The sequence below is a fragment of the Vibrio sp. Y58_MX_L22 genome (assembly GCF_024181865.1).
GTDB lineage: Bacteria > Pseudomonadota > Gammaproteobacteria > Enterobacterales > Vibrionaceae > Vibrio > Vibrio alginolyticus.
In genome coordinates this window covers 1-57,671 of the sequence record NZ_JAMZAN010000008.1, presented here as the reverse complement: position 1 = coordinate 57,671, position 57,671 = coordinate 1, and the positions used below count along the sequence as shown (strand labels likewise).

The window sequence follows — 57,671 nt, the reverse complement described above, 5'->3', positions numbered from 1 at the left end:
GGTGATCTCATCAGCATTGATCTCTACCAAATGTTTTCTTTGCTTCACGCGTCGCCCTAAATTTCCTCTTGGAGACGGTGCTTTGCGTTGAATGGGCTCAAATTCGCCGTCTATGATGCCTGAGAGCTCCTCAAGCTGCTGTCGGGTTACCATCTCATTACGAAGCGGGTTTGGCAGCGTAGGCGCCATGTTGCGCTTGCCTGCGTTGGTTGTACGAGCACGTGAGTAACGCAGCACCTCTTCGACGTCACATTTGATGTCGATCTGGTAATCCATCACTTTATCATTCTCGATCATAGTTTCGATCGTTAAGTGATAGCCCCATAAGTTCACCACAAAAAGATCGTCTGTCCCTTTGCCGTCTGACAAGCGTTTCAGCTCACGGATCAGATCCATGGAGAACCGACGCCATTCAATGTTACGTGCAAGCTTCTGATTTAACTCACTCAGTAGCATGCAATCCGTGTGACGACGAACCATGCGACTACGGAAGAAAGAGTACAGTTGAAACACCAACGTATGTTGTTTCAAGATCTCTGGCGGAAACAAGAAGAAATAATCGCGTGTTAACAGCTCTTCATAAAACGAAGGTTCCCAAACTAAAATATATAAGTTTGGCTTGATACGAATTTCACCATCGCTTCCCTCCACAGGTGCCTCTTCAGAGGCTGTGATGGTTCGTGCAAGAAAACGAAAACGATCACTTTTGAAGCCCTCTGGCATGTTTTCACTTAGCCAACGTCCAGTAAGTTCATGGAGCTGAAAATCAGTGAATTCAATGCGATCAATGCTATCGCGAATGGAATCACGAGCTGGGCCACTGTCTTTTTTGCCTCTGAGCGACAAAATATCAGTGATGTATAGCGGCGTTTTGTTTGGTACGTGAGCAGCATCAAGCTGATACTGATCTTTGTGATGATCATGATACTGAACCGTTAACGTGAAGAGAGCGAACAGGGTCATGAGATCATCCACAGTCATGATATTTTTGGATGATCGCGTCTCAATAACGGCTTTTGTGCCAGAGATCGACACCATGGATTTCTGATAACTTTTTCGAGTTCTTGGTGGCGCAAGTGCTTGGTCAATGATCCCAGCCCAATTTGTTGGAGATACAACAAATTGATCGGCTTCATCTTTCATCGTGGGAGGTGTGTTTAACCCGTGCTCATTCAACAAACGTTTGTTTACTTGAGTCTGAGCCAATGCTTTCGAACGTTTTTGTTTCTCGTTCTGGCGAACTTTGTCGGTAACAAGACTTGTTGCTCCCAACACAGATATAAGCTGATTGGGATTCACAAATTTATGTAGCATCGTTTTACCAGCAAGTCCCTCTTCAAAACGCACTGGAGTTTGAGTAAATAAACCAATATTTACTGCCGCGCGCAAACGTTGTTGCAGAGCTGCACGTGTGAGTTGCCCATCTGTTGCTTCCACAATCTCTGTGGTTGAAACCAGACCATCCTTGCTGCTGAAGCCTCGTAATGAGATCAGATTAAGCAACTCTAAGATGCTTTTGGTCACCCCTTTGAAATGTTGGTACTGCTCTACCCAATCCGCAGAGGATTCATGTACCTCAAAAAGATGGCCATCTTTGTGGCTTCTCGGTGCTTTAATCAGAATTTTTTCATCAGCCGTCATTTTAGATCCAGATCACACTAGCCGTAGTTGTGCTATGGTTCCGAAGAATAAAGAAAAACAGATCATAAATAAAGGAAAAAGATTGTTTTTTAAATAACTGATCTTTTTGATTAATCTGATCTTAATTGATTATATGATCTAATGATCTGGCTTGAAATTTCTCGCTAAGCTTTTGTTCTATAAGGCTATTATTTTCATGTATTTCGGAACTATGATCATAAGAAGTCTGAAAGTATGATCAACAATAACCTGAAAGCATGATCATATTTATTCGTAAGCATGATCATTAAGGTTATGAAAAGATGATCAAAAGAGTCTTGAAACGATGATCATGATGTTTTTACAGGTTATCCACAGATGCAGTATTTAATAATGATCTTCACGATGATTATATTGTGCATTGGTGATGTTATTTATACTCGGATCGATGATCAAGAGCCAATATATCTATCGTTCTGGCGCCCATATTGATGAGATATCACTCATCTGATTAAAATACATTCAAGTCGCTCATATTTAGAAGTAAATACTAGTCTCTGCTTATTTACAGGAAGCATGATCATGAGAGCTTGATTTATCATAGCAACTTGAGCAATTTCATTGTTCCGGCTTCTATACCGTCAATTTCTGCTCAATCCCCCATTCTGTCTGCACTCAACCGTAAATCAGAGAAGAAAACTCATGCTTCCGAGAGATTCTAAGGCTTGATCATATTTCCGATTAATGGATCTTATTTTATTTGCGTGTTTACACCGTACTCTGCTCAATTTTTCCATGATCATGCTTTCGGATTTGTTTATTAACACGGAAGCATGATCATAAGTATACCTTGATCATACTTCCATAGATGTTTAGCTGGAACTGCCCTATTTTGCTCGGAGACATGATCAAGGTGTTCAGGTCTTTATTGCTCCGATATTACTTACTATTTTTCGTTTAAATTAGGTTGGTCTAACATAATCCGTAATTTAGCTTAAGATTATAATCGTTCCGGTAGAAAATTGATTTACATTGTAAATGAGTGACGCTGTAACACTTTTTATTTTTAAGTTTAGGTGTCCACTTATGAGAAGATTATTTGATTAAAAATAGTTATCTTTTTGACCATAAATCATAAAAGCGTCGATTTGGGTGTTTTTTTATGTGATGGTAATTCAAAATGTTCGTGCACCTTTTTGTTGTTTTTGGTCTTTACTGCTGTACAATTGCAATTATAAATCCTTCCAACGGAATTTGGCATGAAAAGAGAAAAAACGATTGAAAACCTTCTTGAGTTAGCGGAGCTGACTCAGCAGGTTCAAGCTGACCGTATTGAAATTGTTTTAGAAGAGCGAAGCGATAACTACTTCCCACCAATGTCGAAAGCGATGATGGAAACCCGTTCTGGTCTAACTCGCCGTAAGCTCGACGACGCGATTGGTAAAATGGAAGCCGCTGGGCATCAATTTACTAAAAACAACGCGAATCATTATTCAATTACGTTAGAAGAAGCACACATGCTCATGGATGCGGCTGAAGTGCCTAAATTTCATGAGCGTAAAAAGAATTCAGGTAACAAACCTTGGATTATTAATGTGCAGAACCAAAAGGGCGGTACAGGTAAATCAATGACCGCGGTTCATTTAGCGGCATGTTTAGCGCTAAATTTGGATAAACGATACCGTATTTGTTTAATCGACTTAGACCCACAAGGCTCGCTACGTTTATTCCTCAACCCGCAAATCAGCATGGCAGAGCATGATAATATCTATTCTGCGGTAGACATTATGTTGGGTAACGTGCCTGATGGTGTGGAAATTGACAGTGAATTTTTACGTAAAAACGTATTGCTGCCAACGCAATATCCGAACTTAAAGTCGATTTCAGCGTTTCCAGAAGACGCGATGTTTAATGCGGAAGCATGGCAAACGCTATCTGAAGACCCATCACTCGATATCGTCCGTCTGCTGAAAGAGCAACTGATTGATAAAATTGCTGATGACTTCGATATCATTATGATTGATACCGGTCCACACGTTGACCCATTAGTATGGAATGCGATGTATGCATCAAATGCCTTGCTAATTCCTTGTGCGGCTAAGCGTCTGGACTGGGCTTCAACAGTAAACTTCTTCCAGCATTTGCCTACGGTATATGAAATGTTCCCGGAGGACTGGAATGGTCTTGAGTTTGTTCGCTTGATGCCAACCATGTTTGAGGACGACAATAAGAAGCAAGTTTCTGTTTTAACTGAAATGAACTATCTTCTAGGTGACCAAGTTATGATGGCTACTATTCCTCGTAGCCGTGCGTTTGAAACCTGTGCCGATACCTACAGCACAGTATTTGATCTGACAGTAAGCGATTTTGAAGGCGGTAAGAAGACACTAGCTACCGCGCAAGACGCTGTTCATAAAAGCGCACTGGAATTAGAGCGTGTGCTGCACTCTAATTGGCCGTCATTGAATCAGGGGTAATAAGTAAATGGCTTTGAAAACGTCTGAATTAAACGCGAAATTATTTGGCAAAACGAATAAGCGTCGTGTTGTGACTCCGCAAGAGGCGCAAACTGCGGCAAAAGAGAAAGCTCAAACGATTGAACTAGCAGTTGCAGGTGAAAATATTGTTCAGTTTGAACTTGTGCGTATTCCTGCAAATAAAGTTGCGACAGAAACAACAGTATTTGTTGATAACGCTCGTGAGCAATCGTTCTTAAACGAACATGCTTTATCTGATGTTTTAGTCACACTCAAAGAGCGTGGCCAACAATATCCAGCAGTGGGTCGTAGAACTGAAGATGGCAAGATTGAAGTTTTAGATGGTAGCCGTCGTCGCATGTCTTGTATCCTCGCTGAACAAGACTTTTTGGTTTATGTTGCTGACAACATTAATACTGACCATGCTAAGTTTTTGTCTGATGTGGCAAATGCTCACAAGCCGCTCTCTTTATATGAAAAAGGGAAAGAGATGCAGGCTAAGCTTGATAGTGGTGAAGCTGAGGATCAGAAAGCATTGGCAAAAATGTTCCAGTGCAGTGAAGCGTTGGTAAGTGGCGCTTTAAAAGCCGCAGCATTACCGTTAGAACTGCTTCAAGCGTATCCGAATGTTGGCGATCTCGGTCGCCCAACAATCGTGAAACTGCACAAACAGTTTTCAATGCTAACGCCAGAGCAGCAGCAAGAGCTGTTAGATAAATGTCGCTCTAGCGAAGGGTTTTTATGGCAGCGAAGCACAGCTCAAGGCGTTGCTCGTCTGACAAAAGAAGTCACGGAAAGCATCGAAAATTGGATTACTGAACTTGCACCAGCAAAACCTGGTAAGAAGACGGAAAAAGTCGACTTAGTTAAAGGTCGAGCAAGCTATAGCCGAAAAGGTAGCAGCCTGGCGTTGAACTTGAAGAAAGTTGACGACAGCTTAATGGAAGAGATTCTTGCGTTTGTACAAACCAAACTGCAATAACAAATGATGATTGAATCAACCGCCTCCGGGCGGTTTTTTTATATCTGAGAAGCGTCAAATTAAAGATGTGATACCATTGCGTCAGTTCAACGTTGGATAGACAAAATGCAGACACAATCTGATTTCCTTTCATCACTTCAACATCAAGCTCACCAATCTTTCCAAAGGATTGGTGTTGTCATTCAAGGCGAGGCTTCTTGGCAAAATGCGTTGATGTCAGAGTTCCATAAAACGCAGCGCCATCAACGTTGGTTTTCTGTTGGTGATTTTGGTTTGAAAAACGTATCCAGTGTTTCGTCTAAACAAGGGCACATGTTGCTAGGCAGAGAGTGTGACGTTCTATTGTTTGATGCTCGAAATGGCTTTGACGCCAATAGTTTTACCGCCGCGCTTGGCTCATTGGTTGGCGGCGGTTTTCTTATTGTCATTACTGAGCTGCGACAAACTGCGAATTTTTCTCAGCAATGGATGCACAAACAATGGGAGAAGCTCGTTGTTATTGAGCAAGACAAACCATTGCCAACGGCTCCAGACATCAAGCAAGCAGAAAAAGAAAGCCACTACAGGGAACAAGAACATGCCATTTCTCTAATTGAAAAGGTGGTGACAGGACATCGAAAGCGACCATTAATTTTGACCGCTGATCGTGGGCGTGGAAAAACAAGTGCCCTCGGCATTGCGTGTGCGAACTTATTAAAGCAGAAGCCGCTTAGAATCTTAATTACGGCACCATCTATAAAAGCCGTTGAGCCTGTTTACCAACATGCTTTGCGGCTACTTCCTAATGCGCAGCGTATTAGGAAGGACAGATTAGAATCAGGGCAGGGAGCCATTCAATTCATTGCTCCTGACGAACTTCTATCGAGCAGACCTGAATGTGATTTGTTACTTGTCGATGAAGCGGCTGCAATTCCAGTTCCTATGCTCAAAAGCATTACCGAACATTATCATCGACTCGTTTTTTCTACGACTATTCACGGTTATGAAGGTTGTGGCCGGGGCTTTACGATTAAATTTGTTGATTGGCTTCAGAAACAGCGTTCGGGAATGAAAACATGGCACATGACACAGCCCATCCGCTGGAGCATGAATGATGCGCTCGAATCATGGCTCTATGACGCGTTTTTGTTGGATGCGGAGTTAACGCACCATCAACTTAACCAGGTCGACTCAACTTCCCTTTCTAAAGCTGATAAGGACGATTTAATATCGCAGCCTAGTTTGCTGCGCGAGTGCTTTGCTCTTTTGGTGAATGCTCATTACCAGACCTCGCCGAATGATTTGATTCACCTTTTGCAAGACGACAACAGTCAGCTCTATTTTGCTAAGCAAGATAATGCGGTTGTGGGGGTGATATTAACGGTCGAAGAGGGGGGCCTTGACGATGAATTGGTTGAAGAAATCCAGCTTGGTAAGCGTCGTCCTAAAGGACACTTAGCGCCCATTACGATTGCAAACCACCTAGGATTTCCGAATGTCGCGAATCTATCGACGCTGCGAGTCATGAGAATTGCTGTTCATCCGGAATTGCAAGGAAGAGGCATCGGTCAAAAAATGCTGCAGCAACTTGATCAAATGGCGGCTAAACACATTGCTTACTTATCCACGAGTTTCGGTGCGACGGAAGAGTTGCTCTATTTCTGGCTACAATCGAACTTCCGTGCAATTCGTTTAGGGTCAATGCGCGATGCTGCTAGCGGTTGTTATTCAGTCTTGATGGTCAAACCTTGTGATTCCCAACAGACGGCTTGGGTCGACCAATCTCAGGCGCTATTTGAAGAAATGTTGTCTAACAATGTGGCTGACGTCTATCCAAAATTAGAAGCCTCTATTTTTCGAGCTCTATTACCGCAACCTTTGGGAATGAGTCCACTTCATCCCGCTAAGTTATTACTAATTGAATGCTATGCTGATGGTGGTAACAGTTATGAGTCCGTGTCTGCTTGGCTTCAGCAGTGGTTACTTAACTTAGGTTTGAACTCCGCTTCCGACTTGATGATCAGTAAGCTTTTTCTTAACCGTAGTTGGACTGAATGTGCTCAGCAATTTGGTTTACCTGGAAGAAGGCAAGTTGAGCAGCAGTTAAGGGACGAAGTAAGACACATTTGGAACGATTTACACTGTAAACACTAAAGGGAAATTTACACTGTAAATGAAATTATTAGGAGCTGATTTTACACTGTAAATCCAGCTCCTTTTTATTTCGGCGTGTATTTTGATTGAGCTTTAGGTTAAATCGAAATGCTCTCTTAATATCTGTTTAACCGTTATTGATGGATTACTTTCTTTAGTGACGTGAGCCCTATAATAAGAAATGCGAGGTTTGTTCAGAAAACGGATTTGGGTAGACTGAAAGTGTTGATGGGAAGCAAAGTGGTAAGGGTATGTGGAAGCTGTGTCTTGAGTTATCTGAAGATAAGACCAAGGTGATAGCCCGTCTTCCGGGAGAAGTGGACCTCGGTGGTGAGCTAAATCAAAATGAATTAAACGAGCAGCTCGTCGCAATGAACGCTGAAAAGATGTTTGTTGTTGAGGGGGAAGTCGTGAGATTCATTAACTGCGCCAAAGAACGTAAAGCCGAGGCCTACGAAGGCATCGTCATTGCGGAAAAACGCAACGCGCAAGTTGAGGTTGAATTATCGAATAATGACATGCTCGCCAGTATGAACGTTGTCGGCGCGTACGGAGGCCGAGGTTTACGTGGCCCCGAGATTGTTCAAGCCCTTGCTCAAGCGCGAGTTTCGAAAGGCATCAACAAACTGGCTTTGAAGAAAGTGTTGGTTGTCAGCACTCAGCTCAAACCCGGCGAAACTTTTTCTCAACCTGTAGCGGTTGGTAAGCAACCTATCAAAGGCAAAGACGCTCTTTTTACTCCTCTTGTTAAAGACATCACCAAACGCATCCTCAAACCCAAAGACGGCCAATCTGCTAGCGACAAAATTGATTTACGTAACCTCGGTGAAACTATCGCGGTTGACGTAGGCGATGAGGTGATGCGCCGCACGCCTGCGACCAAAGGTACGCCTGGTTTTACTGTTCAAGGGCGAGTGATTCCTCCACAAGCCGGAAAAGACAGCCCAATGAAGCCAGGCAAGGGCACCGAGATAAGCAAGCAAGACCCAAACCTATTGATTGCATCGGTATCCGGTACGCCTCTGATTAAAGACAAAACCATCGAAGTTGATAACGCACTCTGCCTCAATAGCGTTGGCGTGAATACAGGCCACGTGAAATTCAAAGGGAATGTGATTATCGGTGGCAACATTGAATCTGGCATGATTGTTAAAGCGACGGGTTCTATTACTGTAGGCGGCTTCATTGAATCGGCTGACGTACAAGCGCAAGACGACATCCAAGTTGGTAAAGGGATCATTGGCCACACCGTGAGTGATGGCCAGCCAAAGAGTTGTCACGTCAAAGCCAAAGGTTCGATTCGCGCAAGCTACGCCCAATATTGTGATTTGCAAGCCGGAGAAGATATTGAATTGGCGGTGCACAGCATGAATAACGATATTGTTTGTGGGCGCAATCTGACGGTGCTGGATGCGAACGGTAGGAACGGTACGCTCAGCGGCGGAGATGCAAAAGTCGGTGACAAAGTGGTGTGCTTACAATTGGGCGTAGAAGGCGACACCGCCACTAAGGTAGAAGCGTTCGCGCGCTATTCTGCATTTAAGGAGCGATTAGCAGAGCTCAAAGATCAATACAAACGCGCTCAAGAAGGCACGATGGATGTGATTCGTAAAGAGCTCGAATTTAAGAAACGTCCTAAAGCCGAACGTACCGACGAAGAACAAGCTCAGATTGATGTGATGAAAACACAAAACAACGAGCAGCTTGAAGCGATAAAGCAAAAGCTAGAACAAACGGAACATGACTTTGAAGTCGCGTTAGAAGAAAATATTGTCGAAGCCAAAGAGCGTGTCTTCACTCGCGTGACGGTGCAGTTTGGCGACGAGCAAGTAACGACAAAGCGTACTCATGGCGGTTGTTCGTTCCGTTTCAATCAATACGAAATTAAAGTCTCGGCGAACTTGGAAGAAGAGGACGTCGCTGCGGTTTAAGCTTTCTTATTCACTGAGCCCACACGTCGCAACAAGATATGTGGGCTTTTGTTTATCTACAAATCGACAATGTGCTCTTGATAGTAGTCCGCAAGCGCACCGACTTGGCTGCTACACATTACTTTCATTGCTTGTTTAATGTGTTCTATTGGCCAGTTCCACCATTGGATATTGAGTAGAGTTTCAATCTCTTTATCGCTAAATCGTTGACGTACGACTTGGTTGTTTCCAACCACTACCGAATAAGGTTGCACGTCTTTCGTCACTACGGTGCGTGTTCCGATGACGGCTCCATCGCCGATGTTTACTCCGGGCATGATCATCGCCTCGCTGCCAATCCAAACATCGTTCCCCACCACCGTGTCTCCGGCACGCTCGAAACCGTCTTGTACGCCTTCTCCAAATTCTTCAGGAGAGAAGGGGAAGGTCGAAATCCAGTCAATGCGATGACCTTGGTTTCCTGCCATCATGAAGGTGGCTCCAGAAGCGATGGAACAAAACTTGCCAATGATTAATTTGTCGATGCTATTGGGTTCTCTACTTTGCCATTCTTGAAGTGTGACGGGGTCACCCAACAAGTAGCGCACTGCTTGCTCTTCGAAGCTTTTTTGATGATAGAAGCCCGAGTAATAGCTGTAATCGCCAACGATGATATTGGGATTAGTGATGTGATCTTTAATGACTTGACCTTTTAACCACGTGTCGAAAACACTCATAACTCATCCTTTCAAATTTAGGTTGTACAGAGTTTAGAGGCTTTCTATTATTTCCAGTAGTTTGATTTTAGAGATTCAGAATTACTGTATGGAAATAAAATGGCTCAGCTACGTACCACTTTACGTCGCTTTGTGCGAGGAGCGAAGTATTGCTGGCGCAGCAAAGCGCCTGAATTGTTCGAATGCGCATGTAAGTCGGCAACTTAAACAGCTTGAAGACATATTGTCGGTGCAGCTTATTCAGCGAACTACGCGCCAGTTTAATTTGACCTACGATGGTTTGCGGTTTTATCAGCAGGTAAAGAAACTGCTCGAAGGCGCTGAGCAGATCAATGAGCAAGTCATGGCAAACGAGATCGTATCGGGAAAATTGAGAATAGCGGCGTCCGCTTCTTTCGGAGCTGCGTTACTCAGCCAAACATTGATCGAGTTTCGATTGCAACATCCACAAGTGAGCGTCGAAGTGATCTTCACAGAGACACCTCTCGACTTGATTGAGGCTGGGTTTGATATCGCATTCTACTTTACCGATACTCCCCCAGAGGGATACGTCGGCCATCAGCTACGCACTTTACACTGTAAACCGATCGCTCATCGCTCGTATTTAGCTGATAAACCAAATGTAAGTACGCCAGAGGAGCTTGGTGACTTAGAGCACATCCTTTATAAAAGTCGCGACTTGGTGTTAGATAAATGGGCGTTTACGCATAAGCAAACTCAACAGCAGTGCAGCATTGAGTTAGAAAGTACGCTGAGTTTTAATCTTGTCCAGTCCATGTTGGATGCTACTTTGGCGGGCTGTGGTGTAGCCATGCTAGATGAATTTGCACTGGCTAAACTCGAACCTGTACAAAAAGAACAACTCGTGATCTTACTACCAGAATGGCAAACGGATGCGATTTTGCCGCTTTATCTGCTTTACCCAAAACGTGAGCACTTACCAAGAAGAACGCGAGCGTTCATCGAACACTTTAGGAACATATATTCTGTCGGCGAGTAGCAACAGCAAACTTAGTGACAATAGAGGAAGCAAAGGAATGCGAAAACACTGTATTGCGATTGGTGGTGGTGGCTGGATGATGGGAGAGAATCCGAGCCCGCTCGATCAATACATTTTGTCTTTGTCTGGTAAGGAGAATCCAAACATTTGTTTTCTACCGACAGCCACGGGAGACGCCGATGAAGTTATTGAACGTTTTTACAATGCGAAGCTTAGTGAAAACGTAACCCATTTTCCGTTGTTTAAGTTTGATGCTGGTTGGAAAGAAACGCTATTTGAACAAGACATCATTTACGTCGGTGGCGGTAATACGCGTTCGATGTTGGCCATTTGGCGCGAATGGGGAATCGATAGAATACTCAAGCAGTGTTATGAACAAGGCATCATCATTTGTGGCATGAGCGCTGGTGCAATTTGTTGGTTTGAGTTTGCGGTGAAAGACAGTGATCCCGAAGCATACCAAGTTATGCGTTGTCTTGGATTAATTGACGGTTTGGCTGCGGCGCATTTTTCCCATGTTGGTGAGAAGTTTGAGGTTTTCCAAGCCTTTGCTCGTTCTCAACCGAGCATCACTTGTTATGGTATTCACGATTATGCGGCATTGCACTTTGTCGATGGAAAATTGTTAGCGACTGTCACCAGCTTTCCTGATGCAGGCGTGTTGGTCAAAACAGGTAACGAAGAAAACATATTACGAGGGTGAGCTTCTTCAAATCAGCATTAAAGGCAATAACTACTGACCGGACACAGAAGAAGCTCATGGATTCAGCTAACTTACATTAAGTATCGTGCTTACAGCTCGTAACGCAAACCTAAGTGGTAGTAGCTTTCGTCTGCGTGCGCACCGCCAAACGAGACTTCTTGTCCATTGCTGTAGCCACGCGAACCGTTACGATCAACGTAGTTTGTGTAGATAGAAGAACGAGGCGTCAGTTTGTATTGCACTTCTAGCGTTGTATCTTTCAGCTCTAGCTCGTCACCCTCACTGTTTTCTAAAGAACGATAACCAGCACGCAGTGCCCATTTGTCATTTACACTGTAAACCGCCGTCAATTCCATCACTTTGTCGGTACTAGTTTGTGAGTAATAGCCCTCAAGTTCATCTTCCGAGTACAACGCACCCAACATCAAATCACCTAGGTAGTAACGCGTACCTGCGCCCCAGAATGTGTAATCGGTGTCGTTGCTTTCACGTTCATCACCTTTATTTTTCTGCATCGCCACCACTGGCGCCAAGGTACCCAAATTCCCCATGTCTAGCGTATAACGCAGTGCAGCGTTGTAACCGTAGTCGAGCTCAGAAGTGTTGTTTCCTAAAATGTACGCGACAGAAAAGTCGAAATTACCTAGGTTGTTTTGGTATTGCAGCGTGCCATCTTGACGGAAAACTTGCGTCGCGGTTTTGTCGACTTTATTCGCTTGGCGCGCCATAGAAACATCGGAAGAGGCGAACACATCACCAATGTCGGTAAACATAATCAACCCAGATGCCACGCGACCACCAGCAATGCGACCATAATCTTTCGCATCAATACCCGCCCATACATAACGTGCGGTCAGAGACGGTTTGTCGTTTACTTGGTTTGCGTATTCAGCGGCACCCACTTGGTATTGCGCTTGGCCGATGATCGACGCGTACTCGTTGATGGTTTGTGAACCGTTTAAACCAATACGGCCATCAAACTCGCCATTTGCATCGCCGTGCTCATCATTTTTACTGGTGACATTGAAACCAAGACGAGAGTAAATATTTAAAACTGACCCATCTTCCGCTTGATACAGCTGCGCTGCCATTGCGTTTGATGCCATCAATGTAGGGAGAAGTAGAGTCAAAATGTGTTTTTTCATGATTAACGACCTTTCATTTCTATTGTTTTAGGTACAACAAAGCCCCTTCCGAGTAACGGAATAAGAAAAATTGTCGTGAAGTAGAGAGAGGGTGCGCCCTTGTTTGCCAAGGGCGCGAGCTAGTCCATTCCTATAGGGGAAGAATGATTTAGCTTAAATCGACGTCTTTGCAGCCAAAGAAGTAAGTCGCGAGGAAGCCGACGATGTAAGAGATAAGCAGGCCGGCAACAAACACCATCATGCCCGGGAAGATGCCATTTTCAGATGTCATGAGAGGAATCGCCACGATACCGGATGGGCCAAACACCGTATTAAGACCAACTGGTAAGCCAAGGTAAGAAACTAAACCGATAAAGAAGCCGCCCGCAGCACCACCAATACAAGCGGTAACGAATGGTTTTACGCGTGGTAATGTCACGCCGTAAATCAATGGTTCGCCAATGCCTAGAAGACCCGGAATAATAGCGCCTTTAACTTGAGTGCGCAGTAGAGCGTCTTTTTTTGCTTTGAAATACAGCGCCATTGACGCGCCAACCTGACCGCCACCAGCCATCGCCAGGATAGGAAACAGCGAGTTAAAACCCTGTGCTTCCATCAATGCGAAGTACACTGGAACAAAACCCTGGTGGATGCCAAACACCACAGAAATTAAGAACAAACCTGCCAAGATTGCAGCGCCTAATGGGTTATCGTTTAAGTTGAGGAACAACCAAGACATCCCTTTAAATAACTCGCCGCCGATCGGCATGATGATCAAGAAGGTTACCGCACCCATGATCAATAGAGTTATAACGGACGTTAAGATCATGTCCAGATCATCAGGCATGTATTGACGAACCTTACGCTCGACTTGCGCACCGATGATCGCTGCCAAAAGTACGCCGATAATGTTGCCGCGCGGATCAATCGCAAAGCCGAAAAACTCGTTCATGCCAGAGTAAATGCCGGATGTCGCCTCTGGGTTGTAACCCAGCACAAACAAAGAGGCGAGAATGGCACCATTAACACCAGAGCCGCCAAATGCTTGCTGCGCGTTGTAACCAATCAGAATACTTAGGAAAGCAAACAGACCCTTACCAAAGACTTTCATGTAGGCGATCAAATCCAGCATAAACTGGCTTGGTGTCTGGTCGAGAACAAACATCTGTTCCAATAACGTCGCAAAACCTAGCAACAAACCAGCGGCAATAAAACCAGGGATCAACGGCGTAAAGATGGTAGCAAACTTGCTTAAAAAACGCTGAACCGCACTGGTTTGTTTGCTCTTCATCTGCTTTTTTTGCTCGGCCGCGACGGCAGAAAGATCTTGTTGCGGCATATCTGGTTCTTCACTGTCACCAGAGGTTAAGCTGTCGATCAATTGATTCATCATCTCAGCCGCTTGTTGAGCTTTTCCGGGACCGAGAATGATCTGAAACTGCTCATCGCTTTCCACCACACCCATTACGCCGGGAATTTGCTTGATAACTGACTGATCAGCCAAACCATTGTTGGCGAGCGATAAACGCAAACGCGTCATACAGTTACCACATTTGCTTACGTTGCTGCTGCCACCCACTGCGGACAGCAACTGCGATACTGTGTTTGAAGTTATTTTTGCCATAGGGTCTATCCTTCAGAACTCGGATTATTTAGTTATTATTTAGTGCTGCGCGAATAAAACCGTTGTGCGCGGCGAGGCGTGATTTGGCTTGTTCGGCATCCAAATCGGCCAAAATCATTAAGATGGCAGTTTTGCAGTGGCGATCGCAGGCATTTAATGCTCGCTCTGATTCTTCTTTTGATGCGCCAGTTGCTTCTACAACAATGTTGGTTTGGCGTTGGATGAGCTTGGCGTTGGTGGCCTCTACATCCACCATTAAGTTGCCAAATACCTTACCGCTACGAATCATTGCACCTGTCGTGAGCATGTTTAACACCAGTTTTTGTGCGGTGCCGGCTTTCATGCGAGAAGAGCCAGTGACAACCTCTGCGCCAACTATCGGCAGAATCGCGATGTCGGCCGCTTTTGCCATGGCACATTCCGGATTACAGGCGATAGATGCGGTCGTAGATCCGATGGATTTAGCGTAGTCCAAACCACCTAGTACATAAGGTGTACGGCCACTCGCTGCAATGCCTACAACCACGTCATGTTTGGTGAGGTGAAGCGCTTTTAAGTCGTCTTGACCCATTTTCGCGTTGTCTTCTGCGTTTTCTACCGCTTTCAAAATCGCTTGGTGTCCACCAGCAATTAAGCCAATCACCATATCTGGATGCGTGCCGTAGGTAGGAGGACACTCGCTTGCATCAAGAATGCCTAAGCGACCTGACGTACCAGCTCCCATGTAAATTAAACGGCCACCATTTGCAAAAGCTTGGGTAATTGCGTCAACTGTCTCTGCAATTTGTGGTAGCACCGCTTTTACCGCGAGCGGGACTTTTTGATCCTCTTCATTAATGACTTGCAGCATCTCGATTGTCGAAAGCGTATCGATCTCGGCACTGGCTGGGTTACGGCTTTCTGTCACCAATCTGCTTAAATCAATTTTCATGTTTTGCACTCTTTGTAATGTTCAATCTGAGGGCGATTTTATGGAATAAAATATTCAGGTTTGGTGATAAAAATCACACTTGAGGTTATTCTTTATGCAGGAGAAATTTGGAATAATGAGAGAAAATATACGTCTATTACATCCGGGATTAACTGTCTTGGTTAGAATAATCAGGGGGTTAAATCAAACGCCTATTATTTCTGTTTTGGAATAATTTATTTAAAATTTTTGAGGTTTTTGTTGTGTCAGTTATCAATAGGATAGTAGCGAGGCGTACTCAGCTTTCGCAAAGCGGTCGTTTGGTTGGCGATTGGATTGTTGAAAACGCAGAAAAGGCGGCGCTGCTCACCAGCCAAGAACTTGCGGCGCAAGTAAAAGTGAGTCAATCGAGCATTGTGAAATTTACTCAGCGTATCGGCTTTAAAGGTTACAGCGAGTTTAAGTTAGCTCTGAATGAAGAGATTGGCCGTAAGCATGCGATGCAGTCGACACCGCTGCACAGTGATATTTTGGCTGACGACCCCATTGCGGTAATTTCACAGAAACTGGTGAAAGCGAAAACCGACGCTATGTTTCAAACTACCAATACGCTGTCTTACGAAGCGTGTCACCAAGCGGTGAAATGGTTGAGTGAAGCGCGTCGAGTGCAAGTGGTCGGGATTGGGGGCTCTGCACTGACCGCGAAGGATTTAAGCTTTAAACTGCTTAAACTTGGTATTACGGCGCTTTCTGAACAAGACAGCCACGTGCAGATTGCTGTTGCCCGCACGCTCTCTCCAGAAGATGTTCAGATCGCAATCTCGTTTTCGGGTGAGCGCAAAGAAATTCTCGTCGCGGCAGAAGCGGCAAAAGAGCAGGGCGCGAAGGTGATTGCGTTATCTGCGCCTGGAAGAAGTCGCTTGCGCGGTATTGCCGATATTACGTTTGATACGATTGCCAATGAAACGGAACATCGCAGCTCATCCATTGCTTCGCGTACCGCGCAAAACGTGATCACCGATTTGCTGTTTATCATCTTGGTTCAGCAAAGAGACGACAGTGCCCGTCAGTTGATCAGCGATATTAGTACCGACATCAAACAGATCCTCACATGATCGCTTGTTTAACAGCGGACTAGAGATCCGGATCGTGCCTCAGCAAAGCAATAAAATCAGAGAGATGTTTTTCAATGGTGAGATCGGCAGAAATCGCGGGTAATTCCAACGTGATGCAAGGTAAATCACGTTCACTACACCAAGTGCCGAATGAGCCGGGTGTTTCGTAGTCGACATCGTCAACGATTGGCAGTTGAAACTGCTCGCCGAGCCATTTGGCGAGGTTGGAATGTTTGGGATCATCCACAAACGCAAGCGGTTCATGAAACGACACCACAAACTTTGGCCTGCGCAGTTCAATCAAGTTAATTAATGCGCCAACTTCTGGCTCTAGCTGGTTTTTAGAGCCTGTTTTCACCTTTACGTCTCGAATGGGTGTGTGAGAGCTCCATCGATACACGGTGCCATGCTCAGTCCAATTTTGGGTTGGAAACGCGCGATTGAGATCCACTTGGTTTGCATTTGCGCGTGTGCCTAGCTGGTTGCCGTCCGGATTCATTGACAGAATCACATCATGTCGTAAGTTTTCTGCAGGCAAGCTTCTTAGCGCGCAGGACAAACCTGCAATCGAGGCCGTCTCGTCCCCGTGAGTGCCTGCCAAAATCAAACCTCGCGAAGCACTTTCGACTTGAGCCGGAAAATACAGTAATGGCGCACCAAGCACGGATTGACCGTATGATGTTGGCCGAATTAAAAATGCCGCTCTTTCCGTTCTTGGAATTAGACTCACCGTAATCTCCTGATTGATGAGGTAGTATCAATATCTAAGCTAATTACACCTAGCTAAACTGAACCGTTTAAACTCGTCAACGGTTGAAATGTTAATTGTGGCACTTGCTTCACAAGACGCGTTAGGAGAACGAAAAACGATATGGATTTTAAAAAACATTCAACGGCGTTGCTGATTTCCTCTTTATTCACCCCTTTTCTTGCTACATCAGTTGCTGCGGAGACCTTACCTAAAGGCATTCAACTTGCCGCAGAACAGCATGTAGTACGTGCGAATGACGCAGAGGCGGCGACGCTTGACCCAGCGAAAGCCGAAGGTCTGCCAGAAATGCATGTGATTCGTGACTTATTTGAAGGGCTTGTGATTCAAGATCGTGACGGAAACATTATTCCCGGTGTGGCAGAATCATGGGAAACCAACGACAACCAAACCTTTACTTTTCACTTGCGCAAAGACGCGAAATGGTCGAATGGCGAGCCTGTGACAGCGGATGATTTTGTCTATTCACTGCGCCGAGCGGTGGACCCGAAGACCGCTTCTCCAAATGTTTGGTATCTCAAACTCACCAAGATCAAAAACATCGCCGATGTAGCAGAGGGCAAAAAGCCTTTGGACGATCTCGGTATCAAGGCAGTGGATAAATACACCCTACGTTTTGAGTTGGACAGTCAAGTGCCGTACTTTGTTGCTATGACTGGGCACACGTCCATGATGCCAGTGCATCAAGCGACAGTGGAAAACCGCGACAAGCCGTGGAGCGATCCAGACCAATTTGTTAGCAACGGTGCATTCACATTGGATAAGTGGGTCGTGAATGAGCGCATTGAACTGGTTAAGAGTCCAAGTTACTGGGACAGCGCAGATACGCATCTAAACAGAGTGACTTACATTCCGTTTGAAAACCAAAACGCGTCTATCAATCGCTATGCGGCAGGAGAGCTGGATATCACGTCAGATGTGCCGACTCATATGGCGCAGAAGCTTAAACATGATTACAAGCAGGCTTACACGGTGGTGCCATTATTGTGTACGTATTACTACGCGTTCAATACCACTCGTCCGCCATTTGATGATGTGCGAGTGCGTCAAGCGGTGTCGTACTCCATCATGCGCGATGTGATTACGAATGGTGTCACGCAAGTGGGTAACCTTCCTGCTTATACTTTTGCGCATCAGTACACCGCAGGGTTTGATGCGACGCCGCCTGAATACAGTAAGTGGAGTCAGCAACAACGTGACGAGAAAGCGCGTCAGTTGTTAAAAGAAGCGGGTTACAGCCAAGACAAGCCGCTCGATTTTAAATTGCTGTACAACACCAGTGAGGCAAACAAATCGATCGCGGTTGCGATAGCGTCGATGCTACAAAAAAATCTCGGTGCACACGTGGAGTTAGAAAACCAAGAGTGGAAGTCATACTTAGTGGCGCGTAAACAAGGCAATTTCGATGTGATGCGCGCTTCCTGGTGTGGTGATTACAATGAAGCGTCTACTTTCCTGAGCTTACTTCGCTCAGGTTCTTCGGGTAACTTTGCACGTTACAGCAATGAAGCGTACGACAACGCGATGAACAGTGCATTGGCCGCAACCGATGAGAAAGCGCGCCAAGGTTTCTATGATCAAGCCGAGCAATTGTTGGCGGCGGATATGCCAATCGCACCGATTTACTACTACATGCAAGCGCGTTTGGTTCGTCCTACGGTTGGCGGTTTTGCCAAGAACAACGTAGAAGGTCGTATCTACTCGAAAGATCTCTACATCAAGAAGTAGCGCTCAAAACAAGCGATAAATATGAAGCCCCGAAGATGTATCTTACGGGGCTTCTTTTTATTGTTAGCGAGTGGAGAGCTTGTTCACGAGCATAGCGACTCGTTTGCCAAGATACTCCGCTGTTCCAACATCAGAAGTATGCAACTGACCACCTTCACCACCTTGTGCAACAATACCACCTTGTACACCATAACGATTCAGGTTTTGCTCACCAGAATTGCTGATCTTATCCAACCCGACCCACATCATGCCGTGTTGGTTAGCGAGCGTTTGTAGATATTGTAATGTGCAAGATTGGTCGCCATTCATTGCCCCACCACTGGTAAAGCCAGCCGCGATTTTGCTCGCCCATTTTTGGTAATACCAAGATTCACTGCTTGCATCTGCAAATGCTTTAAACTGCGCTGCTACACCGCCCATATAGGTCGGTGAGCCAAAGATAATCGCATCACACTCAGCAAGTTCATCCATTAGTTTAGGGTTCACAAAACGTCCCTCAATAATCTCACTGCCTTCAATTCGGTGAGAGAGGATTTCACATTCATCTTGCTGCTTAATGCCTTGTTGTTCAACGCCTGCGGCAATCGCGCGAGCAAGCTGACCAGTAACGTCGGTTTTAGAGAAATAAATAATCGCAATTTTGGACACAATGGTTCCTTTTTTCATTGTTGATTTTTAATCGTGCGACTAAGGCTAAAACCTCAAGCTAAGTTGAGGTCAACACTAAAACTTAAAAAGAAGTGTATTAAAAAAGCCGATGTAGATACATCGGCTTTTTAGTGGGTTATTTCTTTCTGCGAGTATAAATCCGAGATTTTACTTTACTTGGCTCTGGCTTGTTTTTCGCCAGCTTTAGCACTGCTTTTTGCAAAATCTGGTTGTTTGGGTAAGTGATTAAGTTTCCGTTGTCGTGCTTAATTAACACGTGAAACATACTGATTTCTTGAATCTCACCGCAGATGTCTTCATCTTTGTCTACGACTTTAATTCGGTCACCCACTCGGTACGGGAAGACAAAAAAGATCAAAAAGCTGGCAGTGATGTTGCTCAGAATTGACCACTGCGCAATAAACGCCACACCTAATACGGCAAAAATGGACGATAGGAACAAAGACACATCGCCATAGCCAATACCTGTGATAATGGCAAAAATAGAGGCGGTCAAAAATAGCAGCGCGACATTGAAACAGCGCTGAATAAAACTCAAACGAGCCTTTTTTACACCTTTCGTTGTTGCCAAATTTAGGATGGCTCTATTTACAATCCTCTTCAGGATGCGATACGCGATCAGGACAAAAATGCCCATCATTAGTTTGTAACCGAGGGAGCCCGTAGTGAAATACTGGCTCACTTGCTCTAATTGGATCCAATCATTCATTTCTTCATCTCGACGATATCTAGAAAGCGGCTTTTATAGCTGATTTTTTGCTGTAAGTAATCACAATTTTTCTTTACACCATTTGTCTCTGTGTTGAGGTACCACAGAGTACTGTATAAGTTAATCAAAGACTTAGTGAGAATTACGAACTCTTTGGCTTCATTACTTATATTCAATCAAAGCTGACGTGATTTTGAAGAGAGCAATCTTTGAGCTGTATCCCATATCCGACATTCTATGACGCTAGTTCCTTATAAACGAGCTGAATATGACTTTTGTCCTGATAACCTAAGGTGTATTAATTGAAATAGCTTTTAGGGCGTTGAAAAATGGAAGAAGATGAAAAGGCGATTATGATTTTATTCGTGATTGTTGGCCTTGTACTCGTTTGGGTCGCGCTTGAAGAACTTAATTATCTCGGGCTCCCAATAAAATAAGCCCCGTTAAACACAAGTTAAACGGGGCCTTTGTCTTTTATCAATGTGAATTCAGGCTAGCTAACCGCACGCACTTTGCCTTGTTTCAAATCGTTCAGCACTTGCGCTTTAGGGCCATCTGCGATGATGCTGCCTTTCTCCATCACAATTACGCGATCAACGATGTCGAGCATAGACGTTTTGTGCGTAATCAGAATCAGCGTTTCACTAGGTTTCAACTGTGCTAATTGATGTTTAATGTGCATCTCTGAGCGATTATCCATCGCACTGGTTGGTTCATCCATGAGTAGAACAGGAGGACGACCCAAAAATGCACGAGCGATCGTGACTGCTTGACGTTGACCCCCCGAAAGCATTGCACCACCTTCACCAACTTGGCGTTCTAAGCCCGCTGGGTCAGATTGCGTAAACGCAGTAACACCGGCACGATTCGCGGCGTCTAGTACGTCACGGTCATCGGTTAATGGGCGACCTAGCGTAATGTTGTCGCGGATAGAGCCAAAGAACAGATTCGAATCTTGCGGCACACAACCAATATTACGGCGAATGTCGACATGATGCAGCTGTGCGATGTCGGTATCATCAATGCGAACATGACCTTCCGTCGGCTGATACAAGCCCATGATGAGACGTTCTAACGTGGTTTTACCCGAACCGATACGGCCTATGATCGCTACTTTTTCGCCTGGGTTAATGGTCAAGCTCAAATCTCGAATCGACGCCACCGGTGAATCTGGGTAGTGGAAGGTCACGCGTTCAAGTTCAATTTTGCCTTGTACTATCGGACGGTGAATGTAACGTTTACCTTCTTCTTGTTCATCCGGCATTTCCATGACTTGATTGATAATTGTCATAGAAGACTTCGCTTGGTTGTAGCGCGTAGAGAGTAAGGATAACTGAACCAAAGGACCAATCGCGCGGCCGCTAAGCATGGTTGCGGCAATCAAACCACCCATGGTTAAGTCGCCTTCTGCAATTAAGTAAACGCCTAGGATGATCATCCCTACGTTACTACTTTGCTGCACAAAACCTGCTGCGTTTTGAATGCTATCCGTAATTCGGCGGCTTTTTATATTCCAGTTCGCCATGTGTGCAACTGCCTCTTCCCAGCGGTATTGGAATTGGCTTTGCGCACTGAGCATTTTTACGGTTTCTAACCCAGCCAAGCTCTCTATCAAATTGGCATATTTTTGCGATGCTAGGCGTGAACCCTCCTCAATGGATCGGCGCAGCGGCCCTTGTATCAGTAGCGAATGAATAATCAAAATGACCACGCCCACCATTGGAACATACACAAGATCGCCAGCCATTAGCCATATAATCACTAAGAACAGAATGGCAAAAGGCAAATCAATGAGAGCACTGACGGTCGCTGAAGTAAAAAACTCTCGAATAGATTCGAATTCTTGTAAATGGCGAGCGAAGGCACCGACCGAAGGCGGCTTCGATTCCATTCTAATCCCCATCACTTTGCTGAACAGTTTGGATGAAATCAGAATGTCAGACTTCTTGCCCGCCACATCAATGAAGTAATTTCTCAGCGACTTGAGAATGAAGTCGAACAGGAACACGACAAAGATGCCACTTGCTAGTACCCATAGGGTTTCAAACGCAAGATTCGGAACCACTTTGTCGTACACCAAGCGAGTGAATAGCGGAGCGGCAACCGCAAAGAGGTTGATGAGAAGTGATGCGATTAAAACATCACGGTAGATGCGTTTTGACTGCCACAAGGTGGACCAGAACCAGTGGCCTTCGTTGGTTTTGAGCACTTCGGGAGAGCGCTCATCGAAACGGAATTGCTTTTTAACTAAAAAGTACCGACCAGTGTATTGCTCAAGTAGGTCTTCTAATGGAATAGAGATCGGCACCATTCCACTTTCTAGGGTGGTGACTTCGGCCTCGCGTTTCTCCATATTGATGCTGTTGAGAACGCAAGAGTCACCGCCTTTAAGAACTAAGATTGCCGGCAGAATTAGGCTGGAGATGCTCTCCAGCTCTGCGCGGTTTTCCTTGGCAACCAATCCGGCCCTTTCCGCTGCTCTTGGTAGCAAAAATGGGGTCAGTTTACCGTCAGATAGCGGTAGTCCGTTGACTAGCGCTTCTGGCGAGTTAGCTAACCCATAGTAACGGCTAACGTAGATGAGCGAATTCAGTAAAGGGTCTTTCATCGTTGATAAACCTTTTTATTCCTTGTCGACGATGAATCCTTGGAATACCTCAACAAAGTGTTCAGTGAGGAAATCCAACTGGATTTGAGTTTCGATACGCGATGCGATAGTCGTAATACCAAGGTTGTGGGCAGTACGAGAGATCGACGTTAGCGTGAATTTTTGTTTTTCGTCGTGCAAGTTGTGTGTGAATAGGTAATCGAGCTTCACATAGTTCGGGCGGAACTCTTGGATGTATTCCAAAGATTGGAAGTTACGTCCGTAGTTATCTACGCCGAACTCAGCACCTGATTGGCGAATGGCATTACATAACAGTGCTGTGTGGTGAGGCTGATCGATAAAGCATTCCTCTGGAATTTCAAAGTGTAGCTTAGAGGCCACTTTGGCGTGTTTTTCCAGCATGCTAGTTGTCCAGCGAATAAACGATGGTTGAGACAAGCTACTTTGCGCGATGTTAATCGCGACTGGGTCATTAAGTTCACCACTTTCTAGCATCTTAATCATTGATTCAATGACATACTGGTCAAAGATGTTGGTGGCGTCTAACTGTTCTAGTGCGAATAGGTATTGATTCGCACGATACGTTTCACCATCTTTTTCGATGCTTGAAAATACTTCGTTGTGGAATACTTTACCCCATGTGTTTTTCGCAGCTTGGAAACGGAATTTAACCCAATCACTATGAATGGCTTCTTCAACCAACGCTTTCCATTGCTGTTTACCCATCAAACTAGAAGGTGTATCACTGCCAATGAAGCCGTATGGCTTGTCTGGTTGCGCTTTGGCTTTCGATAGTGCGTTGTCCACCATCGAGAGGATTTCAGAGCGCGTTTTCTGATCTTTGCTGTGTGCAACCCCTAGTGACGCTTTAGGTTTTGCTAAGCCTGTTGGGTCAGTATTTAGGCCGTTCACACAATTGACGATGCTGTCCGATAAAATGCGTAACTCGCTCTCATCCATATGAGGGAAAAGCAAGCCGAACTCATCACTAGACAAGCGAGCAATAGTGGCACCCGGTACATCAATGGTGTTTTTCAAACGTTGAGACAGTTCTTTAACGTGGGCATCTGCGCGTTGGTAATCTTTGGTCTCGTAAATGTCCCCAATGTATTCAGCATGGAGTAGCGCGATACCCCCTTGCGTTTGCTCTGCAAGCCATTGGTCGATTTGGTTGATGTAGAATGAGCGGTTACCCAATTTAGATATAGGATCGAGGTAAGCCTGAGCACGCAGACGTTGCGCCTCTTTGGCTTGCTCTTTGAATGATAGCTCGATTTGAGCAGACATCATGTTAATGCCATCTACCACCGCGATAAGATCTTTGGTTCTTGGACGAGCAAGCGGTTCACCAAATTGGTTATTCGCGATTTCATGCATTTTATTTACGATGGCCGTTAATGGTTTTAGCGAGCGACGTAGGATGTATGAAATTGCCACTAAACCAGCTAGAAAAATAACACTGAATACAGACAGCAAGCCAATAAAACCTTGCCAGAGCTGCTCGTAAGCTGCGCCTGGGTGGCTAATGATTTCTACTTCGGCGAGCTGCATCCAACCACTGGTCACAACACGCTTATCGTGAATCGCTTTAAATAGATTCATGTCGATAAACCATTGTGGCACCGTACTTGGTTTAACTGGGTAAGTACGCACGATCTGGTAGTCAGAATCTAATGCTGTAAGACGAACAACTGAGTAGGTGCTGCCGTCAAATAGAGCATTAATCACGGACTCAACCGCGACTTTATCTTTGTCCTTTAGGTAAGGAGCCAATGCCAAACCTACGGTGTTAATAGTGTTGTTGACCTCTGAACGTTGCTGTTGCTCCAAGCTGTCTCGAGTCGTGTTGAATTGGATTACGAATACTGATGCCAACAAGAGTATAAAGACCGTAACCATCCCCACCACAAGCTTCTTATATAGGGTCATGTTTCTCACTCGTCATAGTTAATTTTAGGTTTATTTAACTGCAACTTACGTTCGCGCGAGCGTAAGTCATTCCAAAGGCTCAACCGTGATGCTTTCCCTGCCAGCTCTCCAGTGCTAGCAGATGACTTCATCAACCACAGGTTTGTACCATTAAAACTGTATATCGGTAGCAAGTCGCTACGCTTAGAGGCTCGGACAATGTCAGGATTGATATTATCGAGAATGAGCGGCTCAGAACTTGGGGTAGGGTAGTAAGCTAATACCATGTGAAACTGATTCAGTTCGATGGCTTTTACGTATATTAACCGCATCTTTGAATCTGGTATTCCTAGCTCGAGTAAAGAGAAGTACTTAGCAATAGTGAAATCTTCACAGTCTCCTGCGTTACTCCCTAAAAATTCGAGTGGCGTAGCCCAATAATCTGTCTTTCCCCACAGTTTTATGTCGTCAACGAAATACAGCTGATTAAAAAAGTCGTTAACGCCAGCGAGCTGTTCATGAGTCTCTAATTGTTTAAATAAGTCGAGGTTCTTTCGCCATGTATTTACGCGCAATCCCGCACGTTCGCCGTACACCGCTGTGACCGTATTGACCCATCGTTGTTCTTTACTGTTCAGCGCACCAAGTTGGAACGACAAACAACTTAAGCTGATTAATAATGTAACTTTACGCTGCAAATTGGATCGCATATTCGACTCGTATCACAAGTATACTCTTCTAGAGAGTTCGTCAGTGAGAAATAAGTGCTTTTTATTTAATCACTTATCGCTCAATACTCCCTATCGCGAGTATCTTAATGTGGTTTACTCCTTCAAGGCGTTCGTTTTGGCACTTAAAATCGGTTTAAGTAGATATTCCAAAACGGTTCGCTTCCCTGTGATGATATCGACCGATGCTGTCATTCCTGGAATGATTGGTAAATCTGCATCTTGACCAAAGTTTGTTTTTTCGGTGCGTACACGAACAATGTAGAAGCTGTTGCCTTCTTCATCTTGAGTGGTATCCGCGCTGATATGTTCCAACTCTCCCTCTAAACCGCCGTACTTTGTGAAGTCGTAAGCTGTAAATTTCACGATAGCATGAAGATCTGGGCGTAAAAATGCGATGTCTTTTGGCGCAATTTTCGCCTCTACCAATAGTGTGTCTTCTGTTGGTACGATCTCGACGATATCCATACCAGGTTGGATAACACCACCGACAGTATTGATGTTCAGTGTTTTGATTTTGCCTGTTACTGGCGAATTCACAACCGTTCGGTTTACTCTATCTTCCAAGCCCACCGCTGATTCAACCAAAGCAGATAACTGGTCTTGGGCGCTGTTGAGTTTCTCTTGCTGTTCAGAGCGGAATTTGAGTGCAACATCAATACGGTTGAGCATGGATTCTCGAATCGCTGATTGCAATACGGGAATCTTGAGCTCACTGGACGTCATTTCACGACGGGTATCGTTGACTTGGCGCTGTAATTTGAGCAGTTCAATACGAGGAACAACGCCCTCGTCTGCCAAAGGTTTGGTGATATCGAGTTCTTTTTTCGCGTATTGGTAGCTTTGACGCAAGTTCCTTACTCGCGCTTGGATCTCTACCAAGTCCTGCTGCTTTTGCTGCACTTGTTGGTCAATAACAGAAAGTTGGTTGCGCAAATTATCTAGATCTTCGCGATATTCTGCTTTTTGACGCTGTGTGAGTTGAGGTCGAGTCTCTTCCAAGGTTGGTGGGAAGGTCAGTTTACCGTAATCAAGTAGTACACTTTGACGCCAGTTTTCCGTTTCAAAATCACGATTAACGGCAACACTGTTAATAGAAGCGGATAGTTGCAGCACAGATGCGGTAAGGTTGGCAACTTGTTGCTCACGTTCACGAAAATCTGAGCGAAAGCGGGTGTCGTCGATAAGCAGTAACTGTTGGCCTTTTTCAACCAACTGACCTTCTTTGACCAAGATTTCTTTGACTAAGCCACCTTCTAAGTTTTGGACTACTTGTACCTGTGAGGAGGGAATCACTTTGCCTTGACCAACCGTGACTTTGTCGATTTCAGCCCAAGATGCCCAACCTATTGCTGCAATGAAAAATAGCACCATAACCCAGAGCATAAAACGCGCGCTGTTGGGGGTATTGAGGAGCAATGCTGCAGTTTTGTCATCAACAAAATCCAACTCTTCATCGTTGAGTTTGTTGTAGTTATCTCGGCTCATCACAGTCCCTGCTTATATAATTACGGATTATCTTTTTGATCTTATTATTATTAACCGATCATGTCAGCATGCTCGGCTAACAAAATATGAGAAGAGGGTTATTCTCTCTTCAAATGAGCTTTCTTACACTTTCTAAATCAAACAAAAGCATAATTAGCGCCGGAGTATAGCTATTACGCCTTGAACTTGGCTTTATCCAACTGATGTTTTTTTAGTTTGTCGTACAAGGTTTTGCGTGATACCTGTAATTCTAGTTGAACCTCTTTGAGTCTGCCGCGATGTCTTTGCAATGCATCGAATAACAAGCAATATTCAAAGTATTCTGTGCGCTGAGTCATACTCTGAATTTCAAGACTTTTCTCACTGTTCCAATCTTCCATTCTAAAAGTATCTGGCTTGAGGGCACGAAGTTCAGCAAATTGGCGTAGCTGCTTAACGTTTTCTGGCCATTCGAGACTGGTGAGGTGTTTGACCTCTTCTAGGCTGATATGTGGCGGCTGTAACTGATATCGGCTCGCGGTGTGGCGCACAAAGTGCTTGTATAAAGGCCCTATATCTTCCTTTCTCTCATCGAGCGTCGGTAAGTGAATTAGAGTCGCCAGGGATTTTAGAGGCGGCTCGGCTTGGGTGGTCGCGCCAAAAACACGTTCAAGTTTTGGGTGCTTGAATAAGTATTCCCATTGCTCAAATGATACATGCTCTGCGCTATGTAAGTACAAACTGCAGTGGCGTTTTCCTTCACTTAAGCGGTGTATGGCTTTGTCGAGCGCTTCTAATGAAAGCTCATAGAGGTCTTCACCAGAAGCGGCGATTAGCTCACTATCCGGTGTTGCATGTATGTCGTGGGCAAATTGTGCAGCGAGTCGCCGACCCGTACCATCTTGACCTACAAAAATGAGCGGCTGGCTTGTGGGCGCACTGATCAAGGCGCGACGAATACTAACCATGGCCTTACTGTGACCAATCATTTTCGGACCAACATGAGTTTGCATGTCGAGCTCTTTCTTAAGCCAGATGTTTTCTTGCAACAAGTTCAGTTTATCGCTGGCATTGTTGAGCGATTTCATGAGCTGTTCCGTTGAAAACGGTTTTTCTAGAAAGTCGTACGCGCCGCTTTTCATCGCATCTACCGCGGTTTTCACATCTCCATGTCCAGTAAGTACGATGAATTGAAAGTGATCGTTTTTGCTTCGCAAAGTTCGCATAAACTCCAAGCCATCCATCACGGGCATATGGATATCGGTAATGATAATCGCAGGCGTATTTGAGTCGATTACGCGTAAGGCTTCTACTGCGTTTGGTAAGCAGGTGACGTCTATCCCTTCAATCAGCAGGGCTTGAGACACGGCATCACGAATGTGTGGTTCGTCATCAACAAAGAAAACTGGGTTATTCATGGTCGTTTTCCACTTCTGGGGTACGTTTATTCTGATTGACTATTGGTAGCGTCACGATAAAGGTCATCCCTCCTGCTTGTTGTTCTGTGTTCTGATGTTTATAGGCACAGAGGGAGCCGTGATAGCTCTCTATAATCCGCTTGGAGATTGTTAAACCTAATCCAAGACCCTCCGGCTTAGTCGTAAAAAATGGGTCGAACACTTTTGCTAGGGCTTCGTCTGACATCCCTGGTCCGTTATCGGAAACAAGAATGTCGCAACTGTCATCATGACACTGAACAGCAATGGATATTTGCGGATCGATACAGTGGTTTTCCATCGCTTGTGCGGCGTTGTGGAAGAGGTTTATCAGCACTTGTTCTAATTCAACGCTGTGAATGGCCAGCTTCACATCATAGTCGATGGCCGGAACTTTTAGTGTTACTCCTTGCTTAATAAGCTTGTTGCTCAAAATGCTGGTGGCAGTATGTACCGCGTCGTGCAGTACTGAGATTTCATTGTGTGAATCGTGTGTGGCTTTCCGAGTAAAGACTTTTAAGCGGGCAATGACTTCCGAAATGGTGTCATTGAGTGTCAGCATTTTGCCCAAATTGTCAGCGACTATTGGGTATTTTTCCATTGCCAACAAACGCTGCGAGTTTTCGGTATAGGTTCTTAGTGCGGAAAGTGGCTGATTTATCTCATGATTAATACTGGCTGATAGCTCGCCCAACAGTGCCAATTTCGCGGCTTGCGTCAGCTCTTGTTGTGTTTGTTTAAGCTCTTGTTGGCTTTGCTCATATTGGCGGATGGTCTGTTGTAGTTTTTGGTTGGCTTCACTCAGAACTAGTGTTCGTTGCACTACTTTTTCTTCTAGGCTCACATTGAGATGGGCAAGGCGTGCTTTGTTAACTAGGGTTTGGAACCACGCTAACGCAATTAGAGCAATGAGCGCATATAAGATCAGGAAGACGATATCGGCCTGTAAAACGGCGGCAAGAACGCTGTTGTGGTTAATTAAGGCAACGACGCGAAACCCTTTATCCAATAAGTGTGTTGCGTATGCGAGGTAATTCGGTGATAGAAGCAATTGATTGTCATCAAACTCCGTGACACCACTGTGTGCCGTTAACTCACCAAAATATTCGGGTAAGGTATCGCCATATTGACGCGTTTCGGTAAGTTCATTTATTGCACTCGATGACAGTGGGAAAAGTGCACGATAGCGCCAGTCTGGTAAATTGCTCATAAACACGACATTGTGTTTATCTGTAATGAGTACGTCAGTCGTGGTTTGCGAAAGGCGCTGTTCTAATTGCTCCAAATTCACTTTTACTGTGATCACGCCAACGACTTCCTCATTTACCCACAGCGGAGATGAGAAGAAGTACCCACGTTTATTCGAGCGTACGCCTAATCCAACGTATTGAGCGGGCTCACCGCGTCGCGCATTTTTAAAATAGGGGCGATAGCTAAAGCTAGAGCCAACAAACGTATCTTCTTGCTGAAAGTTACTTGAGGCTATGACTAACCCGGTACGGTCATGAACGTAAATCGTATCGGCCAAACTTTGCTTCAACCAATCTGATAACAGTAGGTTGAGCTCTTGAGAGGGCGTTCCGCGCTCGACTGCTTTGAGTAGTCTTGGGTCGTGACTTAATAGGTTTGGTATCTGTTCAAACTTTGCCAGTTCGTAGTCCACTTCTTGTGATACTTGCGCGGCTTGTCTCTCTAGCTTTTGTTGCCATTGATCATGTTGGTATTGAGTTGCGTAATGATGAGTAAGCGCAAGCCCTGAAATGCCAACGGCACACAGTAGCAGTAAAAAATGACGTAGGGCTTTGGGGTTGAGTAAGTTCACGATCGGCTCACTGGTTTTTTGTGTCATGGTATCAAATGACGCACTGTGATGCTGTGAGCGGCAACGATAACAAGCACAATGATGTCCTTGTATTTCCTCAGTATCGGGAGCACAATCGACAAAAACGAGTGAAGGAGTAAAGATGGAACTTGCTGATATTCGTCGTGAGTACACCAAAGGTGGGCTGCGTCGTAAAGATTTGAAAGCTGATCCTATTGATCAATTTAATCTGTGGCTAGAGCAAGCAGTTGAAGCGGGTTTAACGGACCCGACTGCGATGACAGTTGCAACGGTTGATGAAAATGGCATGCCGTTTCAACGCATTGTTCTATTGAAAAACGTCGACAAAGATGGTTTTGTGTTTTACACCAACCTAGGCAGTCGCAAGGCCCAGCAGCTAGAGCATAACAGCAATATTAGTTTGCACTTCCCTTGGCACCCGTTAGAGCGCCAAGTTCATATTACTGGTGTGGCTGAAAAGCTTACCGCCGTAGAGAATATGAAATACTTTACTTCTCGTCCTAAAGAGAGCCAGTTGGCCGCAATCGCGAGCAAACAAAGTAGCCGTATTTCTGCCAGAGGTGTGTTGGAAGGTAAGTTTTTAGAGCTAAAACAGAAGTTTGCTAAGGGGGAAATACCAGTACCAACCTTTTGGGGTGGCTTTCGAGTAAAACCAAATAGCATCGAATTTTGGCAAGGTGGCGAACATCGCCTTCACGATCGTTTTCTTTTCTCCCAGCATGATGGAAGTTGGGACATTGATCGTCTAGCGCCATAGGCTTATGGTCCCTCATGAATAAACAAACACCGCCGAATTGGGGCGGTGTTTTTGTAGGTAGAAGCGATGCGAATTATCGCTCTCCATTCAACACAACCGATAATTGATGCTTAAGCAGCGTTTTGGGTACAACAGAGCCGTAGCCTGCTTCCATTGCTTTATCTATTAGCTCGTTCTTGCTGTTCGCTGCAAACTTATTACGTAAGCGTGCGACGTGACCTTCAACGGTTTTTGTTGATATGCCCATGACCTGAGAGATAAATTGAGGCTTTTTGCCATAGAGCAAGAGGAAAAGCGTTTCTTGCTCGCGGCATGTGAGCTTCTCTGGTTTTGGTTGTAAGTCAGAGAAACGAAAGATGGATTGTTGATTTGGGTTGGTACTGATTGCACGACAAACCCAATACCCGACTTCAATCACGGCGGTGTCGGTGAGTTCCCTTCCGTAGAAAATGGTGCCTACGATGTCGCCTTTGTCATCTCGCCACGGTGTTTTAGTAAATATATGTGCTCGCCAGCGGCCATCTGGATAAGGGTGGATATCCAGAATTTTTAGTGACTCGCCAGTTTCGAGAACGTGTTTATCTTGGCGTTGAAATTCTTGCGCGCATTCAGTGGTTGGGCTGGCCATATCAAAATCAGTTTTACCCAAGCACTCCTCGGGCGACGTGTGCCCTAACAGTTCTGCGTATTCCTGGTTTACGTATAGGAATACCGAATCTTTATCTTTGCATCCCCAACAACCTGGTAGCTGTTTAAGGAGGGATTGTTCTATGGTATCGACTGAAATATTCACAAAAGGACTCACTACATACTGCTTTTACCAATACAGAGACGTCCGTGTTACATGGCTCGTATTGATGTTGCCAAGTAGGCAGTTACGTTGCTAGAACACGTTCGTTGATTGGCGCTCAATCCAATTAAATTCGTGGTGTTCGATGTTTTCGTCAGGTAGTCATAGACAACGACGAAATGGAACGAAGAGTTTAATTGGGAAAATGGTCTGTTTCATTACAGATATGTGCGCTCACGGATGTCCGCCAATGTTCGGCTTACAACTCGTATCGTCCTTGATCATGCTTCCTACAACTCAGTTGTAATGTGGTTGACGTTCATATCACTTGTGAGCGAAAGAGCAGCACCTAAGCATATGAGAGGGACAGTGAGACAAACGCTATGATATCAGCTTATGCCATTGTTTTCATTGTTGAGAAGCGAAAAAAAAAGCCAGCCTGAAGACGGGCTGGCAACACAAGATATAATCTTGTCGACGTGTAGAAGAGGTTCTAAATTACTTAGCGAGGGTCTGCTAAGTAAGTTAGAGGTATCAATGAGATACCGAGAGCTTTAGATCGTATGCATCTTAAAGCTCGATAACTAATGTATTGAATCAGAAGCATATTAGTAAGGGGGGAAATCCCTCTATGTTGAGTTTAAGAGTGGGTTTCGATCCGTTTCAGGGACGAGTTATCTAATATGGAGCACGGTGTTTTACAAAATAACAGATTGTTCGGTAATAAGGATCTTTACATTGATTGATTATGTATACGTAAGGTGTTGCCTATCTATCCGTTTTTGTTAATAAAATTGGTTGCTCACTGACCGTAAATTAACCTCGCATGATCATCGTTCCGGAACTATGATCATGTAAATGAACTTGATCATGCTGATTTGATCTTGTCGATTGAGTTGGGTAAAAGTTGCAACCCAACAAAGAAGGTATATGATGCGAAGACGTAAGCTGACCGTGTAAAGACGACTGTTTAAAATGAGTGACTCAGATAACCAAAAAATCCTTTCATATCAAGAGATTATGCTGCCAAAGCCGGCGGAGCTGATCACACTTCCGTCTTATATGGATTGCCACGATCATTCTTATACGCAGATCGTGATTGGTTTAAAAGGGCAAGCCGAATTTGAAGTGCGCGGGCGAGGTAATCTTGTCGGCCCTGGTCAAGGTTGTGTGGTTACCGCATGCTCTGATCATGCTTTCGGTGGCGTCATCAATCAATCGGATATTTTGGTGCTGAATATGCCCAAACCGACAAATGATGATCCCGAAATGCTTCAAAAAATCAATAACCTGGAGAGAGAGCATGTCTACTTCCAGTTAGATAGTCAAATTCAGAAGCTGATACAGATGTTGGTTCAGGAAATGCGAAACCATCCGGATGACCTGCTGTTAAGTCGTGCGTGTAACGACACTGTGATTGCATTAATGCAGCGCCATATCTCGGCATTTGAGACCAGTCGCAAAGAGTCGCGCTTTGATTTGGAGGCGATTGATCGTTACATTGAGCAGCACCTGAGTCATAAGATTAGTGTGGCTCAATTGGCCGGGCGAGTGTTTCTTGGGGAAAGTCAGTTCCATTGCTTGTTTAAAGAGCAGATGGGGATTACACCTCATCAATATGTTCTCGGAAAGCGTATCGACATGGCTCGTGAATTAATCGAGCAAGGGCACCTTTCTTTAGGGCAAATTGCCGAGTTTACTGGCTTCTCAAGCCAGAGTACTTTTACTCATACTTTTACTCGCTTACAGGGAATATCACCTTCCCGTTATAAAAAACAAGTTGGATAACAACGCGTTTTTTTAGGTCACATAATCATCAATTAGAATAAAGCCATGCACTATGCATGGTTTTTTTATGTTTTATTCACGTGACCTATCTCTCGTTTTTTTAAATTCTCTGTTCTTTGCAGTGGCTGATATGCCACTTGATCCTACATTTTCTCTTAGAACGAGCTCTTCACAAAAATCTTATTGATATTCTTAATATTTTGTTGTGAATGCAATGAAAAAATTAAAATTTACAACACAAAATATTACCTATTTGAATGTGACTATGTGGATGTTTTGTTATAAAAGCGAGTTTTTGGCAAAAATGTCGTAGTTTTTGACAAGTATTCTTATCGGCCTCAAAATACACTGCCAGCCATTGATAATCCTCGAAGCGGTTTTCGAGGAGTGAGATTGAGGAACACACATGTTTACAGCTACGAACGTGTTGACACCGGAATTTATCGGGCAGCCGCTTGATAAGTTGTGGTCACTGATCTCGCCATTATATATGGTGGACGAGTCTCAATGGCTAGAGCAACTATTGCCACTAGCGACGCCGACAGAGGACGAAAAATCGGCGATCACTACCCAAACTACCCACCTTATCGAAGCCATTCGTGCCGATAAGAAGTCAATCCAGATGATTGATGCTTTATTGCTGGAATACAGCTTAGATACTCAAGAAGGTATCTTGCTGATGTGTCTTGCAGAAGCATTAATGCGCATCCCAGATGCCGCGACAGCAGATTCTTTGATTAAAGATAAGTTGAGTGTCGCAGACTGGAAATCTCACCTGAAAAACTCTGACTCTGTGTTTGTTAACGCATCAACATGGGGCCTCATGCTAACAGGTAAAGTGGTTGGTCTTGGTGAGCAAGGCACCCAGAGCCCAGGTCAGGCTGTAAACCGTCTGGTAAATAAATTCTCTGAGCCTGTGATTCGTAAAGCCATGTATCAGGCAATGAAGATCATGGGTCACCAGTTTGTTCGTGGTCGTACGATCGAAGAAGCGCAGAAGAACGGTCGTCCAATGCGCGACAAAGGTTTCACCTACTCGTTTGATATGTTGGGTGAGGCGGCGTTAACTACAGCGGACGCGAACAAGTACTTCAAAGATTACCTAATGGCGATCGAAGCGGTGGGTCGCGAGACTTACGGTAACGACACCAGCCCTGCGCCTTCGATTTCCATCAAGCTTTCTGCATTACACCCGCGCTACGAAGTCGCAAATGAAGAACGTGTAATGACAGAGTTGTATGACTCACTAATGCAGCTATTGAAACGTGCAATTGAAGTCGACGTTGCAATCACAATCGATGCAGAAGAGGCGGATCGCCTTGAGCTTTCTCTGAAGCTATTTGAGAAAGTGTACCGTAGCGATCTTGTGAAAGGTTGGGGCAAGTTTGGTTTGGTTATTCAAGCTTACTCAAAACGTGCGCTACCAGTCTTGGTGTGGCTAAATGCACTCGCAAAAGAGCAAGGTGACGTTATTCCTCTGCGTTTGGTTAAAGGCGCGTACTGGGACAGCGAAATCAAGTGGTCTCAACAAGCGGGTTATGCAAATTACCCAGTATACACTCGCAAAGAAGCGACGGACGTTGCATACCTAGCTTGTGCTCGTTTCCTACTTAGCGAAGGTGTTCGCGGTAATATCTACCCACAATTTGCAAGCCACAATGCTCACACAGTTACGGCAATTGCTGTCATGGCGGAGCACAAAGAATACGAGTTCCAGCGCCTGCATGGTATGGGTGATTCACTGTATAACCATGTTATGAAAATGTACGGTCAGCCAGTACGTATTTATGCTCCTGTCGGTAGCCATGCTGATCTTCTTCCGTACTTGGTTCGTCGTCTGCTTGAAAATGGTGCGAACAGCTCGTTTGTACACCGTCTAGTTGATGCGCGTTGTCCGATTTATGAGTTGACCCATCACCCTGTGGATGTGTTGACGGGGTTTGACACGCTACACAACGACAAAATTCCATTGCCTGCCGACATTTTCCCTGAGCGTAAGAACTCATATGGCGTCAACATCGACATCGACAGTGAAGCGAAGCCATTTGAAGCTCAGGTCGAAAGCTTCATGGACAACCAGTGGGTTGCAGGCCCGATGATCAATGGTGAACGCTTTGCCGAAAGCATGATCAAGGAAAATGCGGCTGAGATCATCACCGCACCATACGATCGCCGAATTGAAGTCGGCAAAGTGGCATTTGCAACTCTTGATCACGTTTCCGCTGCAATTGATGCGGCGCAAACTGCTTTCTCTGATTGGAAAACCGTTCCTGTTGAGCAAAAAGCGGCTTGTTTAGAAAAGCTTGCTGACTTAATGGAAGAAAACCTGGCTGAGCTGGTGGCGATTTGTCACAAAGAAGCGGGTAAAACGATTCACGATAGCATTGATGAAGTTCGTGAAGCGGTGGATTTCTGTCGTTATTACGCGAAACAAGCGCAAAACCTACAGCCATTTGAGCTAGAAGGCTTTGATGGTGTGAAACGCATTTCTAGCCGTGAAGGTCTTGGTGTGTTTGTGTGTATCAGCCCTTGGAACTTCCCGTTGGCTATCTTCCTTGGTCAGGTGACGGCAGCACTGATTGCGGGTAACACAGTGGTTGCAAAACCTGCTGAGCAAACAAGCTTAATTGCCGCTCGCGCTATTGAACTAATGCTGGATGCTGGTTTCCCTGCAGGTGTGATTCAGTTACTTACTGGTCGCGGCGCTGAGATTGGTCATGCACTGACTTCTCATGATGCTATTGCTGGTGTGGCATTCACTGGCTCAACGGCAACGGCGCAACGCATTAACGTTACGCTTGCGGAGCGCAGCGCGAAACCGGTTCCGTTTATTGCGGAAACAGGTGGCCAAAACGCAATGATTGTGGACAGTACTGCATTGCCAGAGCAGGTGGTGCGTGATGTGATTCGTTCGGCGTTTGCATCTGCTGGTCAGCGTTGTTCTGCCCTTCGTGTTCTATTTGTACAAGAAGATGTAGCAGACCGTATGATCAACCTGATTCAGGGTGCGATGAATGAACTGCATGTTGGTTTACCTTACCTACACAAAACAGATGTTGGTCCGGTTATCGACAGCAATGCAAAACAAAAACTCCTCGCTCACCTTGAGCAAATGAGCAAAACACAGACTAAAGTCGCTCAGCTACAGCTGGATGAATCGTGCCAGCATGGTGACTTTGTCTCACCAAGTGCGTTTGAAATCTCGGGCATCGATGTGCTGAAAGAAGAACAATTTGGTCCAATCTTGCACATTGTTCGCTTTAAAGCGTCTGAATTACCGAACGTGGTTGCGCAGATCAACAAAACGGGTTTTGGCTTGACGATGGGTATCCATAGCCGTAACGAAACCACGTACCGTTGGATTGAGAAGCATGCTCGAGTAGGTAACTGCTACATCAACCGAGACCAAGTTGGTGCTGTGGTTGGTGTACAGCCGTTTGGTGGTCAAGGCTTGTCAGGTACTGGCCCGAAAGCTGGTGGTCCACACTACCTATTCCGATTTACTCAACATCTTCTTGCTCAAGCAGAAAACGCATAAGGAGTCGCATTATGGTTCATCAGATCACCTATTTTAAAGATGCATTCTCTGCGTGGGAGCAGTGGAATCTGACTGATTTTGATTACAAATGCGAGCATGTTCTGGCATTTAAATCTGCACTAGAAGGGCAGCAGTCTACCGTTGCCAAAGTGGTTTCTTACCACTTGCAACAAGCATCAGCTCTTCTTGCAGAAACTCACCAGTTAGTTGGCCCTACAGGGGAAACTAACGAACTGTATGCCGCAGGACGCGGTGTGGCTTTGGTGATTTGTGAAAACAACATCGAGCCTGCTGATAATGCGTTATACAGTGCTTTTGCGATGATCACCTGTGCCTTAATTGCAGGCAACAGTGTGGTCGTTTGCAGTGACAATGCAGAGCTAAACCAATTGGTTAAGCAAGCTGTAGCGTTGGCAAACTTCCCATCTAACTTAGTCCAGGTTGTTGCGTACGATGCGTCTGCCCCGTTGCTTGAGAGCGATGTACGTAGTGTGGGTTATGTTGGGCGTTCACAGATTGAGCATGCGCTCAATCTTCAACTAGCTAAGCGTGACGGTGCAATCGTCGGCTTAGTTTCTGAAACGGATTTAGAGTCACCGAAATTGGCTCATGATCCTCATCTCTCGTTGCGCTTCATTACTGAGCGCACTCGAACGATAAATATTACCGCGGTGGGTGGTAACGCAACTCTACTCGAGTTGGGGAACGAAACTCACTAACCTGACTTGTAATGCCAATCTGGAGTAACTGGACTGAGAGCCGGTCCAGATTGGTTTTTTATACTCTGATGTATTGCTGAGACGGTAAAATATCAGGGCAGGCAAGGAAGGAAATAATTATAACGAGGACTATCTAATGATAGAAAATAGCTTTGCTATCACGTCCACTTTTGTGGCGTATTTACTGATTATGGTTGCTATTGGCGTTTACGCGTATAAGAGGACTTCCAATTCATCTGACTACTTCCTAGGTGGCCGTAGCCTAGGTCCGTGGCCTGCTGCATTATCTGCAGGTGCTTCAGACATGAGTGGTTGGTTGCTGCTAGGCTTGCCTGGCTATGCGTACGCTGCGGGTATCGAGGCCTTCTGGTTAGCCGGCGGTCTACTTCTTGGTACATGGGCAAACTGGCTCATCAGTGCAAAACGCCTCCGTACCTACAGTATCCAAACTGACGCGCTAACGTTGCCAGAGTTCCTGTCACGTCGCTTCAACGATAAGTCGAAACTGATTCAGACAATCTCTGCGTTTTTCATTCTTCTATTTTTCCTTTTCTACACCAGCTCAGGTTTGGTCGCAGGGGGCAAACTGTTTGAGACGGTATTCGGTCTAGATTACACCTACGCTGTTATCATCGGTACGGTGTGTGTCGTTTCTTACACACTATTCGGTGGTTTCCTAGCGGTATCTTGGACTGACTTAGTGCAAGGTCTGCTAATGGCGGCTGCGCTAATGATTGTTCCTATAGCGGTAATGGACGGTGGTTTAGGTCAGCTAAGTTCTGATCTACATGACATCAACCCAGAACTTGCAACGCTATGGAATGACGCGAAAGGCGAACCATTGTCTGCGATTGCCATTATCTCTCTAGCGGCGTGGGGCCTTGGTTACTTTGGTCAGCCACACATCCTAGCGCGTTTTAAAGCGTCTCGTTCAAACAAAGATCTAACAACTGCACGTCGTATCGCAGTGATTTGGACGGCACTATCTATGGTTGGTGCAATGCTTGTTGGTCTTGTTGGTCTGGTTTGGGTTACGGGTCATCCGGGTACTCAACTAGAAGACGGCGAGAAGATCTTCATGCTATTGGTTAACGCAGTATTCCACCCTGTCGTTGCGGGTATGTTGTTAGCAGCAATCCTAGCGGCGGTAATGAGTACCGCTGACTCACAGCTCCTTGTTTCATCTTCAGCGCTTGCAGAAGATTTCTACAAGCAAGTATTCAAGCCAGAAGCGTCTTCTGAAGAAATCGTAATGATTGGTCGTATCGGTGTTATCGTTATTTCGCTTGTTGCGCTATTCCTAGCGATGACGCCTGATAGCTCAGTACTTGGTCTTGTATCTTACGCTTGGGCTGGTTTTGGTGCGGCATTTGGTCCTGCGGTTGTACTTAGCCTTTACTGGAGCGGTATGAACCGTAACGGCGCGTTAGCAGGTATTCTTGTTGGTGGTATCACTATCGTGGTTTGGAAGCAGCTAACTGGCGGTTGGTTTGATGTGTACGAAATCGTACCGGGCATCATCTTCTCTACGCTTGCTATCATTGTGGTAAGTAAAGCAACGGGCGGTGCTGCGCAAGACGTGTTAGACCAACACCAGTCGTTCGAGAAAAAACTGGTTGAACTAGACTAGTAACTTCCCGTATATGAACACAAAGCCCGCTATTTTAGCGGGCTTTGTTTTATCTGAAACTTAATTAGCGTTAATGGTGGTAGCTTGAGATCAAAGCTTAGCATTGCTCGGTTAGATTGGAGTGTTAGTCGCGATGAATTTTGGCGTAAATAACGGTGTTACTCAGCTCTCCCGATGTAGTCAGACGTTCGTTTCTGAGCTCTCCTTCGAACTCATAACCACAGCGCTCGGCTACAGCTCGGCTCTTTTGGTTGGTGCTATCAGCATGAATTGCGATTCTCTTGGCACCCAAGTCATCAAACGCATAGCGCTCAACTTCGAGCACAGCCTCAGCAACATAACCATTGCCAACGGCAGCATCATCTAACCAATAACCTATCTCAAAGGATGGTACGTCGGGATCTCGAATCATCAAACCGACCGCACCCAGTAAGCGATCACTTTCCTTTTCAATCATGTAGTAACGCAGCTCTTCTTCGAAGTTTTCAAAGTTTGCGATGGCTTTCTCTGTCCCTTCTATCATCGCTTCTAATGTCAGCACATGAGGCACCCACGGCAGATAGACTTCGAGAGTCTTTTGGCTGCGAACGACAGCTTGATGCGCCTCTTCGGCTCGTTCTAAACAAGCAGGGATGAGTTTGAGACGTTTCGTTTCCATGCCGACTCTCCTATGGGTGAAAAATGAACGGAAAATCATTTAAACAGATGTACTTAGAATGATCTAGTCAACGCCGTCATATTATTCACTTGGTTTGCCAGAGAGAAACTGAGAGAATCGAACCGTTATCAAACCAACTAGGTTCATTATGAAACTTTTAGTAAGAAACTTGGCTCGTCACATGACCGAGCAAGATATCCGCAAATTATTCTCAGCGTACGGCAAAGTAGAACTGTGTTCGCTAGTGCTTGATCAAGACACGGGTTTGTCGAAAGGCTTCGGTTTTGTCATCATGCCGGACGAAGCAGAAGCCATTTCTGCTCTTGAAGCACTGAATTTGACGAACGTAGAAAAAAGCAAAATTCGCGTGAAAGTCGCACAAGACTAATACAGAGAAAAGCCAGCGTTATTGCTGGCTTTTTTGTCTTTCTATTTAGAGACCAAATTGGCAACATTCTAGAATGTCTTCTCTTTTCGTTTTAGCGAGATTGATCATCAATTCTCTCTTCAAGTTGTTTCATTAAATCCTTTAACTGTAGAGAATCGAAATTGTCTGAATTCGGCACTTGGTAAGCGTCGTTGACTGTGTAGAGCATCAAACTTTTGCTAGAGAAGAACTCTTTCTGTATTTGGACTTTGACAATGTCATCAAGAGGTAGACGGAAGTAAACCGTTGAGCCCTGGCGGTACTTCAAGGTGTTGGTGCTTGCATCGATATCTAGCGTTTTAGGATTGAACGCGCGGCGCGTGAAGTACGTTGAGAGCAGTTTCAATCCTATTATTGTGAGTGCTACGAGTCCAAACTCGACGATCTTGTCTGCTAGGTAGGAAAAATAGAACAGCGACAACAATACAGTTCCTAGCAAGAAAGGGTTGTTCTTGGGCAGATTTTGTGAAGTTTCATGGATGATCATCCGACATATCCCTCTTCTATACGCGGTAAACTCACCGCACCAAGTAACTCCTCAGTGTTTCGCAAGGTAATAGCGTACGCCACGCCTTGATGCTGCTGATACATCGGATCGTGCCTATCTATCCATGCTTGCGCCATCGGTCGCTCATAAGGATGAGGGATGTTTGCTGTCATGTCGGCAATTCGCTTATCTCCAGCGAGTAAAGCCACTTGTTGGCAGTCATCGATATTGAATGGCCGGAGGACGAGTCTTTCGGTAGTGAGAATCGGTTGTATCGTCATGCATTTCTTCCTTGATGAGACGGCTATAGCTGCTAGCAACTGGTTTGCGGGGTAAATCAAGATAACAAGGCGTCTCGAAAGCTCGATCTAGCCAGCTGTAAAGTTGTCATGCGCCTTACTAAATAATAAGCCCGAACAATTGCTTATGTGTAATGTGTCGTATCATTACACACATAAGCACGTTTGCTCATATTGATGGTACAAAAGTTGAGGTCTGACCAATGTCTCAGTTTTTTGATACTTTCGTTCAATTTTTTGAAGATAGGGCACAAAAAATTAAAGGAGCTTTTTAATTGTGGAATTATTTTGAACAAAATATGTCAATTGTCAGTAGGACGAAAAAGTAGGGAGAAGAGAAATGCCGGATATATATTGCGCAGCTTGTAGAAAATCAACGCAACATAAAGTGATTATGAAGCGTTGCGAGCCTCAGTCTGTTGACTCGTTAACAGGCAAAATGGTGAGTTTTACACAGCTGATGGCGAAATTTGTATCAGGTGAACATTATTACGAGATGGAGCCTCAATACTACTGCCGTTGTTGTAATCATCGTGCAATTGGAGAGGTTGTTCCACATCCTGCACGGCATACATCGGCCGCACTCTAACTCTGAGTGATAGCCATGATTAATGGCTAAATAGGGCGGCGTTGCCCGAACGACATATCTATACAGGCGTGTCATGCGCTTTCAAATTTGCGACTCCGCGGGAGCCGCTAGGTTGCTTTTTCTCTTCATATCACGGTTACTAAGTGAGCGGCAATAATCATAGCTCTTTCCCTCCTTCGTTGTTTTCTGGTTATTCTCTGCTGAATTTCACATGCTGTGCATTTGATGGTTTGCAATTGTTTGAGCAACGATTAATGTGATGCTTTCTAAGTGGTTACAAGGAAGTGGGTTAATGAGTTATCAATTGGACCGGATTGATTTACATATTTTGAGAGTGCTTCATTCGAGAGGCAGAATTCCAGTTGTAGAACTAGCAAAGCTGATTAACTTAACGACTTCTCCATGTTCTGACCGTGTAAAGCGGCTAGAAAAAGAAGGGTATATCAATGGTTACCATGCAGAGTTGAATGCGGAAAAGTTGGGGCTGGATGTGCAAGTATTCATCCATATTCGTTTAGACCAAACCAGTTTTTCTATTTTTGAAAAGTTTGCGAAAGCGGTGGAATTGATGCCTGAAATTGAAGAGTGCTACTCGCTCTCTGGAGATTTCGATACCATGATAAAAGTTCGTGTTAAGAGCATGAAAGCGTATCAGGAGTTTATGTCGAGTAAGTTAGGCACGCTTCCGGGCGTGATTCAAACTCGTAGTGAAGTGGTCATAGAAGAACATAAAACGGGATTTGGCGTGAACCCTGAGCTCCTTGGTTAGGCGAGGCATGTGTTGATCCTTCTTATTTAGCGTGGCTTGGTATATTACTTTTTCACGATTAAAAAAGGAGCCGAAGCTCCTTTTTAATAAATCGGTGAGCGATTATGCCCCGATAAAGGTGCTGATAACGCCAATTAAACCACCAAAAACACCGCCCCAAACGACTAGCCAGCCAAGGTGTTGTTTAATCATCTTTTGCACCATTTCTTTAACTAATGCCGGTGTTAATTCGCTTAAACGTTGATCGATGATACCTTCGATGTTCTGCTTTATCTCATCCATCATTGCAGGAGATTCGAATTGCTCTTTCAGTGCTTCTTTGATGTTATCGCTCTTGCTCAACTCAATGATGGATTCTTGCATCTTTTCGACGAAAGGTTGGCGCATGGGTTGTAGCGCTTCCGAGCCGCCAAACATCGCTAGCATGCCACCAAACTGAGAGCCTTCAATTACTTCCACTAGGGAATCAAATGCTGGATTTAAATTTACTTTCTCAATTACTGGTTGAAGATCGATGTTCACACCGCCCGCCATTTCTTTATTTAAGAATCGGTCAATGTTCGCTTCAGTAAAAAACTGTTCCATCATCAGGTTTTTGATAGCCAGTTTAAACTCTTCAAATCGCGCGGGGATCACGCCAGAACCGTATAATCCAGGCACTTTCTCAAACAGCATATGGATGGCAAGCCAGTTGGTGATGGCGCCTGAGAACGCAAACAGCCCTGCATACCAAAGATAGTCGTTTTGTAATTGATGACCTCCAGCCATCAAAGCGATAGCAAGGACATTCGTTAGCAAACTTTTGTTCATAGTGACCAGTTATATGTGAATATCGGAATAAATAAGTGGGCCTGATTCTATACCTAAGTCACATTAAGATGCTAGATTTTGCCGTGATGAGTAGTCTTGTAGCGAAGGGAAAAAAATGAATGCTCGGAAAAACAAAACCCGACAATCATTGTCGGGCCACTGCTTTTTCTTAGAAAAACTAAGATTCTATTTTTAATTTTAGATGCGGTAGATCTTACAACAAAGTTGGCATTTCCATCTTTCTGAGTAGCCAAATAGCTTGTCAGCCCAACTTGGTTTGAGTTGTACGATCTGCATTGAACCACATTTACACATAAGCTAATTACCTTATTGTTAATATAATAACTAAGCCATCTATTGAGTATAGCTGTTTCTCAAAAAGTGAAATGACAAATGAAGACGGCTCAATACTCTGTATTGTGTTCATTGCAATGGATACGCAACGAGGCGGTATATTAGCAGAAAAAGTGTGAGCTTTATCATGGAGAGTGTTTCATATATGAGAAACCACAATGGCTATATGAGCGTCTAGCCATGGATTAAAATAAAAAACGGCGCTTAAAGCGCCGTTTTTATTGAGCTTATCACTCGTTAAGAAGCATGTTGATTGTCTAGTTCTTCAGCGATAAATCCGCCAGTTTGATGCGCCCAAAGCTGGGCGTAAATGCCGTTATTCGCAATGAGTTCTTGATGAGAACCTTGTTCAACGATGCTGCCTTTATCTAGCACGATGAGGCGATCCATTTGTGCGATGGTCGATAATCGGTGAGCGATAGCAATAACCGTTTTCCCTTGCATTAATTCATTCAAGCTTTCCTGAATCGCTGCTTCGACTTCTGAATCCAGAGCCGATGTGGCTTCATCCAGTACCAGCAATGGTGCGTCTTTGAGTAGCACACGAGATATTGCGATACGCTGACGTTGGCCGCCAGACAGTTTTACACCACGTTCACCAACTTGCGCATCGTATCCGACATTACCAAATGGGTCGGTCAGAGTTTCGATAAACTCATGGGCATGCGCTTGCTTAGTGGCTTTCAGCAAATCTTCTTCTGTCGCATCTGGATTGCCATACAAAATATTGTCTCGAATTGAACGGTGTAACAGAGAAGTATCTTGGGTCACCATACCGATCTTTGAGCGTAAAGAGTCTTGTGTGACTTCTGAGATGTTCTGTCCATCGATCTTAATGCTGCCGTCTTCGACATCGTGGAAGCGAAGTAACAAGTTCACCAAAGTCGATTTTCCGGCGCCGGAGCGCCCGACCAAGCCTACTTTCTCTCCTGGTTTGATGTTGAGGTCGAGATGGCTAATCACGCCTTTGTTCTCACCGTAATGGAAGCTGACGTTATCAAAGTGAATGCCTCCTTCAGTGACAACCAAGTCTTTTGCGCCTGGTTTATCTTTAATATCAATAGGCTTAGAGAGCGTTTTCATTCCATCGACAACGGTTCCCATGTTTTCAAAGAGGGCGCCAACTTCCCACATTATCCACATAGACATACCGTTTACGCGCAATGCAAGACTAACAGCAATCGCAATCGCGCCAACGCTAATGGCACTATCCAACCACAAGTAAATCGATAAAGCAGCAACGGAAAATACCAAAATATAGTTTGAGATCTCTACAGCGACGTCGAAGCCGGTCACTAGGCGCATTTGACGATAGACCGTATTTAAAAATCCTTTCATGCCTTGCTCGGCATATTGGGTTTCGCGCTGGCTATGAGAAAACAGTTTGACGGTTTGAATATTGGTATAACTGTCGACGATACGCCCTGTCATTGTCGAACGTGCATCGGCCTGCGCTGAAGCGACGTCTTTGAGCTTAGGGACAAAATAGATTTGGATAGCGATGTAAGCGAGTAGCCAGACGATCATTGGGATCATCAAACGCCAGTCTGCCGTCGCTAACATAATGATCATGCTGGTAAAGTAAACCGTAACGTAAACAAACACATCCATAGCTTTCATTACGGTTTCGCGCACAGCTAATGAGGTTTGCATGACTTTCGTTGCGACTCGACCTGCAAAATCATCTTGATAGAAGTTCAAGCTTTGATTGAGCAAATACCGGTGTGCAAGCCAGCGGATAGACATTGGGTAGTTGCCCAATAACGTTTGATGAACGAGCAACGAGTACAAGATCACCAATATAGGCATGACAACCAGCAATAAGGCTCCGTAGAAAATCAAATCCGATTTGTTGTCTTGTAAGAACGTTTCTGGATTGCTGGTAGACAACCAATCAACCAATTGTCCCATGGCGCCAAACAACATTACCTCAACAACAGCCACAATTGTGGCCATCAAAGACATGATGATCAAAGGCTTTTCATAACCACGAGTGTAATAACGCAGAAAAGCGAACATCCCTGAAGGAGGCTGATCCGGTGTAGATTTGGGGAACGGCTCTGTAAAGCCTTCAAATCGTTTAAACATAACTCATCCTAAAGTTAAAACAGTGCCATTTGGGGTGGCTAAATCCATCGATTCACGCTGCTTTGGACGAAACCGCGTGTATGAGAGTTTTTTGCCTGCTCCTCGATAAAGCAGACCGATTGACGAGAGGGGCGAAAAAATAGTCTAACCGATTGTGTCTTAAATGTAACTAGTTGGTTATGAGTGTGATTGTCTATGGTTCTGATTCTTATGATGAATTCTTATCATGTTCATCACGGTGCCATAAAATCTTAAACCTGCAAAGTGACAATAAAATTTAGGGAAAAATAAACTTAATGCAGCAAAAAACACTTTTGTGCAATTAAATTAATTGTCAAAACAGCAAAACTGAAGTTAACAATAAATTTACAATCTCCTCATTCTAGTGATAAGGAATATATTGGATGCTATTACACGAATCAGTGACCCAATTTGCTAATGGGAAAGAAGAAAGCACGCAAAGTGCTCAGCGCCAAACCGCAAACTGCGTAGTGATGGTGCCACCGAAAGAGTTTCGTTTTAATGAAGAAACCGCACAAGATAATGAGTTCCAACATAAAGTGTCACTCAGCCAAGAAGAAGTCTCACGTCGAGTAATGGCCGAGTTCGCGAGTATGGTTGCAACGCTGCGTCAAGAGGGCGTTCAAGTTGTTGAGTTTGATTATCCAACTTCAGATGTTGCGACGCCAGACGCGGTATTTCCAAACAATTGGTTTAGCACTACGCCAGATGGCACGTTGTACACCTTTCCAATGGCCTGTGAAAACCGTCAAAAAGAAGTACGTCCCGATGCACTTGTGGCAGCACTAGCGCAAGCAGGGCGAGAAGTTCATCGACGCAGCAGTCTAACTGAATATCTTGACGAGCAAGCGTATTTAGAAAGCACGGGTGTGATGGTGTTTGACCACCTAAATAAAACGGTCTATGCCGCACTCTCACAACGTTGTGATCGTCTGGTTTTAGAAGATTACGCCGATCGTATTGGCTATGAACGAGTGATTTCTTTCCAAACTCGTTTGCCGTCTGGTGCGCCGATTTATCACACCAATGTGATGATGGCGGTTGGCGAACAGTTTTGCGTGATTTGTGACGAAGTGATCCCAGAATTTGAGCGTCGTTTTGTAATGAAGTCACTCGCCAAAGACAAGCAAGTCATCTCAATTTCGCTTGAGCAGATGAACCAGTTCTGCGGTAACATTCTGCAACTAGAAACGATCAACGGCGACAAGGTGATTGCGATGTCGCAATCGGCGTACGATGCATTTTCACCAGCACAAAGAAACCAATTGGCAACGCACGGTAAATTGCTGCCATTCGACGTTTCTACCATAGAATCTATTGGTGGTGGTTCGGTTCGTTGCATGTTGGGTGAAGTGTTCTTACCGAATCGTAAAGCTGTGCTTTAATAAACTGCACATTTCTTTTCAGCCGCAGTGAAAGGCTGACGAAGCGTTCTCTTCAAGGGTTTTTAGCCGTTAGCTCTGTGGCAGTACAGACTAACGGCTTTTTTGCGCTTTTTAGTTTTCTGACGATTTGCGTAGGCGACGCTTGGTTTAAGCGCCTAAAATAGGATGGTTCACCTAGCAGATTGTGGTAAAGTCCGCGCCTGCGTTTTACCGCATCTTCATTATTTTTATTGCTTCTTCAACCCAAAGTACAAGGTTTTCGTTAATGCCATTTTCTACTCTCTCATTGAGTTCTGAGCTGATTCACGCACTGCCAAAAGACTTCAAGAAACCGACCGATATTCAAGCGTTGGCCATTCCTGAGCTGTTGGCTGGTCAAGATCTATTGGCTTTGGCAAATACAGGCAGCGGCAAAACCCTTGCTTATGGTTTGCCTTTGTTGGAAAAGCTGGGTGTCAATCCAGAGCAAAAAGCGCTGATTCTTGTGCCAACTCGTGAGCTGGCAATGCAAGTGAGTGAAGCAATTAACCAAGTTGGTCAAGTTCTTGAACTCAACGCAGTGTGTTTGTGTGGCGGCGTTGATAAAGAGCAACAACAGCAGGCGCTAGCGACAAATCCTCATATCCTTGTCGCGACGACAGGTCGTTTGGTTGATCTGGCAAAAGACGGTTTAGACTTAAGCAATATCCACTACCTAGTGCTGGATGAGGCGGATCGTTTGTTGGATATGGGCTTTTGGCCTGACGTGCAAAATATTGCGGGGCTGATTTCAAACCAGCGTCAAACGGCAATGTTCTCGGCAACGTTTTCAGATGAGTTGAAGGGTAAAGCGAAGCTGCTTATGCAGGCACCAAAGCAAGTTGCAGCGCATCAAGAAAACAGCACCAACCAAGATATTGCTGAAACGCTGTACCTCGTCAACAAAGGCAGTAAAACCAAGGCATTGATTGAACTGATTCAAAAAAACGCGTGGACTAAGGCATTAGTCTTTATTGGTGCGAAAGAGAACGCCGATGGCTTAGCGAAGAAGCTGAATAAAGCGGGCATCTCAACCAATGCGTTGCATGGCAATAAGAGTCAAGATGAGCGAGAAGAAGCACTGGCGCAGTTTAAATCTGGGCAAATTCAGGTGTTGATTGCCACCGATCTACTAGCGCGTGGCATTCACATTGAGCAATTACCTGTAGTGATCAACTTTGAACTGCCAATGTATGCAGAAACCTATGTTCACCGAGTAGGACGTACCGCTCGCGCAGGCGAACAAGGTGTCGCGATGTCATTGGTTTGTCATGGTGAAATGGACGCACTAAGCGCGATTCGTCACCTGACTCAACGTGTATTACCAGTGCAAGATCTGGCAGGTTTTCCAGTAACGGATAAGCCATCAACTGGCGAGAGCAAACGCGCGCCACGCGATAAAAAAGCCAACCGCCGAACTAATGCTAAGAAGAGCATTAAGCAGTTCCAAGGTAAGTCGAAACGCCCAGCCCCGAGTGCGAAGTAAACCAAAAAAAACACGCTCTGACGGCATAGTCGGTTCAGAGCGTGGCTTAAATTTTACTTTGGGGTGTTAACCCACAGTTGGGCCAACCAAGCGCATTTCCCAATCTTCAACTTCGCCAGTTTCTAGGCGGCGCTCGACCAACTTGCCCCAAGACTCGACTAACGGCAGCTCAGACAGCTTAGTGAGTTCTTTTCTATCTAAACAGCCAGTGAAAACCGCGCCCATGATGCGAGCCAGTGGCCATTCTGGATAAGGTCTTTCGCACAGAATAATCTCGTCACCAGCACCGATATCGCCTTCTTCCAACACTCGGAAATACCAGCCTGTTCGAAGCGTATCTTGCAGTCTTCTCGCCATGTCGTGTTGGTCAAAACGTACGTTAAGTTTCCAACAAGGCATGCGACCTTGCGACACTTCCAGTAGTGTTGAGCCGATGCGAATTTTATCTTTCAAGCAAATCGTGGATTCGGTGACGCCTTTGGAGCTGATGTTTTCGCCAAAGCCGCCGGCGGATTGGAAAATTGGTCTTTTGCCTAATTCTTGTTGCCAGATTGGGTAGTGCTCGCTTGGGTAAATATGAAGCGCTTTTTGAATGCCACCATGAAAGCGCGGATCACCTTGCTCATCACTGGTAAAACCAAGCTCTGTTGCGTGCTGGCGCTCAGGTAGCACTTGTTTGTTGATTGCGCTTTGCGCTCCATGAGCATAAGGGACGGTTTTCCCTGCTAGCACAGCTTTTACGACGCCGATTTTCTTCATATAACCTCCTTATTATTTGAATGAGAGATAAAGTGTTTACCTTCATTCGCGATGCGGAGCATGATAGCCTAGTAAACTTGTGTCGGTATAGGGATGAAAAGACAACTAACAATGCTAACTCGCCAAATTGATTCGAAGTCAGGCGTCGTCACCTCCAATGAGATGATGGCCGCGAATCCCCATTCTCCTGTTTTAGTGAAAACCATCGACATGCCAAAAGGTTACATTGATGCGCTGCATCAACACACTTGGCATCAAATCATCTTTCCTATCAAAGGGTTATTGCAAACACAAACGGAGCATTATCAGCACTTGGTTCCGCACACCTCTGCGTTATTTGTTCCTGCGGGTGTTCAACACGAGTCGATTGCTCTAAGCAATACGATATTTGTTGGCATTTACCTCAACCCTGAGTTTGGTGCGACGTACGAGCCACAAGTGAGAACCATTGCTTTAACGTCGTTTTTAAATGAGCTTTTACAAGAGATCCGCAGACTGTGTGAAGGTGAGACAAGCCACGAAGAAGTGTTGCATTTACTGGCGGTGCTGCATGATCAAATTTTGAAACGCAACGTGCAGACATTTCAGTTATTGCTGCCACAAGACAGACGACTAAAACTGATTTTCGAGCGACTGACTGACGAGCCAGCGTTGAGCTGTTCGCTAAAAGAGTGGGGGGAGAAAATTGGGGCGTCTGAGCGTACTTTATCACGGCTGTTCGCCAAGGAATTCAACACTTCATTTCTACTTTGGCGGCAACAAATTCGGCTAATTTACTCGCTTTCTTTGTTAGATGAATCGTTGCCAATCCAAGCCATTGCAGACCTAGTGGGTTATCAAAATGACTCATCCTACATCAAAGCATTTAAAGCCTATTTTGATATGACGCCACAACAGTTTAGAGTGAACGGCGCATCGCGCAGGTAGAAATACAGAGCTTCGACTTCACTTAATGCTTTTGAGTAGAAGTCGCGAAACTTCCTTTTTGAATTTCAATTACATGGTATGAATAACAATGGCACCAACGATAAATACTCGAGTGAATCAATTCTGTTTTGGTCAGCCCCAAACGTCGCTGTCGTTGGAAAAAGAGCCCCTCAAACCGCTTGTTCAGGGCAAGGTTCGGGTGCGACTGGAAGCCACCAATATTAACCCAAGTGACTTGCTTTCCATTCATGGTGTTGGGCAATACCGCCGCGTTCACGTACCACCTCGCGTGCCGGGATTTGAAGCGGTTGGGCGTGTGGTGGAAGTCAATGCAGTTGGTCAAACTGACCTTCAAGTTGGGCAAAAGGTGTTGGTGGCGATGAGTGGTACTTGGCAATACTACATAGATGCTTCGCCTGAGAATCTTTTTCCGCTACCTGAGAGTTTGGAGAACGGCTATGCCTGCCAATTGTACATCAACGCGCTAACCGCGTGGGTGATCACCACTAAAGTGGCGAAGTTGAACAAAGGCGATGTGGTGATCATCAATGCGGCAGGGTCAGCGATCGGTAAGATATTCGCCCAGCTTGCTCACTCACTGGGTTTTACACTGATTGCTGTGACTTCAAAGCCAGAAAAGTATCCGTACGATACGATTCCAGTGTTGGACGCAAAACAAGACTTACACGCGCAGCTGCAAACGCGCCAACTGCCACAACCAACGGTCGCTTTGGACGCGATAGGTGGTGAGGCTGGCACGGATCTCATTCGTACCTTGAAAGAAAACGGCCAATACATCAACTACGGAACATTGTCGTTAACGCCTTATACGCCTGAGTTTTTTGAATCGATGAAGGCCAACAACATCGACTTTAGTACATTCTTTTTGCGGTATTGGGAAGAATCGGTAGGTAAAGGCGGGAGAAAGACGGTGTTCGCTGAAATGTTAGAACACTTTATTAGCAGCGACATAAAGTTAAACGTTGCATATGATCTGTCGTTAGAGGACTTTCAAACAGCGATTGAAATGGTTGAGCGACGCTCGTCAGCAGTGTCAGGAAAAATCATTTTGACGCTGTGAATTACAGTGGGCCTGTTGAGAAAAGGGAGGATAAAATCCTCCCTTTTTTATGGGTTTATTTGTAATGATAGGGCTATTTTAGATGGAAGATTTGCTCTGTTTCGAGCGATGTCATCGCACGTACTTGACGCCAAATGTAATAAAAAATACCGAACATCATCAACATACTTGGGATGGCAATCATTGGGTAACTGTACAGCGTCATTTTTCCTAACTCTTCGTTAAAGGCAGCAGTACCAGAAGGGCTAGTCACAATCCAAGTCGCAAGGAAGTAGTTCATTGCAGATGAGAACGCAAAAGTACTTGCAAACAGGTAGTTAGAAGACATAAGGCAACGTTCGAACGCATCGGTTTTACCATTTTCTTTTAAACGTTGGTTAATCAACGCGAGATTCAACACTGTGTCATTCAGTACTAACTTCTGCATCAGTGGGTAGCGGGTAAACGTTGAACCCAAAACCGCTAAACCGATCAGGCCAGGAATCAGGGCTTCTTTTAGTGCTAACCAGCGTGTATCAAGCTCTAACAAGCCGATGCCACCAGTTAGTAGAACACTGATAAAGCCCAGAGCAGAAATAAAGTTAAATTTCTTGTTACGGACAAGGTCCATACCGCCATAAATGATAGGAAATAGCAAAGCGACAACCAGCGCCATTGCTGTCCCTAGATGCTCATCGCCACTAAACTTCATCAAAATGAAGGAAGGGATAAATACGTTGAAAAGGATTTCAAATAAGGGATTCGGCTTTTTCGCCGTCGTGTTACTCATAATGTTTTACTGACTCTACTCTATGTCGGCTGTTATTGTACTTTGACAAGAAGTGTTCATCTAGTCGCGCTTGATGTAAAGCGTTAAAGCGTCGAGTTGTGTAACGACTTATGAAATAGACCGGAGCATAGCCAGTTAGTTTACATGATTGACTACTTTTTGTGTCTTAATGACTCTCCTTCTGTGCGATGATCTGATTACGCGCTCTGAATAATCGAGTCGCCACTGTGTTGTGGTTGAGCCTCAAGGCTTGGGCAATTTCATCATGATTCAACCCAGCCACTAAGCTCAAGAGCAACGGCTCTCGGTATTTGGGTTCGAGAATCATCATTTGTTTTTGAAGCCAATCTTGGGCCATGTCGTAGTCACTGCCAGGGTAGGTTTTTGTCTGTATTGCACACTCATCAATGTCGACAAAATCGTACTGTTTTCTATCAAAGCGCCGAGCATTCTCACGACGCAAAATAGTAATGAGCCAAGACTTCGCGGCGTTGGGGTCATTTAAATTATCAAAGAATCGCCACGCTTTCAGAAAGGTTTCTTGCGCTAAATCTTGAGCAAGGTGGTGATCTTTGCATAACCAATACGCGAGACGGTAAATCTCTTGGTATCGATCTTTCGTCAGTGCTTCGTAACGTTTATGTTTTTCCATAGCATTAAGATAAAAAGTCTGGAGAGCACGTTGTGTCTGCCAGATGAACGACAACCCTTTTTATCGCTTTTACAGTGATAAAAAGGGTTGTTCGATTAGGAAGATAAATTCGAAGAGTTAACCTTCGAAATATCGAAGGGTGGCTCTGATTACTTTCTTACACGCTTAAAATGGTTGGTTGGAAAAACGTGAGTACTGGATAGCATCTGCGACTTCCTGAGCTTTAGACTCTGAAGTCATAAGGTGAAGTAGCTTAAGAGCAGCTTGATAGCTAACTAGGCTACCGTTCGAAGTGATAACGCCATCATCAATGACAAAATTCTGGTCGACTTGTACTTTGACTGCAGGGTAATCTCTTTGAAAGCCGTTTTCACCTCCGGCCCAAGTTGTTGCTTTTTTGCCGTTTAAAAGGCCAGCTTCGGCTAACAAATACGCGCCAGAGCAATTACTTGCCATCCAATCTGCCGCCTTTGATGTCGTTTTAATAAAGTGAATGAGATCTTTATTTTCGATTAGTGCATCCATGTCATAGCTGGATGTTAAAACCAATACGTCGAGTTCCGGCAGATCACCAATCCAAGCATCCACACCAATTTTTAATCCTTCTTCAGTGGTGATGGTTTTCTGATCTGAGACGGAAATGGTGAGCACGTCATAATCACTAAACCAAGTGAGACGACTTGCGACGCCAAAGACCTCTAAAGGCGCAGTAACATCAGAGGTCAGTACGCCATCGTAAACCAGAATACCAATTCGTTTATCTGCGGCATGTGCTGCTTGAAGCATCCCAAAGAATAGGACTAGTGTCGCTATCAATAGTTGTAGTGCATTCTTCAATCCGTTTTTACCCATGGTTTTTTCCTCGTTAACAGAGCATCAAGTTATTGAGGTTCATTATATTTAGGCTAATTAGTGATTGAAGAGCCACTTGGTCTTTACTAAAGTGAATAAAATTCATGAATAGAGTTCATTGGTTATATGGATAAGATACGGTCCCTACGATTTTTTATTGCCACTTTAGATGGCGGTAGTTTTGCTGCGGCTGCCAAAGTGTATGGCACTGACCCTTCGACCGTGAGTAAAGCCATACATCGTCTTGAAAGCGATTTGGGTATACAGCTTTTTCAACGTTCTACGCGACAGAGCCGCCTGACAGAAGCTGGTCGTCGGTACGCAAATACTGCTAGGTTTGTACTGGAAGAGCTGGCGGCATGTGAGGATTCATTAAAAAGTCACAATGATGCGCTTTCAGGGCAGCTTAAGATTAATGTGCCAGTCTCGTACGGTCGCCTCTATATTCGTCCTTTATTAAAAGAGTTTTGTCGCCGCTACCCTAACATCACTATCGATATTCATTACGATGACGCCTACGTTGATATTATTGAGCAAGGTATTGATGTGTCGATTCGCTCTGGTGTCGTTCACGATAGTCAATTGATTGTGCGTCAGCTGAGCCCTATCGATTTTATCATTTGTGCCAGTCAGGATTACTTAGCGCGCCATGGTGTTCCGAGTGGCCCGGATGTATTCAATGACCATTCTTGGGTTCGTTTTCGTTTTAAACAAACGGGGAAACTGTTGCCGATTCGGATGCCAGAACCAGACGGTGCGAGTGAATATGACCCCGAAAGAAACTATATTGTAAATGACGGTGAATCCATGGCAGAGCTTTGCGCAGAAGGCTTAGGATTAACTCAGATCCCTCATTTTATCGCGAGAGACTGGCTTAAATCGGGGCGTTTAGTGCCGATATTTCCGAGCATGCGCCAAGCAGGAAATGGCGTGTATCTTCTCTATGCCAACCGGGAATATGTGCCTGCACGAGTTAGGGTGTTCATCGATTTTATCACTCAAGCAATACAGGATATGGATGAAACGCCATTCCATACTTGGGCTGAAACGTTGCCGATTTATCGACCGAACCAAGGCGATTGAAAACTTCATGTGAGTCTTTGGTTAAAACCCCCTAAGCTATATGGCGCTTTTATTGGTTTTTGTTAGTTTATTGGGCGTTATTATCGAAAAGCGCAGTTTGCTCTTCGTCACTCATAAAGGAAAGACAATGCCAACTAAGATCTTAGTGCCTGCTTTGGCCCTACTTCTCAGCGCATGTGGCGGCGACGGGGAGTCGTCAGCCCCAGCAGAAAGCGGCTCACAAAACACAGGTTCCACATCGTCACAAGGCACATTTGCCGAGCAGATGCTTGCAGCGGTCAACAGCGCCCGCTCTACTACACAACAGTGTGGTGCAACCACCATGCCACCTGTTGGGGCCCTGACTTGGAGCTACGATTTGGAAAGCGCCGCTTATCGACATTCAAGCGACATGGCGAACAGCGATTTCATGAGCCACACAGGCTCTGATGGCAGCAAAATGTCAGATCGAGTTAACGCAACGGGCTATGCTTGGAGCGCCATTGGTGAGAATGTCGCAGTAGGGCAAAGCAGCATTAACGCCGTCGTTAATGCTTGGTTATCGAGTGAAGGCCACTGCCTTAATATCATGAGTGCGGATTTTGATCAGATGGGCGCGTCGCTTGTCGAAAATCACTCTGCACGCTACGGGTATTACTGGACTCAGGTTTTTGCCAAACAGCGCTAATGCGATAAAGAAGCCCGATAGATAAAAAATAAAACGCCAGCAGTCACTATCTGCTGGCGTTTTATTATTTACATCTCTTTTAGCTTGTCAGGTTACGAAGTTTTGGGTCATCCGCCAGGTATTCAACAAATTCAATCTCAAAACCGGCAGGGTCAACAAAATACACATTTTTGCGGTATGGTTCATCAGCACCAGGTTGGGCAATCAGATAACCTGCATCGGTTAGTCTTTTGATGATTGCATCGACGTTGTTGGTCACATAAGCAAAATGCGCTAGCCCAACTTGGTGCCCGCTCAACTCGCGGTTTTCTCCTTCGCCATGGTCACTCATGGCTATGTATTGATACTCGTCGCCAAAATGTAGCCAGTTTCTTGGCTTGCCACTCCATTCGCCTTTACCTTCATCACGCACGTACCAATGTGGAAATGCAGTTTGGTAAAACTTCAGCATTTCAGGGATATCTTTCACGACTAAGTTAATATGTTCTAGTTGGATCATGATGTGCTCCTTTTTGTCATTTTCTAGCCAACGATGAATATGCTAAAACCTCAAGTAAAGTTGAGGTAAAGGGCTTTTTTAAAATTTTTTAGGGTTGATATCTTTGGATCTGGATACATTGAGAGATTCGGTGGGTTTGGTGCTTTGAATCTGAGAGCTGGGTTAGGGGCTTGCAACCTTGTCTCACCTTTTGTTTGTTCGTGTTCTTGCTAATCATTTTCGATCGAGTTTGTGGTGAGTAGATTCCCAGCCTCACCTAGGTTCGCGGGAATGACGGAAAGAGAGTGCTAAACGAAGAGCGTCATTCTGAAAGAGCCTAAGCGAGTATTCAGAATCTACTTTCAGTGTGTTGTTATGTTGCGTTGTGAATTGAACTATCCGCGAGCACAGAACCAGTTCCTCCCTTTTGAGCTCTGCGTGTTGAGAGCTTCGGAGTTTGATACAAGGGGAGGTTAGGTGGGGTTGCTGGTTGAATGTTGGGTAAGGTGCTTGCAACCTTGTTTCACCTTTTGTTTGTTCGTGCTACTCATTTTCGATCGAGTTTACGGTGAGTAGATTCCGAGTCTCACCTAGGTTCGCGGGAATGACGGAAAGAGAGCTAAACGAGCAGCGTCATTCTGAAGGAGCCTAAGCGAGTATTCAGAATCTACTTTCAGTGTGTTGTTATGTTGCGTTGTGAATTGAATTATCCGCGAGCACAGAACCAGTTCCTCCCTTTTGAGCTCTGCGTGTTGAGAGCTTCGGAGTTTGATACAAGGGGAGGTTAGGTGGGGTTGCTAGTTTGAGGTTGAATGTTGGGTAAGGGGCTTGCAACCTTGTTTCACCCTTTGTTTATTCGTGCTAATCATTTTCGATCGAGTTTACGGTGAGTAGATTCCCAGTCTCACCTAGGTTCGCGGGAATGACGGAAAGAGAGTGCTAAACGAAGAGCGTCATTCTGAAAGAGCCTAAGCGAGTATTCAGAATCTATTCGCAGCGCGTTGTGATGCCAGTGGAGTGAATTGAATTATCTGTGACTGTAAAACTTGCCACCTGCACTCGGAATGCTGAGATCTTAAGAGTTTGATATAAGCGAAGGTTAGGTGGGATTGGTGGTTGAATGTTGGGTTAGGTGCTTGCAACCTTGTTTCACCTTTTGTTTGTTCGTGCTACTCATTTTCGATCGAGTTTACGGTGAGTAGATTCCCAGTCTCACCTAGGTTCGCGGGAATGACGGGGAGAGAACGCTAAACGAACAGCGTCATTCTGAAGGAGCCTAAGCGAGTATTCAGAATCTATTCGCAGCGCGTTGTGATGCTGGTGGAGTGAACTGAATTATCCGTGATTGTAGAGCCATTCCCTCCAGTTTGAACTCGGAGCGCTGAGGGATTTGCTTACACCTCTCCCCAAACCAAAAAAGCCAGCAGTTAGTACCTGCTGGCAAAGTCTTTGGGCTTCTAGGTTTTTTGATTTTCAGCCCTAAACCACCTACTTCAGTAGGTGGTTATCATCCGTTTCGGCTTTGCCTGTAAAACTACTCATGCTAAATGCGTCTTTGATTTTTCCAGAAGTCAAAGAGGACAAATAACA

46 protein-coding genes and 1 pseudogene (1 of these 47 running past the window's edge) are annotated in these 57,671 nt (G+C 45.0%); 22 read left to right on the top strand and 25 right to left on the bottom strand.

Annotation, left to right across the window (positions count from 1 at the left end; translation table 11 throughout):
• On the bottom strand, nucleotides 1-1,641 hold the 5' portion of the coding sequence (locus NL626_RS17880) for a replication initiator protein RctB domain-containing protein (protein WP_005374502.1). It extends 330 nt beyond the left edge of the window; only the first 1,641 of its 1,971 coding nucleotides appear in the window; its start codon is at nucleotides 1,639-1,641; its stop codon lies off the left edge, out of view.
• Between the two features lie 1,238 nt (nucleotides 1,642-2,879).
• Here NL626_RS17880 and NL626_RS17875 point away from each other — a divergent pair.
• From NL626_RS17875 to NL626_RS17860, 4 genes are all read left to right on the top strand, one after another.
• Nucleotides 2,880-4,097, top strand: coding sequence for an AAA family ATPase (locus NL626_RS17875; protein WP_005374503.1), 1,218 nt, complete (start codon nucleotides 2,880-2,882; stop codon nucleotides 4,095-4,097).
• A gap of 7 nt (nucleotides 4,098-4,104) precedes the next feature.
• Entirely contained in the window at nucleotides 4,105-5,079 is a 975-nt protein-coding gene (locus NL626_RS17870) for a ParB/RepB/Spo0J family partition protein (RefSeq protein ID WP_253657598.1), read from the top strand.
• 105 nt (nucleotides 5,080-5,184) lie between these two features.
• Nucleotides 5,185-7,212, top strand: coding sequence for a tRNA(Met) cytidine acetyltransferase TmcA (locus NL626_RS17865; protein WP_253657597.1), 2,028 nt, complete (start codon nucleotides 5,185-5,187; stop codon nucleotides 7,210-7,212).
• Between the two features lie 251 nt (nucleotides 7,213-7,463).
• Nucleotides 7,464-9,143 (top strand): DUF342 domain-containing protein, encoded by a 1,680-nt coding sequence (locus tag NL626_RS17860; RefSeq protein WP_053350126.1) that lies wholly within the window; start codon nucleotides 7,464-7,466, stop codon nucleotides 9,141-9,143.
• Nucleotides 9,144-9,199: 56 nt separating this feature from the next.
• On the opposite strand, the gene catC is transcribed toward NL626_RS17860, so the two are convergent.
• A complete protein-coding gene (gene catC / locus NL626_RS17855; protein ID WP_154204102.1) occupies nucleotides 9,200-9,859 on the bottom strand; it encodes a type C chloramphenicol O-acetyltransferase in 660 nt (219 codons plus the stop codon).
• Nucleotides 9,860-9,947: 88 nt separating this feature from the next.
• On the opposite strand from catC, the gene NL626_RS17850 reads away from it, so the two are divergent.
• Together NL626_RS17850 and NL626_RS17845 are read left to right on the top strand one after the other, a co-directional pair.
• The gene (locus NL626_RS17850; protein ID WP_154204101.1) at nucleotides 9,948-10,859 is read left to right on the top strand and encodes a LysR family transcriptional regulator; all 912 of its coding nucleotides are present in this window, start codon (nucleotides 9,948-9,950) and stop codon (nucleotides 10,857-10,859) included.
• A gap of 37 nt (nucleotides 10,860-10,896) precedes the next feature.
• On the top strand, nucleotides 10,897-11,562 hold the full coding sequence (locus NL626_RS17845) for a peptidase E (protein ID WP_253657596.1): 666 nt from the start codon (nucleotides 10,897-10,899) through the stop codon (nucleotides 11,560-11,562).
• 89 nt (nucleotides 11,563-11,651) lie between these two features.
• Here the strand turns inward: NL626_RS17845 and NL626_RS17840 are convergent, their stop codons facing one another.
• The 3 genes from NL626_RS17840 to murQ form a co-directional block, all read right to left on the bottom strand.
• The gene (locus NL626_RS17840; protein WP_253657595.1) at nucleotides 11,652-12,707 is read right to left on the bottom strand and encodes a porin; all 1,056 of its coding nucleotides are present in this window, start codon (nucleotides 12,705-12,707) and stop codon (nucleotides 11,652-11,654) included.
• A gap of 148 nt (nucleotides 12,708-12,855) precedes the next feature.
• Nucleotides 12,856-14,310, bottom strand: coding sequence for a PTS N-acetylmuramic acid transporter subunit IIBC (gene murP / locus NL626_RS17835; protein ID WP_005500182.1), 1,455 nt, complete (start codon nucleotides 14,308-14,310; stop codon nucleotides 12,856-12,858).
• Nucleotides 14,311-14,338: 28 nt separating this feature from the next.
• Nucleotides 14,339-15,241 carry an N-acetylmuramic acid 6-phosphate etherase gene (murQ, locus tag NL626_RS17830; protein ID WP_253657594.1) on the bottom strand — a complete coding sequence of 301 codons (903 nt, stop codon included), beginning with the start codon at nucleotides 15,239-15,241 and terminating at the stop codon, nucleotides 14,339-14,341.
• A gap of 242 nt (nucleotides 15,242-15,483) precedes the next feature.
• Here murQ and NL626_RS17825 point away from each other — a divergent pair, with 242 nt between their 5' ends.
• The gene (locus NL626_RS17825) at nucleotides 15,484-16,335 is read left to right on the top strand and encodes an SIS domain-containing protein (RefSeq protein ID WP_005383578.1); all 852 of its coding nucleotides are present in this window, start codon (nucleotides 15,484-15,486) and stop codon (nucleotides 16,333-16,335) included.
• A 19-nt stretch (nucleotides 16,336-16,354) separates the two neighbouring features.
• On the opposite strand, the gene mpaA is transcribed toward NL626_RS17825, so the two are convergent.
• A complete protein-coding gene (mpaA, locus tag NL626_RS17820) occupies nucleotides 16,355-17,065 on the bottom strand; it encodes a murein tripeptide amidase MpaA (RefSeq protein ID WP_213869904.1) in 711 nt (236 codons plus the stop codon).
• Between the two features lie 141 nt (nucleotides 17,066-17,206).
• Here mpaA and NL626_RS17815 point away from each other — a divergent pair, with 141 nt between their 5' ends.
• A complete protein-coding gene (locus NL626_RS17815; protein ID WP_253657593.1) occupies nucleotides 17,207-18,832 on the top strand; it encodes an ABC transporter substrate-binding protein in 1,626 nt (541 codons plus the stop codon).
• Between the two features lie 63 nt (nucleotides 18,833-18,895).
• On the opposite strand, the gene NL626_RS17810 is transcribed toward NL626_RS17815, so the two are convergent.
• From NL626_RS17810 to NL626_RS17775, 8 genes are all read right to left on the bottom strand, one after another.
• The gene (locus NL626_RS17810; protein WP_237305633.1) at nucleotides 18,896-19,480 is read right to left on the bottom strand and encodes a flavodoxin family protein; all 585 of its coding nucleotides are present in this window, start codon (nucleotides 19,478-19,480) and stop codon (nucleotides 18,896-18,898) included.
• A 136-nt stretch (nucleotides 19,481-19,616) separates the two neighbouring features.
• Nucleotides 19,617-20,210 (bottom strand): mechanosensitive ion channel family protein, encoded by a 594-nt coding sequence (locus NL626_RS17805; RefSeq protein WP_170889917.1) that lies wholly within the window; start codon nucleotides 20,208-20,210, stop codon nucleotides 19,617-19,619.
• 493 nt (nucleotides 20,211-20,703) lie between these two features.
• On the bottom strand, nucleotides 20,704-22,818 hold the full coding sequence (locus tag NL626_RS17800) for a type I secretion system permease/ATPase (RefSeq protein ID WP_005374556.1): 2,115 nt from the start codon (nucleotides 22,816-22,818) through the stop codon (nucleotides 20,704-20,706).
• Between the two features lie 15 nt (nucleotides 22,819-22,833).
• Complete coding sequence (locus NL626_RS17795; RefSeq protein ID WP_005383568.1) at nucleotides 22,834-24,747, bottom strand: EAL domain-containing protein; 1,914 nt, start codon at nucleotides 24,745-24,747, stop codon at nucleotides 22,834-22,836.
• Nucleotides 24,748-24,752: 5 nt separating this feature from the next.
• Entirely contained in the window at nucleotides 24,753-25,436 is a 684-nt protein-coding gene (locus tag NL626_RS17790) for a transglutaminase-like cysteine peptidase (protein ID WP_005374561.1), read from the bottom strand.
• Between the two features lie 114 nt (nucleotides 25,437-25,550).
• Nucleotides 25,551-26,942 carry an HlyD family type I secretion periplasmic adaptor subunit gene (locus tag NL626_RS17785; protein WP_213866652.1) on the bottom strand — a complete coding sequence of 464 codons (1,392 nt, stop codon included), beginning with the start codon at nucleotides 26,940-26,942 and terminating at the stop codon, nucleotides 25,551-25,553.
• Nucleotides 26,943-27,115: 173 nt separating this feature from the next.
• Complete coding sequence (locus tag NL626_RS17780) at nucleotides 27,116-28,339, bottom strand: sigma-54 dependent transcriptional regulator (RefSeq protein WP_005383565.1); 1,224 nt, start codon at nucleotides 28,337-28,339, stop codon at nucleotides 27,116-27,118.
• A complete protein-coding gene (locus NL626_RS17775; protein WP_253657592.1) occupies nucleotides 28,332-30,206 on the bottom strand; it encodes an ATP-binding protein in 1,875 nt (624 codons plus the stop codon). Before NL626_RS17775 ends, NL626_RS17780 begins: the two co-directional genes overlap by 8 nt.
• Nucleotides 30,207-30,321: 115 nt before the next feature.
• Between NL626_RS17775 and pdxH the strand changes: the two genes are divergently transcribed.
• Nucleotides 30,322-30,957, top strand: a complete 636-nt coding sequence (pdxH, locus tag NL626_RS17770; protein WP_149191681.1) for a pyridoxamine 5'-phosphate oxidase — start codon at nucleotides 30,322-30,324, stop codon at nucleotides 30,955-30,957.
• Nucleotides 30,958-31,030: 73 nt separating this feature from the next.
• Here pdxH and NL626_RS17765 read toward each other — a convergent pair whose 3' ends face one another.
• Nucleotides 31,031-31,750 (bottom strand): PAS domain-containing protein, encoded by a 720-nt coding sequence (locus tag NL626_RS17765; RefSeq protein ID WP_017820063.1) that lies wholly within the window; start codon nucleotides 31,748-31,750, stop codon nucleotides 31,031-31,033.
• Between the two features lie 972 nt (nucleotides 31,751-32,722).
• Between NL626_RS17765 and NL626_RS17760 the strand changes: the two genes are divergently transcribed.
• The 4 genes from NL626_RS17760 (at nucleotide 32,723) to putP (ending at nucleotide 39,422) form a co-directional block, all read left to right on the top strand.
• Nucleotides 32,723-33,535, top strand: a complete 813-nt coding sequence (locus NL626_RS17760) for an AraC family transcriptional regulator (RefSeq protein WP_176311374.1) — start codon at nucleotides 32,723-32,725, stop codon at nucleotides 33,533-33,535.
• Nucleotides 33,536-33,941: 406 nt separating this feature from the next.
• Complete coding sequence (gene putA, locus NL626_RS17755; protein WP_158173300.1) at nucleotides 33,942-37,073, top strand: bifunctional proline dehydrogenase/L-glutamate gamma-semialdehyde dehydrogenase PutA; 3,132 nt, start codon at nucleotides 33,942-33,944, stop codon at nucleotides 37,071-37,073.
• An 11-nt stretch (nucleotides 37,074-37,084) separates the two neighbouring features.
• Nucleotides 37,085-37,792, top strand: coding sequence for a delta-1-pyrroline-5-carboxylate dehydrogenase (locus NL626_RS17750; RefSeq protein WP_005392153.1), 708 nt, complete (start codon nucleotides 37,085-37,087; stop codon nucleotides 37,790-37,792).
• A gap of 136 nt (nucleotides 37,793-37,928) precedes the next feature.
• Entirely contained in the window at nucleotides 37,929-39,422 is a 1,494-nt protein-coding gene (gene putP, locus NL626_RS17745; protein ID WP_005374582.1) for a sodium/proline symporter PutP, read from the top strand.
• Between the two features lie 124 nt (nucleotides 39,423-39,546).
• On the opposite strand, the gene NL626_RS17740 is transcribed toward putP, so the two are convergent.
• Nucleotides 39,547-40,080: a GNAT family N-acetyltransferase gene (locus NL626_RS17740; protein ID WP_225495766.1), complete on the bottom strand. Its 534-nt coding sequence runs from the start codon at nucleotides 40,078-40,080 to the stop codon at nucleotides 39,547-39,549.
• A 148-nt stretch (nucleotides 40,081-40,228) separates the two neighbouring features.
• Between NL626_RS17740 and NL626_RS17735 the strand changes: the two genes are divergently transcribed.
• Nucleotides 40,229-40,468, top strand: a complete 240-nt coding sequence (locus NL626_RS17735) for an RNA-binding protein (protein ID WP_005374587.1) — start codon at nucleotides 40,229-40,231, stop codon at nucleotides 40,466-40,468.
• A 91-nt stretch (nucleotides 40,469-40,559) separates the two neighbouring features.
• Here the strand turns inward: NL626_RS17735 and NL626_RS17730 are convergent, their stop codons facing one another.
• The gene (locus NL626_RS17730) at nucleotides 40,560-40,994 is read right to left on the bottom strand and encodes a hypothetical protein (RefSeq protein ID WP_017820067.1); all 435 of its coding nucleotides are present in this window, start codon (nucleotides 40,992-40,994) and stop codon (nucleotides 40,560-40,562) included.
• A gap of 5 nt (nucleotides 40,995-40,999) precedes the next feature.
• Nucleotides 41,000-41,275 (bottom strand): annotated as a pseudogene (locus NL626_RS17725) (GNAT family N-acetyltransferase); the annotation flags it as partial.
• Between the two features lie 358 nt (nucleotides 41,276-41,633).
• Between NL626_RS17725 and NL626_RS17720 the strand changes: the two are divergent.
• Complete coding sequence (locus tag NL626_RS17720) at nucleotides 41,634-41,882, top strand: hypothetical protein (RefSeq protein ID WP_081007959.1); 249 nt, start codon at nucleotides 41,634-41,636, stop codon at nucleotides 41,880-41,882.
• 292 nt (nucleotides 41,883-42,174) lie between these two features.
• A complete protein-coding gene (locus NL626_RS17715; protein WP_005374595.1) occupies nucleotides 42,175-42,651 on the top strand; it encodes an Lrp/AsnC family transcriptional regulator in 477 nt (158 codons plus the stop codon).
• A gap of 102 nt (nucleotides 42,652-42,753) precedes the next feature.
• Here the strand turns inward: NL626_RS17715 and NL626_RS17710 are convergent, their stop codons facing one another.
• Nucleotides 42,754-43,461, bottom strand: a complete 708-nt coding sequence (locus NL626_RS17710) for a DUF445 domain-containing protein (RefSeq protein ID WP_222712161.1) — start codon at nucleotides 43,459-43,461, stop codon at nucleotides 42,754-42,756.
• A gap of 591 nt (nucleotides 43,462-44,052) precedes the next feature.
• Nucleotides 44,053-45,903 carry an ABC transporter ATP-binding protein gene (locus tag NL626_RS17705; RefSeq protein ID WP_005374597.1) on the bottom strand — a complete coding sequence of 617 codons (1,851 nt, stop codon included), beginning with the start codon at nucleotides 45,901-45,903 and terminating at the stop codon, nucleotides 44,053-44,055.
• A 404-nt stretch (nucleotides 45,904-46,307) separates the two neighbouring features.
• Here NL626_RS17705 and NL626_RS17700 point away from each other — a divergent pair, with 404 nt between their 5' ends.
• Entirely contained in the window at nucleotides 46,308-47,309 is a 1,002-nt protein-coding gene (locus tag NL626_RS17700) for an arginine deiminase-related protein (RefSeq protein WP_005383547.1), read from the top strand.
• A gap of 265 nt (nucleotides 47,310-47,574) precedes the next feature.
• Nucleotides 47,575-48,813 (top strand): DEAD/DEAH box helicase, encoded by a 1,239-nt coding sequence (locus tag NL626_RS17695; protein ID WP_253657591.1) that lies wholly within the window; start codon nucleotides 47,575-47,577, stop codon nucleotides 48,811-48,813.
• Between the two features lie 66 nt (nucleotides 48,814-48,879).
• Here NL626_RS17695 and NL626_RS17690 read toward each other — a convergent pair whose 3' ends face one another.
• Nucleotides 48,880-49,572: an MOSC domain-containing protein gene (locus NL626_RS17690; protein ID WP_253657590.1), complete on the bottom strand. Its 693-nt coding sequence runs from the start codon at nucleotides 49,570-49,572 to the stop codon at nucleotides 48,880-48,882.
• Nucleotides 49,573-49,683: 111 nt separating this feature from the next.
• On the opposite strand from NL626_RS17690, the gene NL626_RS17685 reads away from it, so the two are divergent.
• Both NL626_RS17685 and NL626_RS17680 read left to right on the top strand, forming a co-directional pair.
• Nucleotides 49,684-50,499 (top strand): helix-turn-helix transcriptional regulator, encoded by an 816-nt coding sequence (locus tag NL626_RS17685; protein WP_025768697.1) that lies wholly within the window; start codon nucleotides 49,684-49,686, stop codon nucleotides 50,497-50,499.
• An 88-nt stretch (nucleotides 50,500-50,587) separates the two neighbouring features.
• Nucleotides 50,588-51,580 (top strand): zinc-dependent alcohol dehydrogenase family protein, encoded by a 993-nt coding sequence (locus NL626_RS17680; protein ID WP_253657589.1) that lies wholly within the window; start codon nucleotides 50,588-50,590, stop codon nucleotides 51,578-51,580.
• Nucleotides 51,581-51,653: 73 nt separating this feature from the next.
• On the opposite strand, the gene NL626_RS17675 is transcribed toward NL626_RS17680, so the two are convergent.
• The 3 genes from NL626_RS17675 to NL626_RS17665 form a co-directional block, all read right to left on the bottom strand.
• Nucleotides 51,654-52,349 carry a VC0807 family protein gene (locus tag NL626_RS17675; RefSeq protein ID WP_005383527.1) on the bottom strand — a complete coding sequence of 232 codons (696 nt, stop codon included), beginning with the start codon at nucleotides 52,347-52,349 and terminating at the stop codon, nucleotides 51,654-51,656.
• A 166-nt stretch (nucleotides 52,350-52,515) separates the two neighbouring features.
• Complete coding sequence (locus NL626_RS17670; protein WP_262590063.1) at nucleotides 52,516-53,046, bottom strand: sigma-70 family RNA polymerase sigma factor; 531 nt, start codon at nucleotides 53,044-53,046, stop codon at nucleotides 52,516-52,518.
• 120 nt (nucleotides 53,047-53,166) lie between these two features.
• Nucleotides 53,167-53,853 carry a DJ-1/PfpI family protein gene (locus NL626_RS17665; protein ID WP_213969229.1) on the bottom strand — a complete coding sequence of 229 codons (687 nt, stop codon included), beginning with the start codon at nucleotides 53,851-53,853 and terminating at the stop codon, nucleotides 53,167-53,169.
• Nucleotides 53,854-53,979: 126 nt separating this feature from the next.
• Here NL626_RS17665 and NL626_RS17660 point away from each other — a divergent pair, with 126 nt between their 5' ends.
• Nucleotides 53,980-54,936, top strand: coding sequence for a LysR family transcriptional regulator (locus NL626_RS17660; RefSeq protein ID WP_042522258.1), 957 nt, complete (start codon nucleotides 53,980-53,982; stop codon nucleotides 54,934-54,936).
• A 127-nt stretch (nucleotides 54,937-55,063) separates the two neighbouring features.
• On the top strand, nucleotides 55,064-55,603 hold the full coding sequence (locus tag NL626_RS17655) for a CAP domain-containing protein (RefSeq protein ID WP_017820077.1): 540 nt from the start codon (nucleotides 55,064-55,066) through the stop codon (nucleotides 55,601-55,603).
• A gap of 79 nt (nucleotides 55,604-55,682) precedes the next feature.
• Here NL626_RS17655 and NL626_RS17650 read toward each other — a convergent pair whose 3' ends face one another.
• Nucleotides 55,683-56,102 carry a VOC family protein gene (locus NL626_RS17650; RefSeq protein ID WP_253657588.1) on the bottom strand — a complete coding sequence of 140 codons (420 nt, stop codon included), beginning with the start codon at nucleotides 56,100-56,102 and terminating at the stop codon, nucleotides 55,683-55,685.
• Nucleotides 56,103-57,671 lie beyond the last annotated feature (1,569 nt).

Bases quoted from the DNA above. Each gene is read 5' to 3' on its own strand.
- NL626_RS17805 (WP_170889917.1), bottom strand. From the start codon at position 20,210: ATGAATGATTGGATCCAATTAGAGCAAGTGAGCCAGTATTTCACTACG.
- NL626_RS17680 (WP_253657589.1), top strand. From the start codon at position 50,588: ATGGCACCAACGATAAATACTCGAGTGAATCAATTCTGTTTTGGTCAG.
- NL626_RS17815 (WP_253657593.1), top strand. From the start codon at position 17,207: ATGGATTTTAAAAAACATTCAACGGCGTTGCTGATTTCCTCTTTATTC.
- putA (WP_158173300.1), top strand. From the start codon at position 33,942: ATGTTTACAGCTACGAACGTGTTGACACCGGAATTTATCGGGCAGCCG.
- NL626_RS17800 (WP_005374556.1), bottom strand. From the start codon at position 22,818: ATGAAAGACCCTTTACTGAATTCGCTCATCTACGTTAGCCGTTACTAT.
- NL626_RS17785 (WP_213866652.1), bottom strand. From the start codon at position 26,942: ATGAGCCGAGATAACTACAACAAACTCAACGATGAAGAGTTGGATTTT.
- NL626_RS17760 (WP_176311374.1), top strand. From the start codon at position 32,723: ATGAGTGACTCAGATAACCAAAAAATCCTTTCATATCAAGAGATTATG.
- NL626_RS17685 (WP_025768697.1), top strand. From the start codon at position 49,684: ATGCTAACTCGCCAAATTGATTCGAAGTCAGGCGTCGTCACCTCCAAT.
- NL626_RS17650 (WP_253657588.1), bottom strand. From the start codon at position 56,102: ATGATCCAACTAGAACATATTAACTTAGTCGTGAAAGATATCCCTGAA.
- NL626_RS17750 (WP_005392153.1), top strand. From the start codon at position 37,085: ATGGTTCATCAGATCACCTATTTTAAAGATGCATTCTCTGCGTGGGAG.
- NL626_RS17795 (WP_005383568.1), bottom strand. From the start codon at position 24,747: ATGACCCTATATAAGAAGCTTGTGGTGGGGATGGTTACGGTCTTTATA.
- NL626_RS17690 (WP_253657590.1), bottom strand. From the start codon at position 49,572: ATGAAGAAAATCGGCGTCGTAAAAGCTGTGCTAGCAGGGAAAACCGTC.
- NL626_RS17675 (WP_005383527.1), bottom strand. From the start codon at position 52,349: ATGAGTAACACGACGGCGAAAAAGCCGAATCCCTTATTTGAAATCCTT.
- NL626_RS17870 (WP_253657598.1), top strand. From the start codon at position 4,105: ATGGCTTTGAAAACGTCTGAATTAAACGCGAAATTATTTGGCAAAACG.
- NL626_RS17715 (WP_005374595.1), top strand. From the start codon at position 42,175: ATGAGTTATCAATTGGACCGGATTGATTTACATATTTTGAGAGTGCTT.
- NL626_RS17660 (WP_042522258.1), top strand. From the start codon at position 53,980: ATGGATAAGATACGGTCCCTACGATTTTTTATTGCCACTTTAGATGGC.
- NL626_RS17695 (WP_253657591.1), top strand. From the start codon at position 47,575: ATGCCATTTTCTACTCTCTCATTGAGTTCTGAGCTGATTCACGCACTG.
- NL626_RS17655 (WP_017820077.1), top strand. From the start codon at position 55,064: ATGCCAACTAAGATCTTAGTGCCTGCTTTGGCCCTACTTCTCAGCGCA.
- NL626_RS17860 (WP_053350126.1), top strand. From the start codon at position 7,464: ATGTGGAAGCTGTGTCTTGAGTTATCTGAAGATAAGACCAAGGTGATA.
- NL626_RS17700 (WP_005383547.1), top strand. From the start codon at position 46,308: ATGCTATTACACGAATCAGTGACCCAATTTGCTAATGGGAAAGAAGAA.
- NL626_RS17775 (WP_253657592.1), bottom strand. From the start codon at position 30,206: ATGACACAAAAAACCAGTGAGCCGATCGTGAACTTACTCAACCCCAAA.
- NL626_RS17790 (WP_005374561.1), bottom strand. From the start codon at position 25,436: ATGCGATCCAATTTGCAGCGTAAAGTTACATTATTAATCAGCTTAAGT.
- murQ (WP_253657594.1), bottom strand. From the start codon at position 15,241: ATGAAAATTGATTTAAGCAGATTGGTGACAGAAAGCCGTAACCCAGCC.
- NL626_RS17875 (WP_005374503.1), top strand. From the start codon at position 2,880: ATGAAAAGAGAAAAAACGATTGAAAACCTTCTTGAGTTAGCGGAGCTG.
- pdxH (WP_149191681.1), top strand. From the start codon at position 30,322: ATGGAACTTGCTGATATTCGTCGTGAGTACACCAAAGGTGGGCTGCGT.
- putP (WP_005374582.1), top strand. From the start codon at position 37,929: ATGATAGAAAATAGCTTTGCTATCACGTCCACTTTTGTGGCGTATTTA.
- NL626_RS17705 (WP_005374597.1), bottom strand. From the start codon at position 45,903: ATGTTTAAACGATTTGAAGGCTTTACAGAGCCGTTCCCCAAATCTACA.
- NL626_RS17845 (WP_253657596.1), top strand. From the start codon at position 10,897: ATGCGAAAACACTGTATTGCGATTGGTGGTGGTGGCTGGATGATGGGA.
- catC (WP_154204102.1), bottom strand. From the start codon at position 9,859: ATGAGTGTTTTCGACACGTGGTTAAAAGGTCAAGTCATTAAAGATCAC.
- NL626_RS17780 (WP_005383565.1), bottom strand. From the start codon at position 28,339: ATGAATAACCCAGTTTTCTTTGTTGATGACGAACCACACATTCGTGAT.
- NL626_RS17840 (WP_253657595.1), bottom strand. From the start codon at position 12,707: ATGAAAAAACACATTTTGACTCTACTTCTCCCTACATTGATGGCATCA.
- NL626_RS17665 (WP_213969229.1), bottom strand. From the start codon at position 53,853: ATGGGTAAAAACGGATTGAAGAATGCACTACAACTATTGATAGCGACA.
- NL626_RS17850 (WP_154204101.1), top strand. From the start codon at position 9,948: ATGGAAATAAAATGGCTCAGCTACGTACCACTTTACGTCGCTTTGTGC.
- NL626_RS17720 (WP_081007959.1), top strand. From the start codon at position 41,634: ATGCCGGATATATATTGCGCAGCTTGTAGAAAATCAACGCAACATAAA.
- NL626_RS17740 (WP_225495766.1), bottom strand. From the start codon at position 40,080: ATGGAAACGAAACGTCTCAAACTCATCCCTGCTTGTTTAGAACGAGCC.
- NL626_RS17730 (WP_017820067.1), bottom strand. From the start codon at position 40,994: ATGATCATCCATGAAACTTCACAAAATCTGCCCAAGAACAACCCTTTC.
- NL626_RS17865 (WP_253657597.1), top strand. From the start codon at position 5,185: ATGCAGACACAATCTGATTTCCTTTCATCACTTCAACATCAAGCTCAC.
- NL626_RS17710 (WP_222712161.1), bottom strand. From the start codon at position 43,461: ATGAACAAAAGTTTGCTAACGAATGTCCTTGCTATCGCTTTGATGGCT.
- murP (WP_005500182.1), bottom strand. From the start codon at position 14,310: ATGGCAAAAATAACTTCAAACACAGTATCGCAGTTGCTGTCCGCAGTG.
- NL626_RS17735 (WP_005374587.1), top strand. From the start codon at position 40,229: ATGAAACTTTTAGTAAGAAACTTGGCTCGTCACATGACCGAGCAAGAT.